The following is a 44,247-nucleotide window of genomic DNA, read 5'->3' on the forward strand; positions in this document are numbered from 1 at the left end:
AATCTCTTACTAAAAAGTAAGCAAGAGAAATTTACACAAAATATCTTACACTACCTCTTTTTGATACATTAATAAATCAAAAAACTGAAACATATAATAATTTTTACACCATTTAATATTATAATTTACTGCTTTTTAGTTAGTTATTAAAAGTAAAGCACTTTGTAGTATTACTCTATGGTGTATTTTTATAATAATTTTTCAGTTAAGTCAATATCATAAATACTCGCAACTAAATATTTTCTCTAAATTAATACTGTAATAATATTAAAATATGTGTGTTTAAGTTAATTTGTATATTTCACACATTTTTATACTAACTTTTTATTATTTCTCGCACATAATTTGTGTATTTGTTTGTATTAGTGGTGCTTTTATAATAATTTCATTATATTTGCTGTTGTAAGGTATAAAAAAACACCATCGAAATAGTGCCTACTTATGTTCTATTCAAAATGTGTGGGTCCTTTATACTATTATTATACCAAAAAAATTAAAATTACTAATATTTCTTAATGATATAATTAAAATTATAAGGAGATATATGAAAAACTTACTGAAATGGAAACATATAAAAAATCTAAATACTGAAAAAAATATTTAAAAATATCTAAAAAAGACGGATGTTTTACTACAAAAAGATGAGAAGAATTAGGATTTACTCGTAGTTTTTTAAATTTACTAATAAAACACAATATAATTAAGAAGTATTCAAAAGGCGTTTATTATGATGTTAATTTTTATGAATATAATTTATATAACGATTACTATTTATTTTATTTAGCAAATCCTAAAATAATTTACACTCATTATTCAAGTGCCTATTTAAACTCAATGACAAACGATTGCAACTATTATCACTATGCTATACTTAAAAATTATAAAGTGGATAAATCAAATTTAAAATCTAAAAAGGAACAAGCATTTATTTATTCAAAAAGATATATAAACATAGGTAAAATACTTTATATTAATAATTTTGGACATAAATTTTATATCTATGATAGAGAGAGAACCTTAATTAATCTATATTTATCAAAAAACATTATGGATTATGAATTATATTTAGAGTGTTGAAACTATTATACATATGAAAGTGATGAACCTATTAATTTAGAGAGATTAATGTATTATGCTAAATTATTTAATATTGAAATAGAAATAGAATATGAATTAAAACTTTTCCCTGATTATAGATTTTACGAGTAAATTTGTATTTTATGGTAGAATATATTTATTGAAAGAACTGTCGCTAATTAGCGGATTCCTTATTAATATTGCTTTTTAGATATGGTATGGGAAACAAAGGAGACTCACTGGTAGTGGGTTTTTTAAATTCTTGATAAAAATAGTGTTAAATCAATAAATATGTAAAAAATTATTAATCTAAAACCTACCGTGTAACTCTAACACTATGCTTCAATTAAAATATACTCTGTAACGCCTAGGAATTGCGTATTTTCAACGATAATGTAGTGGATGCAATGAATTTACACCGAAGAATTTCTGTCGATTTTAACTATATTTTTGTGCATCTTCAAAATTACTAAAAAAAATAGATGCCAGGCATCTAAAATATATCACTGTTATTCCAACTATTTAAAATATATCACTGTCTTCATTAAAATAACTTAATTTTTGGTTTTCTATCTCTTTTGGACTTACTGCGTTATTTTCTACTAATCTATTTAAATTTTTATCTTCTACTAACCTATTTAATCTTTTATCTTCTAATAAATCATCTATTTTATCTAACGAAACATCATTGTTTTTACTTTCAATTTTTTTAGTTCCTTGATTATTAATTAATTTATTTTGATTAGAACCTTGGGATAAATAGTTTTGACTCATATCAATATTAATTATTTTTGAACTGTTATCACTATTATCGGTGTTATTAATTGTTGTGGTGTAAGTTTGAGTTAAATAATTAGAAATAATAGGTGCGTATTGTGAATATAAGTTATTATATAGTGAATTTTCTTTTCTTCTAATTAACGTTCAATCTCATAAATAATATAATCCTATCATTGCTACTTGAAACATTCAAAATCAAATAGATAAATTCAATTTACTAAAACGACTTATTATAATAATTCCATAAAAAACAATCATAATAAATAATAAATGTTGAATTTAAACAAGGCAAAATAGATTAATATTTAATTTTAAATTGTGAAACACAGAAAAATAAAAAATTTAGTAAAAAACACAAAATATCTTACACTGCCCTTTTTTAACCACCGAGTAAAAATAGTTCAATATTTTATTATTACGGACTTTTATAAATAAAAATTTATTTATATTCTAATTGATGTGAATCCACATAAATCTTGTATTTCTAAAAATATTTTTACTTGATTTTTTAATATAATTTCTAATTCAAACAAATCTAAAGTATTATTTTTAAAAAACTCATATAAATAATTACTAAATTCACTACTATCTAATTGTTTTTTATTACGATAATATTTATATTTTTTTATAAACTCTAATTCTTTACTATTATTCATTGAAAATCCTTTGTAATAATTCTTGTAATTTATTTAATATTTCTTCTAATTTTAAATCACTTTTAATATTAATTTTATAAATATCTCATAATTTTTGTATATTATTTGAATTTTTAACTTTAAGAATTGTATTAATCATAGTATTTATATTAAAAACGGTTTGACGATGGTTAAAAACTAAATTAATTACTTGCTTTAAACTATTTATTTCTACATTATTTATTAAAAAATTAAAATCAAAGAAATCTTTAAACCTAGATGTATTAACTCCTAATTCATATAAAGAGTGTAATTTTTCAGCAAAAACAGTTTCTAAAGGAAATTCTTGTAATTTAAAAGGTTGTTTTTCTAATGTATTATAAACATTATTAACAATTTTTGGATAAATAACGTCTTTAATTGTAATATCAATATGAAAAAATGTTTCTATTTTATTTAAAGATGCTTTAAGGTATATTCTAATGCCACCATATAATTCTTGTTCTCTAATATTTTCTGTTTTTGGTAACACTTGGAATTTAATTTGTGAATTTGTTCTTATTATTTCTTTGATTTTGCTTTCGATTAAATTTATATCATTATTTAAACTTAAAAAATCAATATCTTTAGTTCATCTCTTATCTAACCCTAATTTGTTTAGTAATAGCATCCCTCCTTTAACTACAAATTCTTTATTATATTTAGATTCTGCTACTAATTTTAAAAACTCTAACATAAAAAAGGTGTTTAATGCTGTATTTGGAGGTAATTTATATTTATTATTGATATGTTTCACTTTATTTTTTACAGAATCACTATAATTTTTTATTAATTTATTACTCATATTTACTTTCTTATTTTTATTTTAAATTCGCTAATTCTCTCATTTTCTCTCAAACACCTAAATAATTTAATATTGCTTTAATTTCATATTGAACTTTGAATTTTTTAGCATAATATAATAATCGCTTTATGTTAGTAGGATGGATAGGTTCTAATAGATAAGTTTTTCATGCTTTTAAATATATTTCCTTAATCATATTTTTTCTGTCTTTATAAATATCTATTAAAGTTCTTTCCATATTATAAATTTTTATAGGTAATCCTCACTGATTTTTTATTGTAACAACACCTAAATTTAAGAGTTTTTTATTTACATTGTAAATTTTGTATTCGGATTTAATACTTTTGTTTGAAGTGGTAAAATGATTAAGTCAAATATGATGGTCTGTTAAATTTCAGTAATATAAAGCGTTTAAATGACTAACAATAACATTTTTGTGTTTGGATTGGAAAGTAAATTCTTCGTCTAAGTTAAAATAATCACAATGCACGTAAAAACCTTTTATTTTGTGTTTTTCTAATTTATTTTTTTTGTATAAATAATAAAGGTATCAAGTAGGAATATTATTATCTTTTAAAATTTTTGCACTAATTAATCCATTATATTTGTTAATTATTTTTTTAATTTGTTCTAAATGTTTCATAGTAGTCCTTAAATTTTTTGAATAATATTAAAAATCCAATTTGGTAATTTTTTAATTTTATCTGTAAAGTGTACTTTATTCTTAGTTTTAAAATTTTTTAATATTTCTATATTTTCTTGACTTATATTAGGTCCTAGTGTTTTTATACTTTGTATAATTAAATTTTGATATAAATTAAAACCATTAATTAAATTATTGCTTGTTTTTTTGAAAACAATATCTCAATTTTTATATTTGTATTTTTTATAGTTTCAATTTGTTAAAAATAAACAAATATTTGGTACTTGAGTTGAAATACCTGTCATATTCAATGCAGTATTTCCTGTAGGAGTTAAAATAAAATCATACTTTTTTGCAATTTTTTCTGCCAGTTCTATAGGGGAAGGTAAAGAATATTCATCTAATAGTTTTATATAACTTGGATAAACAAAAAAACCTCTCATTAAGTGTTGAATTTTACCTTTGTTTTTTAATCGTAACAAAGCAGATTTTATTGTATTTACAGAAGCTAAATTTAGAAAATCAGAAACAGTAAATATTTGTCCCCTATTTTTATACATTATTTCTTCTATTTGTTTACTTATCATATTTTTCCTTTATTTCTTTATTTTGCACTAAATAACATAAACTTTTTGGTGAATTTATACAAAATTATTATATCACAACCTTACATTTTTGCACCAAATAATATATACTTTTTGGTGCGTTTTTATATTGAATATTTATATATTTTTTATGATTAATAAAGGAAAAATAAAGAATTTAGTAAAAAAACACAAACAGTTTTGTTTGTGTTTGTAATTTAAAATAATTATTATTTTTTGTTTAATGCATATTGAACTAATGTTTTAACCATTACACCCATAGGTTTTTCACCTGTTTCTGCTGTTCCAGCTATATCTAAATGAGCAAAATATTTTCCTTCTGCAAATTCTTTCAAGAACATAGCAGCAGAAATAGAACCACCATTTCCAGTTAAATCAGTATTTTTTAAATCTGCCACTGTTGAACCTTTAATAAATTTAGCAAAATCATCGTGTAAAGGCATTCTTCAAATTAATTCGTTTTGTTGTTTTGCAGCTTCATCTAATTTATTTCATAAGCAATCACAAGTTGAGAATGTTCCTGTGAAAGTATGTCCAAGAGCAACTAAAATAGCACCTGTTAATGTAGCTACTGTAATAACCGCAGTTGCTTTTAAGTTTCTAATAGCATATGTCATTCCATCAGCAAGAACTAATCTTCCTTCAGCATCTGTGTTATTGATTTCCACTGTTTTTCCATTCATTGAAGTTCAAACAGCATCTGGTAAATTAGCATCACCATTTACTCTGTTGTCAGTAATTGCCAATACTGCAGCAACGTTTGCTTTAGGATTCAATTGTGCAATTGCATTTAATGCTGAAGCTACTATTGCAGCTCCTGACATGTCGTATTTCATTCCAAGCATACTTCTTCCGGTTTTAATGTTGTAACCACCAGAGTCAAAAGTAATACCTTTTCCAACAAATGCAACTTTTTCTTCTGAATCAGGATTTCCGTTGTATTCAATAGCAACTAATCTTGGTTCATACATAGAACCTTTATTTACTGATAATAAAAGTCCCATTCCAAGTTTTTCAATTTCTTTTTTGTTTAATACAGTTACTTTTAAGTTTTTAAATTGTGAAACTTGTTCTTTAACTTTTTCAGCTAATCATTCTGAGTTACAAATGTTTGGAGGAGTTGCTTGTAAATTTCTTGCAAAATTTACAGAATCAACTAACACTTTTGTTTTTTTAAGTTCAGCATCTAAAGAACTTAGATTACTTACTAAAACATATAAATCATTTTTTTCTTCTTTTTTGTTTGTTTTTACGTTGTAAATATTTGCATTTACAAATTCATATTTTTTTAATAATCTTGTTGCAAGTGTTGTTAATGAAACTTCTTCATTTACAAAACTTTCAAGTTTGACTTCATAAACTCTTGGTAATGAAACAAGTTTATCTAATAAAGTATCTAAATCACTTAATTTAAATTCTGATTTATCTCCTAAAAACATTACTGCTTTTTTTTCTGTAATAAATTCAGTTAAAGCGAATTTTTTTTCAATAACATTTGAATCAAACTTTTCACCTTTGAATACAGCTTCAAGTGAAAAGTTAGAATTTGTTAATTTTTCTATAAATTTAATCATTTTTCTCCTATTCTTATAATAAATATATTTTAATCTTTTTTTATAAATTTTTATCTTTTTTATTAAAAAAAGCATAAACAAATTATCAAATGTTTATGCTTGAAGATTTTTCAACAATTTTACTCTAAATATAAAACCAAAAAATGGTTTTAAAATTATTAAATAAGAAAGTATTGAACAGAACAAGAAAAAGAAAAAGACAAAAATATTTGATAGTAATATAATTAAAATTAGAGAACTAATTCAAACTGCAAAAAACAGCAATTTTAAACCAACTAAAAAGAAAATTTCTTTATTTATGTTTTTATATAAAGCATTATTATTTTGATCTATTTGTTCTTGATTTTTAATTATATTTTTTATATAAACTAGTAAAAACATTAATTTAAATTTGTAAAAATGTTTTTTATATCAGTTAAAAATTATATTTTCAACTAAATTATTAGATATATTTATATTTTGTTTTTCAGTTAATTTGATTTTATTATTTGTTTCATTTTTCATTATAAAGTGAAAATGCTTTAAATAAGAAAAATCATCTATGTGATTTTTGCTAAAAACAAAAGAAATTCACTCTTTTTGATTTTTTATTTGAAACAAACTATAATCTATTTTTCCTTTTGTATTGTACTCTTTTTGAGAATATTTTTTACATTCTTTAAAAGCAAGAAACACTCATAAAGGGTGAAGTAAAATATAAATAATAATTCCGCTAGTAGCAACTAAAAATTTCAAATAAAAACTTGTTTCTGGATTATCGCTTCATTCTTGCAGTAAAAATACAGAACACATTAAAAATACAAATAAAAACACACAACTTATAAATAAAGGAAAAAATAGAATAAAATAAATTTTTCTTTTTATATCAATTTCTAAATCACTATCATTTAGATTTGAAAAAACTATGTTTTTAAATAATCAGATAAAAACATAAGAACCAAAAAAAGGAAATAAATATATTTCTTTTGAAAGTTTTAAGTTAATAAAATAATTTCAAAAAAGGTAATTTTTATTATTAATATACATAATTATTTATTAAATTTAACTTCCAAGTAATTTATATTTTTACCTTTATCTGATCATTTTTTTTCATAACCTGTCATAATATTGTTTTTAGAAAGTTCACTATTATGAAGATCTTTTGTTAAATTTATAATATTTGCTCCAAACTCTTGTATGGATTCAATACTGTATTCAAATAAACCATCATTATCCGTTTTAAACTTTAATAAACCATTTGAAGTTAATAAATTTTGATAAATAGTTAAAAAGTTTTTATAAGTAAGTCTTCTTTTATAGTGTCTTTTTTTAGGTCAGGGATCTGAAAAAGTAAGTCAAATTAAATCTACTTTTCCTTCAAGTAAATTAGGTAATTCTGAAATATCTCTATTAATTATTTTAAAATTTTTTAAATTTAATTTCTTTGCTTTTTTCATAGATTTTAAAGCAACTGTAGGATATTTTTCAATTCCTATATACATAATATCAGGATTATTTTGAGCAAGTTGAACTAACATTTCACCTTTTCCCATACCCATTTCAAGCACGGTATTAGAATTTACTTTAAAAGGAAATTCAGTTATTAAATATTCACTTTCTAAAAGTAATTCCGTTGCATTTGGTATATTTCTTAATCTCATATCAAAATAATACTAAAATTTATTTTTTAAACAAGAAATAAATAAATTTTAAAATAATAAATATTTATATTATTATTAATATAATATGAAAAAATTATTTTATTTTGAAAATTTTGCAAAAAAGTATTATAATAAAATTATGGTTGCAGGAGGAAAAATGAAAATAGTTAAAAATATTATCATTCGTAATATAAACAAGTTAATTATTAAAATTAACCAATATTTTCATTTTTACTTTTTTAGGACTTTAAACAAATTTAGCTAATTAATTAAATAATAAACTAAAAAGAAAATCCTAATTAAGTTTAGGATTTTTTGCAACCTTTTTAAATAAAATAAAGGAGAAAATTATGAAAAAAAATAAATTCTTATTTACTCTTATGCCGATAACTGGTTTATTAAGTCCATTTATTTTAGGTGTAAGTATGAATCTTAATGATTCAGAGCAAAAAAATAATAAAGAAAATAAAACATTAAATATTTATGAATTTTTAAGTAAATTAAAGAATTATACAACTGAAAATTTTTCAGAACATTCAACAAAAGAAGATAAAATGGTAACTGATTTTGTTGAGTCTTTACCAAAAAGAGAAGTATTTAGATTATATACAAACGTCTTTGTAGATGATAATTTAGATAACAATCTTAAAATTGAAAAATATTCAAAAGAAAATAAAAAAGTTTTAGATTTACTTTTAGGTGAACTTAAAGATAAAAACATTGTTAAATATTCTTATTATTCTGAAATTCTTCCTATGATAAGTGTAGAAGTAGACTTAGAAGATGCAAATAAATTTGCAGAATTTTTAGATAATAAAAAAGAATTTGCTAACTATTCTAAAGAACAAATAGTAGGAACTTTATCTTTTAAAGATGTAGCTGAAAGATTAATTACTAAGTATTGTATCGATAAACCAGATGATTTGGGAAAATGTCTATTATATGATCAAGATACAGGAAAAGCAAGTATAAGTTCAAGCAATTATAATCCTTATAGTAGTAATGATTGAACTTATAAACAGCATAAAAATTCTTATTCATCAAGTTCATCATCAAGTTCTACTGTAACTAAAAAAGAAGAACCTAAAAAGAAAGAAGAAAGTTGATATTATTTATCCACTTCTGATTACAAAACACATTTTAGAAAACAATTAGATTTAATTAATGATGACTATGATGAAACAAAAGTAAAAATTGATAAAAAAACTAATGAACCTGAAGGGGTTTATAGAACAAAAGTAGGAGTTCTTGAAGGTGTTTATTTAAGAAAAGATAATAATTTATTTAAGTTTAATAATCTAGTTTTTGAATCAAAAAGTCTACTGGACCAAAACATCGATCACAAGGAAGAGGTAGCTAGTTTAATTTCTTCTAAAGAAGGAGTTGATCCTTTTGCAAAAATTTATGATTTGAAACTTTATATTACAAATTATAAAGCTTCAGAATATACTTTTGTTTTTAATGATATGTATAATTTAGAAAAACTTTTAAAAACTTCTGTTTCAAAAGGAATTCAAGTAATAAATGGAAGTTTTGGTTATGGTTCTCCTGATCCGGATTCCCCAATTACCTTAAGGACTTCTTATGATAACATTGCATATTTTTTAGATTTATTTACCAAAAAATATAAAATAATTCTTGTATTTTCTGCAGGAAATCATAAGGAAGATTATATAAACAATAATTTTCATGGAATGAAATTAGGTTTAAATACAATAAAAGTTGGAGCAATTGACACAGAAACAAAAAAATCTACTTTTTTTTCAGTTAATTCTAGCAACTCTTACTATTTTTCACAAGATTATCCAAATATCACAGTAGCTGCTTCTGGAACAAATTATGATTTTAAATTTATTGAAAATTCTGCACATACCAAAGGTACAAGTTTTGCTGCTCCACTAGTAACAGGAGTAATTTCTAAGTTATATAGAAATTTTCCAAAAGTTAGAAATAAACCTGTATCAATATTTTCTTTAATAGGTGTTTCATCTGATTTATTTAATGAATTTAGCAAAAATTTAATTAAAGGAACAGGTTATAATCAAGATTTCGGGGCAGGAATTTTAAACTATAAAAAAGCAAAAGAAGCAGTAGATAGTTTAAGAGAATTTACAATAAAAGGAGATAGAGAAAAAGGAAAATTAGATGAAACTATAAAAGAATTAGAATTAAAAGATAATTCAATACTAAAAATTAGTTCAGCATGATTATTCAATGGTTTTGATAAAGAAATCCCAGAAAATATATATCTTGGTAAAAAAGATAAAAATTACTTTGAACAAGAGTTTAAAAACAATAATGTTGTAACAGATTTCAATATTGTTTTAGAATATTGAAATATTCAAACAAAAGAATGAGAAAAAGTTAAAAAAACCACATCAGTTAAATCTAATAAAGAAATTTTAAATATTAAAATAAGTAAAGCAGGAAAATATAGATATTATCTTTATAAACAAAATTCATCAATTTCGCAATTAGATGATGAAGTTGCTATAAGTCATTTAGTAGAATAAAATGAAAAAAATTAAATTATTAATTCCTGTTGCAACTGCTAGCTTATCTTTATTTTCTTTTATTTCTTGTCACGAAAATAAAGAAAATATACAGAAAAAAGATAATGAATCAAAATTTATTTTTGAAAAACCTGCTTACAATAGATATCATAATCCTGATGAATTATTCAAAGAATGAAATCAAGTCAAATACAAAAAAGATTTTTTATGAAAACATGGAGAGTGAGAAGTTTATAAAAATCATTTGACTAGTTTTTTCTTTGAAAATCCTTTTAAAAAAGAAAATTCAAAATATAATTTTAGCTTATCTCCTTTTATTCAAGAAGATAAAAAACACATTTTTAATTTTGATTTAAACCATTTGGGTCAATTTATAGCAATAAGTAACTATAATCAATTTAAATTTTTTATTAATGACTTGCGTGTTTCTTTTAATTTTAAAAATGTAAATAAAGACTTTCCTTCTCTTTTATTTTTCAATTATGATTTTTTAAATAAGTTCGAAACTAATAATCCATTTTATGTAATAAAAAAATCATTAATTCAATCAATGATTAAAACAACTGATTTAGATAATGATGAAGTAATAGAAGAAAAATTAAAAAATTATTTCTCTAAAAAAATAGTATTATTTTCTTTACTTGTAGAAACAAGAAGTAGGATTACTGAAGAAGTAAAAACTGTTCACATAAAATTTCCTAAAACAAATAATCTTAAAGATTTAATTGAAGAAAATTTAACTAATGAGAAAGATCAATATAAATATGATCGAGATTGAGATTATCCACTTGCTTTTGAATTTCATGAATTAGAAAAAGACAATAGTTAAGTTGAATAAAAATGAAAAAAATTAAATTAATATTACCAGTACTTACAACAATTTCAGTATCAGATTTTCTCGTTTCTTGTGACGAAAATAAAGAAAATATACAGAAAAAAGATAATGAATCAAAATTTATTTTTGAAAAACCCATTCACACTAAATATCATAATTCTGATGAATTATTTAAAGAATGAAATGAAATAAAATACAAAAAAGATTTTTTAGAAAAAGATGATATTTGAGAAGTAGATAAAAATCATATTGATACTTTTTATTTTGCAAATCCTTATGCAAAACAAAATGAAAAGCAAAATTTTAATTTATCTCCTTTTAGCCAAGAAGATAAAAAAGAAATTTTCAACTTTGATTTAAATCATCTAGGACAATTTATTGCTATTAGTAATATAGATCAATTCAACTTCTTTATGAAGGATTTAAGAACTTCTTTTATTCTTAAAACCACAACAACACCAACTAATATAGCTCTTATTTTTTCCGATGAGAATTTTGATAAAAACATAAAAACTAACAATCCTTTTTATTTGATGAAAGATAGATTACTAAATAAAATAATTAAGGTAAATAAAGGAGAATCAGAAGAAAATATAAAAAATAAATTAAAAAAATATTTTGAAACTAAAATGCTTATCTTTTCTTTATTTATAGATAGTAGAGATGGAGTAAAGGAATATGTTAAACAAGTAAGTATAAAATTTCCTAAAACAAATAATTTAAAAAATTTAATTCAATTAAATTTAAAGAATAAAAGTAATGGAGAATATATTTCAAAAAATAATCTTCCATTAGCTTTTGAATTTCATGAACTAAATAAAGAAAAATAAAATGTAAAAAGTTTTCTTATATAAAAATTCTTATCAATTTAAAAGCAATAAAAATATCAAATAAGTATGAATTTACCAGTGATTTTACACTGGTATTTTTATTTAATAAAAAGAAATATAAATATTTTTAATACAAAAATATAGAAAGTTTTATAATTTAATAAAAATAGTAGAAAGATTAACTTAATATGTTTAATAAAAAAATAAAATCATTTTTGTATTTTTTTTCTTTTACTTTGCCTGCTATGGTTTTTACTTCTTGTGATTATTCAAAAAATAAAGAACAAGAATTTATAAAAATAGAGCAAAAATATTTTAATTTTGATTTGATTGAATACAAAAAAGAAGATTATTTTTTATCTAAAAATGGACTTCAAAAGTTTTATGAAAGAATTAAAAAAGATTTATTTTATGGATCAGAAATAAATTTTTTAAATAAAATAATAATTGATAAAAATTTAAAAGAATTTTCAAATACAAAGGAAAGACAGGGTTTTTTTATTTCAAACACTAGAGAAATATATTTAAATTCTGATTCTTTACAAAACATAAAAAATGAAGATGACAGAATAGAAGTTTTGTTTCAAATTTTATATCATGAATATTTTCATTATATCGATTCCACTTATCTTTCCAATTATAAACAAGGATATACAATCAAAAACAGTAAATCAACTAAAACTTATAATAAAGAATTTATAGATAACTTTTTAAGTGATTTAAGAATAACAGATGACAGATTTTCAAATTATTTCCCAAATAAAAATTTATTAAATTCAAGTAATATTTTTAACGATGTTACAATAAAAGAAATTTTGGAAAAATCATTAACAAATAAGTTAAATGAAATAAATTTTGAAAATAAAAATTTGCAAATTATGAATGAAAAATTTAAAAACTTAAATAATTTTATTCCTTTAAGTTATTATTTTTCCTTTGAAGAGTTTTTTGCAAACGAAGCATATAAACATTTTTATATAGAAAAAAGAAATAATTTAAATAATGATAAAAATTTTTATTTAAATGACTCTTTATGAACAACAACTTTAACTAGAGAAGATGGTTTAACACATTTAGAAGATAATTTTATTATTAATGATTCTGCTTTTGGTGGTTATATTACAAAAAATGATTCAGTAATTAAATTGGACAATAAAATTAAAGATTTATTTATTCATTTTTTAGAAATAATGAATTATAAATTGAATATCAGTGGGATTTATAATTTAAATAATAGAACATATATTAATGATAAATTAGAAGGAAATATAGATAATAATAAATTATTTTTTAGTGGTTATACAAAAGAAAAATATGATGGCTTAATTTTCAAAAATAAGGAAAATTCCTTTATAAAATTAAATTTAGTTTATAATGAAAGTAATAATTTAAAAGCTAAATTAAATAAAAATGATCAAGATTATAGTCTTTTTCCAGAAGAAAAATATTTAAGTTACTATACAAATAGTTATTTAAATATGGAAGAGATGAATATGGATTTTAAACCTATGTTGTGAAAAGACTTAAATAATAATGGTAAAATAGAAGAAAAAGAACTACATAATTTAAATAATTTTTCAAGTAATTCTAATTATGGTCCAAGTTCAAGTAGAAGTTTTTTAACTAATAGTGAATCTTTAACAATAAGAAACAATAAAATTATCAAGGAGTAAAATGCAATATAAAAATTTTGTTAATATACAAGCATATAAATATAATGGAAAATTATATAGACAGTGAAGTGGTGGAAAAATATTACAAGAAACTGAAAATCATGTTGTACTTTATATGAATAATAAAACAAAAGTTATGGAAAAAAACTTTCAAAAATGATCTATTAGAGAAGACACACTGTGATTTTTTCATAAAAAACATTTTTTTAATGCTTTAGTAACTATTGTTAACAAAAAATTTTATATCTATATAAATTTAGCATCTCCTTTTTTTGTAGAAGAACACACTGTAAAATTCATTGATTTTGATTTAGATATTAAGGTTTATCCTAATAAAGATTTAAACATAATAGATAAAATAGAGTTTTTATCAAACGCAAAGAAAATGAAATATTCTCAAAAAACTATTGATGTTGTTTTTGAAGAATTAAAATTTTTAATTAATTTGTATTATAAGGAAACCTATATTTTTAATAAAAAATATTTAAAGTATATTCAAAGCAAAATAGATAAATAAAAAAACTCCTTTTGGAGTTTTTAATTATCTTAATTAAGCAACATTTGCACTTAAATGTTTGGAAACAAAAGCATCAAGTCTTGAAGTTTTTCTAGAACCATTGTTTTTGTGTAAAACACCTTTAGAAACAGCAGTATTAATTTCTTTATGTGCTTTAGCAACTAATTCATTTACATTAGTAGCATTTTGCACTGCAGCTAGTTTAGCTTTTTTAATAGCTCCACGAACTCTTGATTTAATAGCATTATTTCTTATTCTAGATTTTTCATTTGTTTTGATTCTTGTTATTTTTGATTTAATATTTGCCATTCTATCTCCTTAATGTTTTGTTTCTTAATTATACAATAATTTTTTGTATTTTTAACTATAATATTTTACATTATTTTTATTTTTTGGAAAATAATATTTTTTATTTCAAAAAACTTACTTTATTTTTTTATCAAAGAATTATTAAAAGCAACAATTTCATTGAAATGTTGTTTTAGTCAAGAGTGATTTTGATCTACATTTTTTAAATAAAAAATCAAAGGGCTTTTATCTTGTTCTTTTTCTAGTAATCTGTGAATATTTAAAGTATTAAAATTTTCATCATCGTGTTTTAAACCTGCATTAGATGAAAAGAAAATTCCCACTGCTTGTTTATTTTGATTAAAAACACCAGCTCCGGATGCTCCTTTAAAAAACAAATTAGACTTTGGTACTTTAACATAGTTATCTAAATCTTGATTAGCTAAATATATTGTTTCAATAGATGGAGAATCCTTATCAATTGAATTCTCTATATCAAAAGGTTTATTTGTAAGTTTTTCATTGTCTTGAAATCCTTGGTTGATTACTGGCATATTATTGATTATACTAATACCATTTTGATAAAAACTTTTGGTTAATTTAAATCCATCCACTTTTTCAGTAATTCTTGTGCTCTTATTGTTTTCTAAATCATTTATTTTTACAGGAAAACCAAAGGAAAACACTTTTTCACCTTCAATTTTTTCTAAAGTTGTATTTACAGTATTTATTAGTGTTGGAGACTTATCATATTCTTTTAAAAAAGCGGGTTTTTCCACATTATCTTTTAGTTTAATTTTAATCACTGCAAAATCTGATCCTGAAAGATATTCTTTTTCTGAAGGTTTACCATTTTTTAGATCAAAGTAATTATAAAAAGTACTTGGATAACTGAGTGGTTTAATAACCTCAAATGATTCAAATATATTGGTTTTATCTTTAAAAACGTCAAAATCTTTATTGAAAGTAGCATCTTTATAATTATAAAAATTATTTTGTCTATTTTCAGTAATTTCTTTTGTTCTTTTACCTGCATCATTTATAACATAAGGATCATTTTTGTATTCTGGATAATCTTCTAAACCGATTAACGATAAGGTTTTTATATCATGTGAACTAAAATAATTTTCTGGCATTTCTCCATTGTAGTTTGGTTTGAAAATTCCCTGAGAATTGAAATTATCTAGTTCTTCTGCTGAAATATTTTGATAAAAGTAATTATTATTTTTATTATTCAAAAGTTTTACAGAATTAGTTTTTATTATTGGTTTATTTATGAAAGCTGCTGCATGAATATTTGTAGCAACATAATAAACTCTTTCATCTGTTGGATCTTTATCTAAAACTCATCCAGTAGCAAATTCTGTTTCTAAATTTGAAATCACAAATTTTCTTCTGGAATCATCAGAATAAAGTTCTACAAAGGTTTTTACATATTCAATTTGAAAACTTCTTTTTTTAATAAAATCAGTTACAGAATCGCTATTTTCTGTATTTTTCTTGTATATTTGCTTAATTTCTTCTAGTTTTGCTTTGTCTAAAACAGGAGAATTAGGTTCAAGAGAGAAGTTTGGATTTTCTACACTAATTTTTTGTTTTTTATTCTCTATTGTTTCTTTTTCTTCTTTTTTGACAAAAGGAAAAGAACAAGATACAAACGATGTGCTTGCTAATAAAATAGAAGAAAAAGAAAGAAAAAATTTAGTTTTTTTATTCATAATAAAGAACCTTTCAAAATTATTTTATTAATTATAAAGTAAAATAAAAAAGTTTTTAAAAAAGAAAATATAAATTATGTTTTTTAAAATAATAGTTTGTTTTATAATTTAATAATATGAGTAAAAAAGCAAAGATTTTAATATACTTTTCAATCAACGTTTTTTATTTGATATTATTTGCAGTTATTTTTATTGTTTTATATCAAATAGATTTAATTTCCAAATTTCTTTTATTTGGTTTTTTTGTATTTTGATTAATTGTTGCAACTATAAGTTTATGTTGACTTTTATGAGTATTTCTGCATAAAAGTTCCAAAATTCAATCTTCTTTATATGAATATATTAATGATGTCGTTGAAGAAAATAATTTAGGTTTAGTTTTACACACAACAAATGGAAAAATTATTTGAGTTTCTTCATTTATAGAAAAAAGATTTTCTAAAAAATTAATTGGAAAAAATATTGATGATGTTCTGAAAAATAAAGTTAAAGCAAATGAAGAAAATTTAGTGGGAGATGGTTCTACTTTCTCTGAAGATGGTTATACATATGCAATTAAGAAATATAGAGATAAAAACGCTATTTCTATTAGAGATATAACTTTATATGATAACCTTTTAAAAAGTTACGAGAAAGATAAAGTCGTAATTGGAGAAATTGAAATAGATAATTTTCAATTATTACTTTCTACATTAGGAGAAGAAGATTTTTTCAAGGTAAAAACATCTGTTATTAATCTACTTGATGAGTTATCTAAAAATTATAATTTCTCTTATAGACAATATATTGAAGGAAAATTTTGAGTTGTAACTAGTTATGAAACATTTTCAAAATTAAAAGCGAAAAACTTTTCTATGTTTAATGAAATGGTTGTTAATTTAAATAATTCTAGTTATGAAGCAAAACAAGAAGTAACTTTATCAGTCGGTTTTGTTTATGGAACCAATGAAATTTCTAAATTGAATCAAATTGCAAAAGATGCAATAATTTATTCAAAAACTAGAGGTGGAAATCAAATTACAACTATTAAATATGGTTCTAGACCTGTTGTTTATGGTTCTAATAGTGAAATAAGTTCCAATTCAAGTAGAAGTGAACTAAACTTTGTATCTAAAAAAATGCTTGCAGTTTTAGAAAATCCAGAAGTAGAAAATATCATTTTATACGGGCATAAATATGCAGATTTAGATGCTGTGGGTTCTGCGTTTGGACTTGGTCAATTTTTAATTACTTATGCTAAAACAAAGTTTAATTTAGAAAAAAAAATGTATATTCAAAATGTAACTTTTGATTCTACAACAACACATTTTTTAGAAACAAATTCTCAATATATAGATAAAAAAATATTCATAAAACCTTCAACAGCATCTAAATATACAAACAAAAATACAATGATAATAATTGTAGATACAGCGGAAGCAACGAGAATTGAAAATCCAAATGCTTTTAATACTGCTGATCCTAAAAAAATATTTATTTTTGATCATCATAGAGTGGTTTCAGGAAAACCTGAATTTCTTTCTAAAGGAAATGATTATATTGAAACTACTGCTTCTTCTTCATCTGAAATAGTAACAGAAGTTATAGCACTTAATTCAGATGGTGAAAATAGAATAATTTCACCTTTTAGTGCCCAAATGCTTTTAAATGGTATTTATATGGATACTAATCAATTTAAAAAATCAACAACTATGAAAACATTTAATGCAGCTTCAATTTTAACTAGATGAGGAGCTCAAGGTGCTAAATCTATAGAAACTTTAAAGATAAGTGAAGAAATTTTTAATATAATTAATAAGATAACTAGAAATGTAGAAGAAGTTAAGCCAGGATTCTTACTTGCTTATACAGCAGAAGAAATTGATTTAGATGTTGTATCTATGGCGGCTGATTTTATGTTAAATATTCAAGGAAGAAAAGCAACTTTTGTTGTTGCTAAAGTAGTAGGAAAAGATAGATTTAAAATGTCTGCAAGAGGTATAAATAATACCAATGTGCAAATTATTGCAGAAACAGTTGGTGGAGGTGGTCACTTCTCTGCTGCTGCTGCAGAAAGCACAACAGAAACATTAGAAGAATTTGTAGACAATATAAGACAAGCGATAGTGAGTGTGAAAAATGAAAGTAATAATAATTAAAGAGTGTAAAGATGGAAAAGTTAATGAAGTAATAGATGTATCTGATGGATATGCAAAAAACTTTTTAATTAAAAATGGTTTAGCTATTCCAGTAAACAAAAAAACATCTTTATATTTAAATAAAAAAATAGAAATTTTAGAACAAGAAGAAGAGAAAAAAATTAAAGAAGCCGAATTATTAAGAGATCAAATTCAAGCTATAATTTTAACCTTCAAATTAAAAGAAACAAATAATGTAGTTCATGGTTCAATAACAGCTAAAAAAATTATTAAAGCCCTTGAAGATATGGATATTAAATTACCTAAACACTCTTTAGAAGAACATGTCCATATTGTAAGTATGGGATTAACTGTATTGAATGTTAAACTACATAAAAAAGTAATAGCTCATTTAAGAGTTAAGGTTGAAAAAGATGAGTAAAAGTTTATTTTTACCTAAGGAAGTAGAGAAGTCGATTCTCTCTTATGCATTATCATCAGAAGAAGATCAAGCAAAAATTATTCCTTTTTTGCAAAAGGAAGATTTTTATGATTTTAAAAATCAAATTCTTTTTGAAGCATTAAATAATTTATATTTTGCTTCTAAAAAAATAAATTATGTTTCAGTTATTAAAGAACTGGATGAAATGAAAAAACTGGAAGAATTTGGTGGAGCAGCTGAAATAGCAGAATATACAAGCGAAATTCCAGTTTTTTCTACAGTTAAAGAAGTAATGAATGATCTTGTTGAAAAAGCCACTTTAAGACAAGCATCAATTGTTTTAAAACAAAGTTTTCAACAGTTATCAGAAGCAAACAAAACTGCAGATGATATTTTAAATGAATTTGAATCCAAGATGGTTCAAATCACTAGAAATGTCCAAAATAGCGATTTTCAAAATATGAGAGATGTTGCTGCAAACATCTTAAAAGACTTACTTTCCAGAAAAGATAGTACTAGTTTAAAAGGAATTAGTACGGGATTTAGTAATTTAGATAAAATTACTTCAGGTTTTCAAAAAGGAGATTTAATTATTTTAGCAGCAAGACCAGCGATGGGAAAAACTGCATTTGCCTTAAATTTAACAAAAAACATTGTTGAGCAAAACAATAATGTTGTTGTTTTCTTTTCTTTAGAAATGCCAAGTACTCAATTAGTAACAAGGATATTAGCATCTGAGTCGGGTGTTCCAGGAGATTATTTAAAAAATCCACAATTTTTAACTAATGTAGATTGAATTAAAATTTCCACAACTTTGAATGAAAAAATCAGTCATTATAACTTATTTATTGATGATTCAGCAGGTGTTAAGCTTCATGAAATGATTTGAAAAACAAAAAAATTATTAAATAAAATGAAAAAAATCGACTTAATAGTGGTGGATTATTTACAGTTAATAGATCTTGGTGGTTCTAACAATAGACAATTAGAAGTTTCTAAAATTTCTAGAAGTTTAAAACAACTAGCAAGAGAAATTAATTGCCCCGTTATTGCTTTATCTCAATTATCCAGGGACGTAGAAAAAAGAGAGGACAAAAGACCTATAATTTCTGATTTAAGAGAATCTGGAGCAATTGAACAAGATGCTGATATAGTTGCGTTTTTATACAGGGAAAATTACTATAAAAAGGAAATTTCCCCTTATGACATTCAAGAGACAAAATTAATTATTGCAAAGCATAGAAATGGAGCTATTGGTGATTTATCATTACAATTTAATCCAAAAATAGGTCTTTTTTTCGAAGAAGGAGAAACAAACTAGAATGAGTTGGTCGAAAATTATATTTATAATAATTTTAATTTTCTTATTAGTTCTTTCAGCATTTTTTTCAGCTTCTGAAACAGCTTATTCAACTGTTTCTAGGGCAAAATTAGAAGAAAATTTAAATAGTAAAAAACACTTTCAAAAAAAAATAATAATTAAAAGATATGAGATGTTCCCATCTACATTATCCACAATTTTAATAGGGAATAACATAGTAAATATTGGTTCTTCTGTAATTTTATCTTCATTGTTTTCTAGTTGAATAACAGATGAAACTTTCGAAATTATCGTTTCTACTTTAGTTATGACTCCTATTATTGTTATTTTTGGTGAAATGATGCCAAAAATTTTAGCAAGAAAATATCCCATAAAATTTTTACAATATACATATTTATTAATTTTATTTTTCCATTACTTATTTTGACCATTAACTTTCTTAATCTCAAAATTTGTTAAATCAGATCAAATTACTAATACAGAAAATGAACTTAAACACATTTTAGATTTAGGTTATAAAGAAGGTGTTTTAGAAAAAGAAGAATCTATTCTTGCAAGAAATGCACTAGATTTTGACTCCATCAAAGTAACTAAACACTATGTTAGATTGAAAAAAATAACCTATGTTTCTTATGAAAGTAATTTAGCAAAAATTAAAGAAATATTCCAAAATACAGGATTTTCCCGTATTCCTGTTCAAAAAAATAAAAAATTTGTAGGTATAATCCTCTTAAAAGACATTTTCGGTTTATCCGATGAACAAATTTTTAACATAGATGATTATATTGTGGAAGTTCCTTATATTTCTTCAAACTCTTTATTAAAAGTTGCTTGAAAAAAAATGAAAGAAAATAAAAGTCAATTAGGATTTATCACCAAGAGTAATGATAATAAAAAAGTCATTGGTTTAATAACCTTAGAAGATATTTTAGAAGAACTTGTTGGTGAAATATATGATGAACATGATTATAGAGATGAATTAGATTTTTACGAGTTGGAAGAAAGTTCAAAAATTATGGTTAAATATTCCACTGCTATTTCTAAAATTAATGATTTTTTCTCTATAAATTTAGACGAAAATGAAAACGAAAATATTGGTTCTTTTTTAGAGAAAATAACAAACAAAAAATTAACTTTAAAATTCAAATTTAATATTAATAACTTATATTTTAAAGTTGTTGAAAACAAAAGAAAAGAAGAACCTAAAATAGAAATTTGAAAAGAAGAATAAAAAATTATAAAATACAAAAAAATACTTTATAATTAAATATATTATTAATAAAAACAGAGGAGTTTTTTATATGGCAAAAAGAAAAATGCTAGCTGAAACTGCAGAATTAGTAATAACAGTTGAAGCAGATAAACAAGAATGATTAGATGCACAAAAAAAAGCAAAAAATAAATTATTAAAATCAGTACAAATTCCTGGTTTTAGAAAAGGAAAAGTTCCTTTAGCAAAAGCAGAAAGTTTAATTTCAGAAGGACAAGTAATTCAAGAAGCAGCAAATTCAATAGCTCCTAAATTAGCTTCTTTAGCAAAAGAACAAATTATAGAAAGTGATAAAGTATTGGATGAAGCACTTTTAAATCCAGTTAAAGTTTCAAAAGAAGAATTAGTAATAGAATTTAAATATCCAGTTTATCCAGAATTTAAAATTTCTAACTATAAGGGATTAGATATTTCTTATGAAGCACCAACAGTTTCCAAAGAAGAAATTGATTCAGAAGTAGATAAAATTATAAAATCTCATTCACTTTTAATCAGTTCTGATAAAGCAATTGAAAATGGAGATGTTGTTTTATTTGATTTTAAAGGATTCATTGACGATGAACCATTTGAAGGTGGAGAAACAGAAGATTTTGAATTAAAAATCGGTTCAGGAAACTTTATTAAAGGATTTGAAGAATCAATGATTGGTTTTGTAAAAGGTGATAAAAAAGAAATTAAAGTTACCTTTCCAAAAGATTATCATGCAAAAAACTTCGCAGGTAAACCAGCAATATTTAAAATTCATGTAAAAGATGTTAAAAAATATGAAAAAGTAAAATTAGATGATGCTTTTGTTTCTGATTTAAAAATTGAAAATGTTTATACAGTTGCTCAGTTAAGAGAATATCTAAAAAAACTTTTACTTGAAGAAAAAACAGAAAAATCAAAAATTGATTTTCAACACAAAGTATTTCACAAAATTTTTGAAAACACAACAATTCCTTTAGCTTCAGTTTTAATTAACAAAGAAAAAATGGCAGTTCAAAGAAAAACAGAAGAAAGATTAAAAGAACAAGGCTTTTCACTTAAAGAATATGCAGATTTACTTAAATTAGACACAAAAACATTAAATGACACATTTGAAAAAGAAGCAATTCACAACTTAAAAACATCATTAATTTTTGCTGAAATTTCAAGAATTGAAAAATTAGAAGCAACAGAAGAAGATTATAAAAAAGAATATGAAAAGTTTGCAAAACTTTACAAAACAACACCAGAAGCTGTTGAACAAATGGTTTCAAAATTCCAATTACAAATTCCTATCATAAACAGAAAAGTTATTGATAGATTGATTGAATACAATTCAGGAAAAATTGGACAAAAAATGAAAACAATAGTTTCTAAAGTTAAAAAAGAAGAAAATAAAGAAATAAAAACTTCTAAACCTAAAACATCCGTAAAAAAACCTGTTTCTAAAACAACTAAAAAAGAAACTAAAAAAAGTTCTTCAAAATAAGACCTATTGGTCTTTTTTTCTTTTTTTTCTTTATAAAAATAGTAAAATTTAAAATAATATGTTAAACAAAATTAAAAAATTCTTTTCAACATCCACAGAGATGAAAATCGCAAGAAAATTACTAAAAGAAATAAATGAAAAAAGATCCATTTATTCTTCAATGAGCAATGAAGATTTACAAAATCAAACACAATTATTTAAAGAACGTTTAAAAAATGGTGAAACTCTGGAAGACATTAGAGTTGAAGCTTTTGCAGCTGTTAGAGAAGCTACAAAAAGAGTGTTAAATAAATTCCCATATGATGTACAAATTTTGGGTGGTTTGATTCTAGATCAAGGTTCAATTGCAGAAATGAAAACAGGAGAAGGAAAAACTATTACTTCTATTGCTCCTGTATATTTAAACGCGCTTGAAGGTAAAGGGGTAATTGTTTCAACAGTTAATGAATACCTTTCAGAACGTGATGCTACTGAAATGGGTCAAGTGCATAATTGAATGGGTTTAACAGTTGGAATTAATAAATCACAAATGGATTCCTTAACAAAAAAAGCCGCTTATGCTTGTGATATTACTTATTCCATTCACTCTGAATTAGGTTTTGATTACTTAAGAGATAATATGGTTACACAAAAAGAATCTAAAGTACAAAGAGGACTCAACTATGCTTTAATAGATGAGGTGGATTCTATTTTAATCGATGAAGCTAAAACTCCTTTAATTATTTCTGGTGGTGAAAAAAGTGGTGGAAATAATTATTTTATTGCTGATCAATTTGTAAGAATTCTTAAAGATGAAGATTTTGATATTGATTGAGAAAGTAAAGCGGTTAAATTAAATGATAACGGAATAGATAAAGCAAATCATTTTCTTAACATTGAAAATCTTTATGATATTCAACATTCAGAATTAGTTCACAGCATTCAAAATGCCTTAAGAGCACATAAAATAATGAAAAAAGACGTTGAGTATATTGTTAGAGATGGAAAAATAGAACTTGTAGATACATTTACCGGAAGAATCATGGAAGGGAGAAGTTATTCAGAAGGACTACAGCAAGCCATTCAAGCTAAAGAAATGATTAAAATAGAACCAGAAACTAAAACTTTAGCAACCATAACCTATCAAAATTTTTTCAGGATGTTTAAAAAACTTTGTGGTATGACAGGGACTGCCAAAACTGAAGAACAAGAATTTATTGATATTTATAACACAAGAGTAAATGTTATTGAAACTAATAGACCGATAAAAAGATTTGATGATATTGATTTAATTTTCCCTTCTGCAAGAGCAAAATATAAAGCAATTGTGGCAGAAATAAAAGAAAAATATAAATTGGGACAACCTATTCTTGTAGGAACTTCACAAGTTGATGAGTCAGAATATTTACATTCTCTTTTAGTTAGAGAAGGTATTCCACACACCGTTTTAAATGCTAAACAAAATGAATATGAAGCAGAAATTATTGCTAATGCCGGACGAGTAGGATCAGTAACAATTGCAACAAATATGGCTGGTCGTGGAACTGATATTAAACCTACGCCAGAAGCTTTAGAAAAAGGTGGTTTATATGTTCTTGGAACAGATAAATCAGAATCTAGAAGAATTGATAATCAGTTAAAAGGAAGATCAGGAAGACAAGGAGATATAGGTTATTCCCGTTTTTTCCTTTCTATTGAAGATCAGTTAATGACAAGATTTTCTCAATTTGATCAAATTAAAGAAAATTTTGGAAGTGATAGTGATGATCCTATTCCTGGAAAGGCTATTTATAAATTTTTCCAAAGAGCACAGAAAAAAATTGAAGGTTTAAACTACGATAACAGAAAAAATGTTTTAAGTTTTGATGATGTTATTAGACAACAAAGAGACTTAGTTTATACACAAAGAGATATCATTTTAGAAAGTGAAGAATTAGATCATTATATCATTAGAATTATTGAAAGATCAGTAGATAATTTTATGAATTTTGATTTCATTTTAAAAACAAACAAAGAAGTAAAATATGACATTTTAACAAAATTTTTAAATGAGAATTTTTCCAGAATTTCTAAAGTAGAATTTACTTATAAAGAAATAAGTGAACACCATTACGATGAATTGATTGAATATTTAAAAGAAAAAATGAAAGACATTTATTTTAACGTGTTAAGAATTAACTTGATCGAAAATTTAAAAGAAGAATATGTAAAATTAGAAAGACAAATTTTACTAGGTGCACTAGATCAAAAATGACAAAATCACATTGATATTATTGATAAGTTAAGATCATCTGCAAATCTTGTTCAATATTCACAAAAAAATCCATTCCAAATTTTTACTGAAGAAGCAACTAAAAAATTTGAAGTATTTATTGATGAAAGTTCAGATCAAGCAATATTAAATTTATTTAATAATTCATATGCTAGAAAAATAGAGTATATGAATATAGAACTATCTAACGGACAAATTTTAACAATTGAAGTAGGGAAATCTCCAGAAGAAATTCAAGCAATCATAGATATGGAAGAAGAAAAAATCAGAATAGTAAATGAATACCAACAACAAATGAAACAAGTAACACTTATTGATGGAAAAATCCTTTCTGTTCCTAAAGATATGGATGATGAAGAATTGAAAAGAATTATCATAGAAGAAAATGCAGCTATTTTGGAAAGTCAACAAAGATTATTAGAAGAAGAAAAAAACAATGAAAAAAAAGATTAATATAATAGTGTTAATCTTATTTTTTATATCTTTTATAGCTGGATTAATTGAATTAGCTTTTTATATTTATAACAATTTAATTAACTACTTTTGATTGATAGTTAACATTGCTTTACTCTTTTTACCTTTTGTAATCATCATAATTTTTTTAATTTTTATTAAGCAAATTTATCCAAAAATTAAAAATCATTTTATTAAAGATCAAAGATTTCATAGTGATCTTTGTAAATTTTTAAATAGAAAAAAACTAAAATTAATTTTTATACTTCTTTTCTTTGTGCTAATTTTGATAAATATCTGATTAGCTAAATTGTGATGAGATAACTGAAAAAATCAGATAATTACAATTTCATTTTTATTTGAGAATATGTTATTTTTTAGTTGTCAATTAGTTTGAGTAAAATATAAATGCTCTGAAAAATAAAATAAATAATTTTAATTTTTGTTAAATTAAAAATTAGCAAGTAAAAAATTAAATTCAAAACCGAAAACCACTGTAAAACAGCATTATTTGGAAATTTTGAAACTAAACTGGGAAACAAAAAAAATCAGCAAATAAATGCTAACTTTCTTATAATGTTTCAAGTTCTTTTTCTTTTTTTCAAGGTTGTTTTTTATCAATATGATCAATAAACAATTTTCCTTGTAAGTGATCGAGTTCATGTTGAAAAACAATTGCAACATATCCTGAAACGGTTCATATTTTCTTTTCTTTACTAAAGTATGAATAACCTTCAACTTTAATTCTTTTTCTTCTTCTAACAAAACCTTCTTGATGTGGTCATTTTTCATTAACACTTAAACAACCTTCACCATGATGAAGAGCAATTTTGTCTTCAGAAAAACCAAGTATTTTTGGATTTATAATAATATCTCTAAATACTATATCATCAGGTCCGTTATTAACATTAATATAGAACATATTTTTTAAGATTCCATATTGAACAGCAGCAACACCTACACCTGGTCTATACATTTTTTGACCTTCAACTTGTGAATAGTCAATATGATCAATCATTTGTTGTGCTAGAATTTTGTCTTCTTCTGTTAATGGTCAAGGAACATCAATTGATTTTTCTCTTAAAACATTATTTGGTAATTGAATTATTTTAACTTTTTTTCTATTCATATGTATATATTATATAAAAATAATTAAAATTCAAATGCAGCTTTTTTGATTTTATCTTCAATACTTTTAACTTTTTCTTCTTTACTTAAAGAAGCAAAAGGTTCAACTTTTGTACCTGTTAATCAAACTGGTTCAACTACTTGAGCTCCTAAAAAGTGTCAGAATCCTTTTAAATTTTCTGTAAAATTTCCAAAAGGATATCAATCAGCAGGCGCTCCTTGAGAAGTTAAAATTTGAACTTTTAAATGATCTAAAAGACCTTTTGCTTCTCCTTTTTTGCTGTATTTGTAACTAAAAGTTACATTAGCCATTGAAATAGCATCAATAAAGTTTTTGACAACTGCTGAATAGTTGAAATTAATCATTGAAGTTGAAAAAACAACTTTTTGCACACTTTTTAATAAATCAACTAATTTCATTGCTTCTACATCTTGTCAAAAAGTTTTCATATTTTCTGAATTTAAAGAGATTGAAGCTACTTTTTCTTTATTTAAATCCAATTCAATAATTTCATGTGTTGGATTTTTTTCTTTATAAAATTCTACAAATTTATCTGACATTAATTTTGAATTTGAAGATTCTCTAGACAAAATAGAACCTTTTATAACTAAAACTTTCATTTTTCCTTCTTTCTTTTTTATTAAATTAATTTGCTAAGGTATTATATTATAAAAAGTAGTAAAATTTTCAAAAAGTTTATTTTTAGCAAAAAAATAGTATAATTTTTTATATTTTATTAAAAAATGAGGTATTTACTATGTTTAAATTATTAAAAGAAATTTTTAAATCTTTATCTAAAAATAAAATAACAACAATAAGTTTATCTATTTTACTTTTTTTAACTACAGGAGTTTTTACTTTACTTTTTAGTGTAAAAGAATCTTTTAATAGACAAATAAATAGATATAATGCAGTTTCTAAATTACATGATTCAACAGTAGATTTAGATGTTAACTTTAGTGGTAACGCTAAAGATAACGGATATAAAAAAGAAACACCAATTGAATACACTTTGGATCAAAAAGCTATAACAGAAATTTTAGATTTTCAAATAAAATCACAATTTATTTTGCTTTCTGATTTAGGAGTTAAGGGCGAAAAAGCAAATTATTATATAAGTGCTCAAGACTTTTTATTTCAGTATGAAGTTAATAAAAATATAAATAATATTGATAATAAAGATTTTAATTTTGATTTAAAAAATAAACAATTTCAAGTTTTAAAAACCGATAGCAAATTTTTTAAAACTTATTTCAAAAATGCTGATGGAACATTTAAAGAAAAAGAAATTTCCTATTACTTAAACAAGGATAATACTGCAGTTTTTTTAGACAAAAGATACAAAATTTCTGAAGTTATAAACATTTCAAGTAACGGTTCAGAAGGCTACTTATTACATAATCAAGGTGAAGATCATATAATATCTTCCATAAATAGAATGGGAATTAATTTAAATACCAAAGAAGCAACTTTTGATGTTTCTAAAATCAACTCATGAGAAAGAAATGGTATTTTATATTTATTAACAGAAGATGAAACAGCAAAATTAATCGGAGTTCATAAAGATAATAACAATAATTGAAAGTTATTTTATAAAAAAGATTATACAAGTGAATTATTTAGTTGAGATAACATAGCAAAATGATCGGCTCCTCAACAAGTTTGAAACTATAATATTGTTTTAAAACCTGATGGTTTAATGAATGGTAGTGAAAATACAGCTCCTGTAATTAAAAAGTTATTTTTAAAAAACGACATTCATAAATCACTGCCAGATTTTTTCCAATTTTCTAAATCTAATGTTTATAAACTTAAAGATGAATGAGTTTCAAGAGTTAGTTATCAAACCAAATTTATTTTACATAATTTTACTTTGTTAGATATTGAACCAGAAAAAGGAAATTTTTCTAAAAATTTTTCTAATTATTTAGCAAATTTAAAAGACAATGATCCTGAAGAATTTAAAAAAATTGAAAAGCTACATTATTGAGAAAAGCAAATAGTAAAAACTATCTCAAATAAAGAACCTATTGTTATTAGTCAAAATCTTTTAAAAGATGATTTAACTTTATTAATAAAAGGACCAGATGGTAAAACCACATCAATTAAGGATATTGAAAATTTAGGAAACAATTATAATATTCAAAATTTAACTTCACAGCAATTAGCATCTTTATCCAATGAAGAAATAGTAGATTTAACTTATTTAAAACTTAGAAATGCAGTTTCTACAACAATAAAAAATAAAATCTTTGATTATGTAAAAAACGAAAAAGAAGTTGATTCAGTTGGTAGAAGAAGATTTATTACTACAACAGCGATAGATGAAAAAAAAGGAGAAAACAAAATTTTTCAATTTATTGATGCAGGAATAAATGAAGAATATTTTGATCCAAATCACAAGCAAGAAGTTGGAAAACTTTTTAACGAACATTTTCATAAAAGTAACTTATTCATTGATGCTGATCCTAATTTTAATAAAAATGAGTTCAATCCTGTATATAGTGCAGAAATTATAAATGCCATTTTTCAAGGTTTTGTTCCTGATTCTAAATACTTAAATCCAACCATTGAATTTATTGATATTCCTTCTAGTCAAAAGTTAACTTTATTTCCTGCAAATTTTTCAAAAGAAAAAGTAGTAATTTTAGAAAATAAAGAAAAAACAGTGAATTTTGCTGTAGGAAATTCAAAAAATGGTTATACCCTTTATGAAAAAAAACAAGATTCTTGAATTAAAGTTTTAGTTGATAATAAAGAGTTTTTAACTTTAACAGAATTAAATAATTTTATGGAATCTAAACATTTAGGTCTAAAAGTTTCTGTAGGGGAAAATGGTTGATACAAAACAGATGAAAACTTTTCAAATACTTATAATGTTCCTTTCATATATAGAGCACCTTCCAGCGCCTTACTAAAAGAAATAGAAACATCAAAAACAGTAAAAACACTTTTTGATAGTCTTAAAAAAACAATAGTTAATAGTGAATTAGTTAGAGAAAACTTTATAAAAGTAGATGAATTAGATAAACTATTAACTGCAACTCAAGATGCTTTTTTCGTTACTGAATATTATGATATTTTTACAAAAGGTAAAAATAATCAATCTTTAATGCAAAGAATGATTTTTGAGTCACTTTATTTAGCAACTATTCAAAATGATGATCAATTTTTAAATAAAATATTTAACAATTTTCTTGAAAACATTCAAAACAAAATTAGAGCAAATGGAACCACTTTAGATGAACAAAAAACCTATCTTATTGATAATATAGATAAAATAGGGCAAATTCTTTCTAATTTAGGAATTAATGTTTGAAGTGATCTTTTAAAAGATAATACAAAAGAAGAGTTAAAAACTATAATAAATAATCCAATTGAATTTATTGATGGTTTAAAAACAATAATTTTATCAATTGATTTTAAATCTTTTTTAACTGATATTCACAATTGATACGAAAACAAATGAAATAAACAAGAGAGAAACGATTCCACTCATGCTTATTATTATTTTAGTGTTTCAGATTTAGTTATTCCATTAGTTAAATCCATTGATTTTGATGTATTTAAAAAAGGTGCAACTATATTAGTTAAAAATATTAATTTTGATTCTTTACTTTCTACCGCTTATAATAAATCAGAGCAAAAATATAAAGGAATTTTATTCAATAAACTTATTAATTCTTATAAAGAAAGTGTTTTAAAAGAAAAAATCACCACTTCTTTAGTTAATATTTTTGACAAAATTAACATAAATAAAGATAAAAATAATTCTTCTGAAAATTTTAAAAACATAAATTCAGGTTTAACTAAAATAATTTCTATTTTAGATAAAGATAGACTTTTAAATATAGTAGAAAATTCTTTAGAAAACACTTATTTTGAAGATTATAAATTTGTAAATGAATCAAAAGATCCGCAAAAAGTTTTATTTGTTGCTAAAACTCTTAAAACATCTAATTTAATAACTGCATTTATTTCAACATTTTTTAAAGATTCTGCAACTACCCATACTCTTTTTAGAGCAATAGAAGAAATATTAAATTTATCTGGTAAAACCAAAAAAGAAGGTGCATTAGGTATAACTTATTCAGTACCAGATAAAGATGCTGAAAAACTTGACTTGTTCGATTTACAAAATTTAGAGTTATTATCATATGCTAAATTTGAAGAATTAATTAAACTTTCTGATAAAGTTGATAATAAAATTTTAATCGATAAAGAATTTGATAATACGGAAATTTCCTTTATAAAAAGATATTTATTTTTTGGAAAAGATATCATTAAAGATGTTGATGAAATAAGTCAAAGAAACTCTATTTTCAAAGAAACATTAAAACTTTTTATTTTTAATAAGTTCACTAAAGCAAATAATTCATTTGTTATAAAAAATACAAATACTAGTTCTACTTTAGCAGATAATTTATATGAGATTTTTATTGAGAACACACAAGGTAACAGAGCCTTTAATACAGCAAAACCAAAAGCTAGAGAAATTGTAAGTAATGTTGTTTATTCTTCTGAATATTCTAGTTCTGTAAATAGTTTGATTTTTTATGATTTTTGAATTAAATTTGTTTCTGAAAATAGTCAATTGAGTTCAACGGAATTAAAAGAAGTTTTCAATTTCTTTTTTAGAGAAGCACAAAATCAAAATTCTTATTTATACAAAGAATTAATGGAAACACAATTGTATGATTCTAAGAAAAACTTTGAAAATAGATCATTTTTCTCTAAAGGACTAGACATTCAACCAATAGGACGTGGTATAGCACAACCTTTTGATTCTGCAGATACTTTATTTAAAAACATACCAAATACTGCTGATGCTAATGAATGAAAAAATAAAATAAATAAATTATTTGATTCTGAAATTTATAAAAAGAAAAATGCTATTACAGGTTTAGATTTAGCTGATTGACTTATTTTAAATAAAGTTTCTTTAGTTTCTAATTTAGCACAAATTGCAACAAATGAGAGATATCATAAAGACGCTACAAATTACTTTGTTAATTTACAAAAATCATTTGATTTATTAAACGATTTTGCTTCTAAAGGTGACTTAAATAGAGAAATTTTAAATAATTTAAGAAAGAATTTTGCAACTCAATCTGCTGTTTTTACTTCTTTAGGTTTATCAGACACTGTATCATCAACATATTCTAGTGTTATTTTCCCAATAGTAGCAGCTTGATTTACCTCGAATCCAGCAGGAACAGATAATGCAGAAAATAACTCTAATTTAACCTTTGTTTTAAATAATAGAGTAACTGATTTTTCAAAAATTATTAATGAAAATCCTTATAATTATAGAGATATAATAAAAGGAAGATTTTATAATTTATATAGCGATTCTCTTTTTGAATATCATTTAGAAAATCATAGTGTTAAAGGTTTATCATTAGATCTTTCCTATGTAGATTACTTAAATAAAAAAGTATTTTCAATTGACAATCAAGACACCATTTTATTTGATATTAACATTAATAAAATCTTTTTAGATTTAATTAATGCTTCTACAATAATAAGAGAAGAAAATAAATTTTTAGTATTTAAAGATGTTCGTTCCTTGGTTGCAAAAGTAAATTCTAGTTTTTTAAATGAAAACAATAAAGAAATATATAAAGAAAAATTACCTTCTAGTTATATAGAGTTAGAAAAACTAATAAATAGTTTAGATGAAAAATACATAATAAATATAAGTGGTTCTAAATTTTTAATAGTAGGTGATGAGCAAACTATCGATTATTTATTCCCTGTAATAAATGAAGAAAATTTACAAGTTAATATTAAAAATCAAGCACTTGTTTATGTTAATAAATGAGGTTTTGATAGAGCTCGTGAATCCTTTAGAGGTAGTGCTTTAAAAGATTATTTACTTGTTAAAACAAAACCAGGAACAAATGTTCAAGAATTTAATGAAAAAACAAATAGAGAAATAGCTACTAATTTTGGAAATATAGTAACTAAAAAAGTCTTTTCTAAAGATGAATTAGATATTATTAATCCAGAAAGAAGTTTAAGAATTTCAACAGCTTTTTCATTGATTCAACTTATATCAAATGCTAACTTTTATATGGTTGCGTTAATGTCTATATTAATAATTATTTCTACCGTATTTATTACAAAAAGATATATTTCTACAAGAAATAAGGTACTAGGGATTTTAAGAGCACAAGGTTATAACTCTTGAATGATAGCTTTCTCATTTATTTCTTTCCCTTTCATTACAACATTTATAGGTGGAACTGTTGGATATATAGTTGGGTTATCGTTACAACAAGTGTTAAAAAACGCCTTTTCATCTTATTGAACTTTACCAACGCAGAGTATATCATTTGAATGAATTCCTTTTGTTTTAACTATTATTCTTCCATTTTTCTTACTTTCAGCTTTAGTTATATTATCTGCTTTATGAATTTTAAGAAAAAAACCAATTGATTTAATGTCTGGTATAGTTGAAATTAATGTTTCAAAATTTGCTATGGTATTTCTAAAAATATTTAGATTTGCTAATGTAAAAACTAAATTTGTTGCTTCATTATCTGTAAATAGTTTTTGAAAATTAATTTCATTAATGATTTCAACAACCTTAACAGCCTTTATTTCCATTTTCTCAATTTCTTCAAACGGAGTATTTAATGAGACTGTAAATAAAACATACCAAAAGAGAAATTATAAGTATAAGTTAGATTTAGAAACACCTACTATCGAAGCTGGACAATATCAAACTTTTGATAAAAATCAATTAGAAAATCTTTTATATGTTCCTTTAGGGGTTGCTTCTGAATCTAATGTTGAAGCAAATAATTACTTCAAACCAGGTAGAGCTCTTGTAAATGGTGATTCAGACAAAAATGGTAATCCAAAAGAAAATGATCCCCATATTTTAACAAGAGCGTCACTTCAATTACAAGTAGAATCATCATTATCCATCTCACCTTGAGATATAGTTTTAAATTCAATGCCTGATAGTCAAAGATCAAGAACTTTAGAAATTTCTAAAATGGCAATTTCAGAAATAGAAAAAACTCAAGATATTCATTTTGTAGAAAAAGTTGATATCACAGGCAAAAAATACAACTTTGAATTTGTAGGAACAGAAGCAAACCCACAAAACTATTTTAAATACATTGAAAATGAAAATGTTTCAACTGGTGGTAAATTCTGATATATGGTATGAAATGTTCAAACTCAAGAATATGATAGAGAAGCAATAACTACTTCTCAACATAGAGATTTATATAGAAAATTCTTAGTAGATGCTTATAAAAAAATTCCTTCTAATGATTTTTATATAGCGTTTAACGGTATTTTATTTAACAATCAAACAAACGAAAAATACACATATATTAATACTTCTTATAATGAAGAAAACAGTTTAAAAATTTATGGTTATAATAACAATTCTAAATATGTATCAATCCAAGATGAAAAAGGTGTTAATTTAATCGAATTAATGGAAAAAACACAGGTAATTAATGATGTTTATCCTATTTCTGTTAATTATGTATTTTTAAATAAAAACAACTTAAAACTCGGTGATACAATTGAATTAGAAGTTAAAAATCCTATTGATAGATATATAAGAATTTTAGAAGGAAATTCCTTTAGAAAATATAAATTTAAAATAGTTGGTATTATAAATACTTTCATTAATAGTGAGTTAGTTACAACAAGAAAAATAGCAAATCATTTAACTGGATTAAGTGAACTAGATCAAGATGGATTCAATGGTATTTTATCTAACGATGTTACTCCAGAGCAAACTATTGGTTCTGTTGGTTTATATGCAAATTCTGGATATTGGTTTGGTGGAGATCTAATTAATATTGAGACAAAAGAACAATATGAAACTGCCTTTGCACAAATATATTCAAGTAGCAATGATCAACCTGGTGTATTAAAAAATAATGGTTATAGCGATGAATTAATTAAAAAATTATTAGCATTTAAAGAAAGGACAATTACTGATGTTGAAAACATCGATTTAAGCTATAAGAATATTACAAGTGACAAATTCAAGAGTGAAAACACAACCTTAATTAAACAAGGTGTAAATAATTTTATTGACTTATATTCTAAAAATGTTTATAATTCACTTTCTACAAATGTAGATGCTAAAGATATTCAAATAGGTTTTGTTAATAATATTGCTAACACAGTTTCTCAATTAACGCTATCTATAGTTATTATTTTCTTTTTAGTTTCTGTTGTTATTCTAATTATGATTTCAAATATCATAATCACTGAAAATGAAAAGAACATTGCTATATTCTCGATCTTAGGATACAATAACAAAGAAAAAATAAAACTATTTTTTGGAATTTATTTACCTTTAATAATTGTTGCTACAATTATTGCTATTCCACTGGTTATTGGATTTATTGCTTTATTTAATGCATTCTTAATTTCATCTAGTTCTATTGCTCTAATACTTACTTTAAAATGATGACATGCTTTAACTGCAATAGTAATTTTATTCTTTGTTTATGGACTTACATCTCTTATTGCTTGAATTAATTTAAATAAAATTAAAGCTATTTATTTATTGAAAGGAAAATAATGACAGAAAAGCAAAATAATAAAGAACACAAAGGTAAAATAAAAGAAGAAAATGTAGTTTTACTTACTAAAAAAGAAATAAAAAAAATAAAAAAAGCAAATAATAAACCAAAGAAAAAACACAAAGATATGATTACACAAAATACAGAAAATAATATCATTGAAATTTTTGATGTTAAAAAATCTTATCTTTCTGGTTCGATAATAACTTCTGTTTTAAAAGGTGTTACTTTAAAAATAGAAAAAGGAGATTTTGCGGTTTTATTTGGAAAATCAGGTTCAGGAAAATCTACATTATTAAACATTATTTCTGGTTTAGATAGAGCATCAGAAGGTGAAGTTATTGTTGCAAATAATAATTTGACATATTACAATGATTCAAAATTAACAAAATTCAGAAGAGAAAATGTTAGTTTTATTTTTCAAAGTTATAATTTACTGCAAAATTTAAATGGTTATGATAATGTTGAAACAGGAGCCTATTTACAAAAAGATAAAAAGAAAGTTTTAAATATTAATAATCTTTTTAAAGAATTTGAAATAGAAGACATTAAATATAAATATCCATCCCAAATGTCTGGAGGGCAACAACAAAGAATTTCTATATTAAGAGCATTATCAAAAAATGCAGAAATTATTTTTGCTGATGAACCTACAGGCGCTTTAGATGAAAAAACATCAAAAGCAGTTTTAAAAATATTACAATATATCAATAAAACTTATGGAACCACAATTGTAATGGTTTCTCACGATCCAACAGTTGCTGAGTTATGTAATAAAGTTATTAAATTAGCTTCTGGAAAAATAGAAGAAATAATAATAAATGCTAATCCTAAAGTTTTATAAATAAAAATTCCTTTATATAAGATTTGTTCTTTTATAAAGGAATTTTCTTTATTTTAGAGATCAGATTCTAGTTCTAAAATCAGGTCTCGGATTTGAATTGCTTTTTCTAAATCATCTTTAGCAATATATTCATTTTTTTGTTTTATTAGTGCCTTTATTATTTCTTCTTTTTCTTTTTTATCTTTTACTTTTGAAGATTTTTCTAAAGCATCAATTGTTTCAACTGATTGAATGGGGTCAAAAATAGGTTTAATGATAGTTTTAGGAATGATGTTGTGTTTTTTGTTATATTCCATTTGAATTTTTCTTTTTTCTTCATTATCTTTTAAAGTAGATTCAATATTGCTTGTAATAGAATCAGCAAATAAAATTGCTCTACCGTGATCGTTTCTAGCTACTCTACCAATCATTTGAATTAGTGCAGCTTTTGTTCTGGAAAATGAGTTGGTATCAGCTTCAAGAATCATAATTAAAGAAACTTCTGGTAAATCTATCCCTTCTCTCAGTAGATTAACTCCCACAACAACATCATAAATTCCTTTACGTAATTTTCTTAATATGTCATTTCTTTCAAAAGTTTTGTGTTCAGAATGAATATAAGCTGATTTATAGTGTTTTTCTCTAAAATTAGATGATAACTCTTCTGCCATCCTTTTTGTTCCTGTTATGATAATAACTCTTTCATTATTTTTAATTTGATTATCAATTTCTTTGTACATAGTTTCTAATTGATTTTTAGTTGATTTAATTTCAATTATTGGATCAACAAGACCAGTAGGTCTTATGATTTGTGTTGTAATTTCCCCGTGAGTTTTGTCAACTTCATAATCTGCAGGAGTAGCTGAAATATAAATAATTTGATTTTCTATTTCTTCAAATTCTTCAAATTTTAAAGGTCTATTATCTAAAGCAGAAGGTAAACGAAAACCGTAATCTACAAGATTTCTTTTTCTTTGATAATCACCTTTATACATTGCTTGTAGTTGTGGAACTGTCATATGTGATTCATCAATAAAGATAAGTGCGTCTTTAGGTAAATAATCAAAAAGTGTATAAGGTTTTTCACCTTCTCTTCTATCATCCATATGTCTTGAATAGTTTTCTATTCCAGAACAAAAACCAAATTCTTTTAATGAATCAATGTCGTTGCGAACTCTGTCATTTAATCTTTGTTTTTCAACTAATTTATTTTCTTTTTCAAAATAATATAATCTTTCTTCTAATTCTGTTTCAATAGTTTTAACAGCTCTTTCAATTGTATCATTAGTTACTGTATAAGAGTTTGCTGGATAAATAACAAAATTTTTAACTTTTTTTGTAGTTTTTTTGCTTAATTTTTCTTGATAGACTATATTTTCAATTTCATCATCAAAAAAATCAATTCTAATAGTTAATTCTTCAGTTCATACAGGAAAAAGTTCTATAACATCTCCTTTAGTTCTAAATTTTCCTGGTTCTAAATCAATATCAGTTCTTTCATAACCTATTTTTGCTAGAGTTCTAAATAAATCACTTCTATTTAATTTCATTCCTACTTCGATATAAAATAGATTAGATTGATATTCTTTTGGATCAAGTGCTCCGTAAATTGCAGCAACAGAGGAGACAACAATTGTGTCTCTTCTAGTTACTAATGCATTGATAGTGGACATTCTCATAGATTCTAAATCTCAGTTTGTTTTGCTGGATTTTTCCGTATAAACATCTTTAGCTGGTAAGTAAGATTCTGGTCTATAGTAGTCAAAGTGAGAAACAAAATATTCTACTTTGTTTTCTGGAAACAAACTTTTCATCTCTGAAAAGAGTTGTGAAGCTAAAGTTTTGTTATGTGATAAAATCAGAGCTGGCCTATTTGTTTCTTTGATAACATTAGCCATAGTAAAAGTCTTTCCACTGCCTGTAACACCAAGTAAGACTTGATATTTTTTATTATTTTTTATTCCGTCGGAAAGTTCTTTAATTGCTTTTGGTTGATCGCCTTGAGGCTTATTTTTTGAAATTAAATTATACATATTATTTAAATTATAATTGGAAAATAAAATAATAGTGTAAAATTTAAACTATGAAAAAAATATTTTTATCTATAAGTCCATTATTAGTTTTACCTATCGTCGCTGTTTCTTGTGGTGACAATAATGCAAATACCAAACAAGGAGAGAATCTTGTAAATAAGAAAAATGATAAAGGAGAATTTGTTAATGTTATATTTGACAAAGAACATAAAACCTTTACATTAGACTTGAGTAAAGAATCCATTACAACTATATACACAGGAGCTTTTGCTGGTGAAAAAAGTAGAGAAATTTTATTAAGTGAAACAATAAAAAAAGATGGTGTTGATAACCAAGTTATCGTTTCCTATCATCTTAAAAAAATTATTTTTCCTCAAACTTTAGAAATAATTGAAGATTCAGCTTTCACAAATAGAACATTACCAACATCAAAAATAGATTATGAGTTGCAAGAATTAGATTTTTCAAAAGCAACTATTTTAAAAACAATAGGTAATTATGCATTTGAAACAAACAAAATAAAAGAAATTATTTTACCAGATTCAGTAACTTATATTGGAAAACAAGCATTTGCAAATAATCAAATTTCAAAATTTGTTATTTCAGAAAATTCTAATTTAAAATCAATAGGAATTTCAGCCTTTTTTAACAATGAAATTACTTCTTTAGATTTTAAATCAAATAAATTGGAGTTAATTTCAAAAGCAGCATTTGAAAGAAATAAAATAACATCAGTTCACTTTGTAGAACCATTATCAAAAATAATAATAAGTAAAGAAGCATTTAAATTAAATGATATAAAAACAAATAATATTAATGAAATTGATAAAGAAAAAGTAAGTATTGCTTCTGATGCATTTGACAAATCAAATTAGTTTTAAAAAATAAATTAAAAATATCAAACTTGTTAGTTTGATATTTTTGTTTTTATTTTTTGTCACCTTCTTTAAATATTTCAGAAGCAACACTCATTGTTTTAGCAACGTCACCTAAGTTAGGTGGTAAAATAATTTTAGTTGCTTGGCCGTTAGCTAGAACTCCAAGTTGTTCAATAGATTTTAAAGTAAGAATATTTTTTGTAATATTTGTTTGATTTAATAATTCAATTGCTTTTTGATCGGCTTCAGCTTTTAATACTTCAGCTGTTTTTTTAGCTTCAGCTTTTAGAATTTCTGATTGTTTATCAGCTTCAGCTTCAAGAATTTTAGCAGCTTTTTGCCCTTCAGCAAGAAGGATTTGAGAAGCTTTTTTTCCTTCTGCTTCAAGAATATTTGCTCTTTTTTCTCTTTCTGCTTTCATTTGTTTTTCCATTGCTGATTGAATTTCTTTAGGAGGGATAATATTCTTAATCTCTACTCTATGTACTTTAATTCCTCAAGAATCAGACGCTTCATCTAAAATTAATGTTAATTGAGAGTTGATAGTATCTCTTGAAATTAATGCTTCATCTAATTCTAATTCACCAAGTAGATTTCTTAGTGTTGTAGCACAAAGGTTTTCAATGGCTTTCATAGAATTTTCTGCTCCATAAACAAAGAGTTTAGGATCTGTAATTTCTAAAAAGACAACTGTGTCAACTCTTATTCCTGCATTATCTTTAGTAATAACATCTTGTTCTGGGAAATCTAAAACTTTTTCTTTAAAGTTTTCTCTTTTAACAATTCTGTCTACAAAAGGTAAAAGGAAATTTATTCCATTTTTAAGTGTTTTGTTATATTTACCAAGTCTTTCAACTACAGCAAACTCAGATTGTGGAATAATTCTAATGCTTCTTATTAAAGCTATTATTAATAATATAATTATCGCAATAGCAAGAACAGAAACAATAATAATTCAAATCATACTAATTTTCCTTTTGAGTTGTTTTTTCTATGTAAAGGATATTTCCTTTTACAAATTTAACTTTTACTCAATTTCCTTTCTCTATTTTTCCTTGACCTTCAACTGAAATAGTTCTATAAAATTTACCATCAATTTTAATTTTTCCATAATTTTGAGTATCTTCTCCATATTCATAACTATCTTCAATTAAAATGTTAGGCTTAGATTTAGTTAAACCTTGAATTCTTTCTACACCTATTTTGGTAGAATAAAGTCTATTTTTAAGTAATTTATATGTTGAAAAATAGATAATAATTCAAACAACAATAAAAGTAAGAATTTGAGCTATTATGCTTCAATAAACACCTTTAGTTACTAAAGCGATAATTAATGAAGGAATAGCACTTATACTTGTTAATGCTGTTCAAATTCCATTAGTAGCTAGTTCTAAAATGATAAAACTTAATATTATCAATAATCAAATTACTATAAAAATAATTTTTATTACATCTTGTGGCATATTAAAATAATTTAATTACTTAACATTTCTTTTTAAGTTGTGGAAAGTTTTTTCTCCATCATATTCAGCTGCTTCAGCTAATTCTTCTTCAATTGCTAATAATCTGTTATATTTTGCAACTCTATCTGTTCTTGATAAAGAACCAGTTTTAATTTGACCTGCATTTACTGCAACTGCTAAATCAGCAATTGTTGTATCTTCTGATTCACCTGAACGGTGTGATACAACAGCTGTAAATCCTGCTTTATGTGCTAATTCAATTGTGTCAAGTGTTTCAGAAACTGAACCAATTTGATTTAATTTAATTAAAATTGAGTTAATTGAACCTTGTGCAATAGCTTCTGATAAAATAGAAGCATTTGTAACAGTTAAATCATCTCCCATTATTTGGTGAGTTGAACCAAATTTTTGATTAAATTTTTTAAATCCTTCTCAGTCTGATTCTGCAAATCCATCTTCTACAGAAATAATTGGATATTTTGCAAATAATTTTCCATAGTATTCTACTAATTCATCTGTTGTAAATTCAACTTTGTCAGTTAAACTTGCAAATCCTTCTTTTTTAGCTTCAATAGCTGTTTTTAATTTTCCAAAAGTATATTTTTTAGTTTTTGAATCATATAACTCTGATGATGCAGCATCTAAAGCAATAGCAACAGCATTTTCACCTTTAGTTGCTGGTGTAAATCCTGCAACTTTAATAGCTTCAACTAAAAAGTCTAAAGCTTCTTCGTGTGATTTTAAGTTAGGAGCAAATCCACCTTCATCACCAACTTGTGTTCCGTGTCCTGCTTTTTTTAATAATTTAGCTAAGTTGTGGAAAACTTTATTAGCCATTTGTAAAGCTTCTCTTATTGTTTTTGCACCTAATGGCATAACCATAAATTCTTGGAAATCGATGGTATTTGATGCGTGTTCCCCACCATTAATAACGTTTAACATTGGAACTGGCAATTTTCTTGCGTTTGTTCCTCCGATATATTTATATAAAGGAATTTCTAATTCATCTGCTGCGGCTCTAAGAACAGCTAAAGATACTCCAAGAATAGCATTAGCACCTAAATTTTTCTTAAATGGAGTACCATCTAATTTAATCATTGCTAAGTCTATTTTTCTTTGATCTGTAACTTCCATCCCCAAAACAATAGGAGCAATTTTTTCATTAACGTTTTTAACTGCTTGCATAACTCCTTTTCCACCAAATCAATTTGATGCAAAAGCGTTATCTTGATCTCTTAATTCTAAAGCTTCTCTTGTCCCTGTTGAAGCACCTGATGGAACAATGGCTGAACCAAAACCACCAAATTCTGTTTTAACTTCTACTTGAACAGTAGGATTACCTCTTGAATCTAACACTTCACGAGCGTGAATGCTTGTAATTTTTGACATTTTTCTCCTTAATAAAATTTTTTATATTTAATAAAAATTATACATTAAAAAGAAATAAAAATATTTATATTTATCTAAAAAAAAGAAAAAATCAAGAACAGATAAACAGTGAAAATTTGTTCTTGATTTTGATATTGAAAACGTAATGTAATTTTCAAAATGGATTTTCAATTTTTTTATATTTTTAATTATTAAGATTAGTTATTATAATAACACTTTAAAAGATTTAAAAACTTAGAAAGGAGACTAAAATATAATAGGGGGTATACACAAAATAATCTAATAACAAGAATATAACAATAATAAAAAAATAAATACAATAATTTTAAATTTAATAAATGAAAATATTTGGTTGATAACAACCATAAATAATTATATACCTAAAATAAATAATTTGTTAAAAAAAAATCATTTTTTTCAAAAAAACATAAAAAAATTTGAACTTTTTATTATTACTTCAGAAGTAAATTGATTAAAATATAATTAAATTAAATAAAAAGTATTAAATAAAAATAGTTTTGCTCCATAAAAGAAATCAAAATATTTTGTAAGTCGTAAATTAGCAGATAAGATAATACCTAAAAAGTCTAGCAAATTATTTTTAGATATAAAAACTTTTATTAAAGTAATATTTTTGTTGGTTGAAATGATTAAAACTTAAAAGCAGTCCAAAAAAAGCAATTATTTTTTTATTATATTATAACCAAAAAAACATTGCAAAATGATATAATTTAAAAAGATTTAAATAAATTTAAGTCAAAAATTAAAAAAGGATCAAAAGTATTAAAAAAAATGAAAAAAAATATTTTATTTATAACTGCAGTACCTGGTATATTAGTACCTATAACACTAACACAAACAAGCATTGCAGCAAATGAAGAAAAAAGAGTTGAATATAATCCACAAGTAAATTGATGATGATTTTTAGGTCCTTTGGGGGGTGCTATTGCAAATGTAGCAGAACTAAATAGAATAAATTCAGAAAATGAAAAATGAGAAAAAGAACACATAAAAGAGTTACAACTTAAAAAAGAAACTGCTTTTTCAAGACAAAATAATAGTAAGTTTTCTGATTATGATTTAATTTTAGAAAAAATGGATAATTCAGGAAATTGAATACAAGTAAGTAGTTCTATTTCTAGTGATTCAAATGATGAATTGATAGAATATGATGTTACAGAATCGTCTAATTTTAGACTAGTTATTAAAAAGTATAAATCTTCTTTATTTGAAAATTCAATTGAGGATAATTTAGCATTTACTTATGTGGTTAAAAAATAAAAGAAAAATATTAATTAGTTTAAGTTTTCCGATGACATTTTCATTATTTTCTTGTGCTCAGAAAGAAATAAAAGAATATATTGAGCAAATTAAAGTAAAATCAATTTATTTTGAAAATCTCATTAAAATTAAACAAGATCAACAAAATATAAAAGCAAACAATAGTTTTATTTTTGATCAATTTAGAGAAAAATTATTTGAAAGCAAAGAAAATAATTTTAACTTTTTAAATGAAAAAAAATTAATAATAAAAACTATTGATGATTTTGATGAAAAAATTGTTAGTAAAATTAATGAATTATATGATAAATTCAATATAAATAATAGATTAACCAAAGAACAAATTACAAAAATGTTTGAACAAGATTTTCTTAATGGAAACAAATTAGAAAATGAATTAACACAAAACAATTTAATTTTATTAGAAAATGAATCTTTATGATATACTAATGATTTTTTAAATTTTATAATTGATGAAAATACAGTTGATAAGTTTAATATCTTAGAAATATCAGTTTTAAATTTGCCTGGAATTGATAGTGGAGAAACTACGAGAAAAACATCATTAGTTTCACAAAAGAAAAGGTTTACATTAATTAAAACAGAAAAAAATAAAGAAATTGTATTTTCTAAAACAAATAAAGAAGAAAACGAAAAAATTTTACTTAATTTATATAAAGAGTTTCAATACAAAGAGAATTTTTTTATTAAAAATGATTTATTTAAAGATTATTGACCTTTAATATTTCAAAAACAAAAAGAGCAAAATATTTTTACATCAGATGTTTTAATTTTTAAAAATAATTCACTTAATTCAAATAATCTTTTATTTAATGATGACATACACATTATCAATAACAAAGAAGAATTTAAAAATAAAATTATTCCTTCTATTAAGGAATTTTACACAGAAGAGAATAGCAAAACTAAAAAAAGCGAAAATGATATTTTAACAGAATTTGAAAAGATTTTTTTCAAAGATAAAACATTTGATCAAATTTTTGAAAATAATAGCATTGTTATTCATAGAACACTAGAATATAAAACTAATTATAATTATTTAAAACAATCAGTATTAATTAAATCTAAAATTGATGAAGAAAATAAAGTTATTGATTTTTCATTAATTAATGATTCGGATTTTAACTATAATTTAAAAAAAAGCTGGAAGTGTAATAAATTTTGTGTAAAAATTTCTCAAT

At 23.6% G+C, this 44,247-nt stretch carries 33 protein-coding genes; 17 read left to right on the plus strand and 16 right to left on the minus strand.

Features of this window, described 5'->3' with window-relative positions; all coding sequences use genetic code 4:
* Positions 1 to 561 precede the first annotated feature (561 nt).
* The gene (locus ACXX89_RS01320) at positions 562 to 1,209 is read left to right on the plus strand and encodes a hypothetical protein (RefSeq protein ID WP_458557377.1); all 648 of its coding nucleotides are present in this window, start codon (positions 562 to 564) and stop codon (positions 1,207 to 1,209) included.
* Between the two features lie 390 nt (positions 1,210 to 1,599).
* Here the strand turns inward: ACXX89_RS01320 and ACXX89_RS01325 are convergent, their stop codons facing one another.
* The 8 genes from ACXX89_RS01325 to trmB form a co-directional block, all read right to left on the minus strand.
* Positions 1,600 to 2,046, minus strand: a complete 447-nt coding sequence (locus ACXX89_RS01325) for a hypothetical protein (RefSeq protein WP_458557378.1) — start codon at positions 2,044 to 2,046, stop codon at positions 1,600 to 1,602.
* A gap of 254 nt (positions 2,047 to 2,300) precedes the next feature.
* The gene (locus tag ACXX89_RS01330) at positions 2,301 to 2,513 is read right to left on the minus strand and encodes a hypothetical protein (RefSeq protein WP_458557379.1); all 213 of its coding nucleotides are present in this window, start codon (positions 2,511 to 2,513) and stop codon (positions 2,301 to 2,303) included.
* Positions 2,506 to 3,336, minus strand: coding sequence for a nucleotidyl transferase AbiEii/AbiGii toxin family protein (locus ACXX89_RS01335; RefSeq protein WP_458557380.1), 831 nt, complete (start codon positions 3,334 to 3,336; stop codon positions 2,506 to 2,508). The genes ACXX89_RS01330 and ACXX89_RS01335 overlap by 8 nt, the downstream gene beginning before the upstream one ends.
* Positions 3,337 to 3,352: 16 nt before the next feature.
* Positions 3,353 to 3,979, minus strand: coding sequence for a type IV toxin-antitoxin system AbiEi family antitoxin domain-containing protein (locus ACXX89_RS01340; protein ID WP_458557381.1), 627 nt, complete (start codon positions 3,977 to 3,979; stop codon positions 3,353 to 3,355).
* A gap of 8 nt (positions 3,980 to 3,987) precedes the next feature.
* Positions 3,988 to 4,566, minus strand: a complete 579-nt coding sequence (locus ACXX89_RS01345) for a DUF6088 family protein (RefSeq protein WP_458557382.1) — start codon at positions 4,564 to 4,566, stop codon at positions 3,988 to 3,990.
* Positions 4,567 to 4,793: 227 nt separating this feature from the next.
* A complete protein-coding gene (locus ACXX89_RS01350) occupies positions 4,794 to 6,158 on the minus strand; it encodes a M17 family metallopeptidase (RefSeq protein WP_458557383.1) in 1,365 nt (454 codons plus the stop codon).
* A gap of 93 nt (positions 6,159 to 6,251) precedes the next feature.
* The gene (locus tag ACXX89_RS01355) at positions 6,252 to 7,184 is read right to left on the minus strand and encodes a hypothetical protein (RefSeq protein WP_458557384.1); all 933 of its coding nucleotides are present in this window, start codon (positions 7,182 to 7,184) and stop codon (positions 6,252 to 6,254) included.
* A 2-nt stretch (positions 7,185 to 7,186) separates the two neighbouring features.
* Entirely contained in the window at positions 7,187 to 7,798 is a 612-nt protein-coding gene (gene trmB / locus ACXX89_RS01360; protein WP_458557385.1) for a tRNA (guanosine(46)-N7)-methyltransferase TrmB, read from the minus strand.
* Between the two features lie 350 nt (positions 7,799 to 8,148).
* Here trmB and ACXX89_RS01365 point away from each other — a divergent pair, with 350 nt between their 5' ends.
* From ACXX89_RS01365 to ACXX89_RS01385, 5 genes are all read left to right on the plus strand, one after another.
* Positions 8,149 to 10,311 (plus strand): S8 family serine peptidase, encoded by a 2,163-nt coding sequence (locus tag ACXX89_RS01365; protein WP_458557386.1) that lies wholly within the window; start codon positions 8,149 to 8,151, stop codon positions 10,309 to 10,311.
* 1 nt (position 10,312) lies between these two features.
* Positions 10,313 to 11,140 (plus strand): hypothetical protein, encoded by an 828-nt coding sequence (locus ACXX89_RS01370; protein ID WP_458557387.1) that lies wholly within the window; start codon positions 10,313 to 10,315, stop codon positions 11,138 to 11,140.
* Between the two features lie 11 nt (positions 11,141 to 11,151).
* Positions 11,152 to 11,976: a hypothetical protein gene (locus ACXX89_RS01375; RefSeq protein ID WP_458557388.1), complete on the plus strand. Its 825-nt coding sequence runs from the start codon at positions 11,152 to 11,154 to the stop codon at positions 11,974 to 11,976.
* Positions 11,977 to 12,164: 188 nt separating this feature from the next.
* Positions 12,165 to 13,649 (plus strand): MYPU_1760 family metalloprotease, encoded by a 1,485-nt coding sequence (locus ACXX89_RS01380; RefSeq protein ID WP_458557389.1) that lies wholly within the window; start codon positions 12,165 to 12,167, stop codon positions 13,647 to 13,649.
* A gap of 1 nt (position 13,650) precedes the next feature.
* Positions 13,651 to 14,166, plus strand: a complete 516-nt coding sequence (locus tag ACXX89_RS01385; RefSeq protein WP_436358859.1) for a DUF402 domain-containing protein — start codon at positions 13,651 to 13,653, stop codon at positions 14,164 to 14,166.
* A gap of 33 nt (positions 14,167 to 14,199) precedes the next feature.
* On the opposite strand, the gene rpsT is transcribed toward ACXX89_RS01385, so the two are convergent.
* A complete protein-coding gene (gene rpsT, locus ACXX89_RS01390) occupies positions 14,200 to 14,475 on the minus strand; it encodes a 30S ribosomal protein S20 (RefSeq protein ID WP_436358860.1) in 276 nt (91 codons plus the stop codon).
* A gap of 119 nt (positions 14,476 to 14,594) precedes the next feature.
* On the minus strand, positions 14,595 to 16,172 hold the full coding sequence (locus tag ACXX89_RS01395; RefSeq protein WP_458557390.1) for a DUF31 family putative serine protease: 1,578 nt from the start codon (positions 16,170 to 16,172) through the stop codon (positions 14,595 to 14,597).
* 116 nt (positions 16,173 to 16,288) lie between these two features.
* Between ACXX89_RS01395 and ACXX89_RS01400 the strand changes: the two genes are divergently transcribed.
* The 6 genes from ACXX89_RS01400 (at position 16,289) to secA (ending at position 25,482) form a co-directional block, all read left to right on the plus strand.
* Positions 16,289 to 18,310, plus strand: a complete 2,022-nt coding sequence (locus ACXX89_RS01400; RefSeq protein WP_458557391.1) for a GGDEF domain-containing protein — start codon at positions 16,289 to 16,291, stop codon at positions 18,308 to 18,310.
* On the plus strand, positions 18,291 to 18,731 hold the full coding sequence (rplI, locus tag ACXX89_RS01405; RefSeq protein WP_458557392.1) for a 50S ribosomal protein L9: 441 nt from the start codon (positions 18,291 to 18,293) through the stop codon (positions 18,729 to 18,731). The genes ACXX89_RS01400 and rplI overlap by 20 nt, the downstream gene beginning before the upstream one ends.
* Positions 18,724 to 20,052, plus strand: coding sequence for a replicative DNA helicase (gene dnaB, locus ACXX89_RS01410; RefSeq protein WP_436358864.1), 1,329 nt, complete (start codon positions 18,724 to 18,726; stop codon positions 20,050 to 20,052). Before rplI ends, dnaB begins: the two co-directional genes overlap by 8 nt.
* A 1-nt stretch (position 20,053) precedes the next feature.
* Complete coding sequence (locus tag ACXX89_RS01415; protein WP_458557393.1) at positions 20,054 to 21,283, plus strand: CNNM domain-containing protein; 1,230 nt, start codon at positions 20,054 to 20,056, stop codon at positions 21,281 to 21,283.
* 70 nt (positions 21,284 to 21,353) lie between these two features.
* Positions 21,354 to 22,778 carry a trigger factor gene (gene tig, locus ACXX89_RS01420; RefSeq protein WP_458557394.1) on the plus strand — a complete coding sequence of 475 codons (1,425 nt, stop codon included), beginning with the start codon at positions 21,354 to 21,356 and terminating at the stop codon, positions 22,776 to 22,778.
* 58 nt (positions 22,779 to 22,836) lie between these two features.
* Positions 22,837 to 25,482: a preprotein translocase subunit SecA gene (gene secA, locus ACXX89_RS01425; RefSeq protein ID WP_458557395.1), complete on the plus strand. Its 2,646-nt coding sequence runs from the start codon at positions 22,837 to 22,839 to the stop codon at positions 25,480 to 25,482.
* A gap of 571 nt (positions 25,483 to 26,053) precedes the next feature.
* Here secA and def read toward each other — a convergent pair.
* Both def and ACXX89_RS01435 read right to left on the minus strand, forming a co-directional pair.
* On the minus strand, positions 26,054 to 26,611 hold the full coding sequence (gene def, locus ACXX89_RS01430) for a peptide deformylase (protein WP_458557396.1): 558 nt from the start codon (positions 26,609 to 26,611) through the stop codon (positions 26,054 to 26,056).
* A 23-nt stretch (positions 26,612 to 26,634) separates the two neighbouring features.
* Positions 26,635 to 27,231, minus strand: coding sequence for an FMN-dependent NADH-azoreductase (locus ACXX89_RS01435; RefSeq protein ID WP_458557397.1), 597 nt, complete (start codon positions 27,229 to 27,231; stop codon positions 26,635 to 26,637).
* 137 nt (positions 27,232 to 27,368) lie between these two features.
* Here ACXX89_RS01435 and ACXX89_RS01440 point away from each other — a divergent pair, with 137 nt between their 5' ends.
* Positions 27,369 to 35,177, plus strand: a complete 7,809-nt coding sequence (locus ACXX89_RS01440) for an ABC transporter permease (RefSeq protein ID WP_458557398.1) — start codon at positions 27,369 to 27,371, stop codon at positions 35,175 to 35,177.
* Entirely contained in the window at positions 35,177 to 36,022 is an 846-nt protein-coding gene (locus tag ACXX89_RS01445) for an ABC transporter ATP-binding protein (RefSeq protein ID WP_458557399.1), read from the plus strand. The genes ACXX89_RS01440 and ACXX89_RS01445 overlap by 1 nt, the downstream gene beginning before the upstream one ends.
* A 53-nt stretch (positions 36,023 to 36,075) precedes the next feature.
* Here ACXX89_RS01445 and uvrB read toward each other — a convergent pair whose 3' ends face one another.
* Positions 36,076 to 38,034, minus strand: coding sequence for an excinuclease ABC subunit UvrB (gene uvrB / locus ACXX89_RS01450; protein ID WP_458557400.1), 1,959 nt, complete (start codon positions 38,032 to 38,034; stop codon positions 36,076 to 36,078).
* 50 nt (positions 38,035 to 38,084) lie between these two features.
* On the opposite strand from uvrB, the gene ACXX89_RS01455 reads away from it, so the two are divergent.
* Complete coding sequence (locus ACXX89_RS01455; protein ID WP_458557401.1) at positions 38,085 to 38,909, plus strand: leucine-rich repeat domain-containing protein; 825 nt, start codon at positions 38,085 to 38,087, stop codon at positions 38,907 to 38,909.
* A gap of 52 nt (positions 38,910 to 38,961) precedes the next feature.
* Here ACXX89_RS01455 and ACXX89_RS01460 read toward each other — a convergent pair whose 3' ends face one another.
* From ACXX89_RS01460 to eno, 3 genes are read right to left on the minus strand one after another with little or no spacing between them, the layout of a single operon-like run.
* The gene (locus tag ACXX89_RS01460; RefSeq protein ID WP_458557402.1) at positions 38,962 to 39,876 is read right to left on the minus strand and encodes an SPFH domain-containing protein; all 915 of its coding nucleotides are present in this window, start codon (positions 39,874 to 39,876) and stop codon (positions 38,962 to 38,964) included.
* Position 39,877: 1 nt separating this feature from the next.
* On the minus strand, positions 39,878 to 40,375 hold the full coding sequence (locus ACXX89_RS01465) for an NfeD family protein (protein WP_458557403.1): 498 nt from the start codon (positions 40,373 to 40,375) through the stop codon (positions 39,878 to 39,880).
* A gap of 15 nt (positions 40,376 to 40,390) precedes the next feature.
* Positions 40,391 to 41,764 (minus strand): phosphopyruvate hydratase, encoded by a 1,374-nt coding sequence (eno, locus tag ACXX89_RS01470; protein ID WP_458557404.1) that lies wholly within the window; start codon positions 41,762 to 41,764, stop codon positions 40,391 to 40,393.
* 792 nt (positions 41,765 to 42,556) lie between these two features.
* On the opposite strand from eno, the gene ACXX89_RS01475 reads away from it, so the two are divergent.
* Both ACXX89_RS01475 and ACXX89_RS01480 read left to right on the plus strand, forming a co-directional pair.
* On the plus strand, positions 42,557 to 43,045 hold the full coding sequence (locus ACXX89_RS01475; protein ID WP_458557405.1) for a hypothetical protein: 489 nt from the start codon (positions 42,557 to 42,559) through the stop codon (positions 43,043 to 43,045).
* Positions 43,046 to 43,076: 31 nt separating this feature from the next.
* On the plus strand, positions 43,077 to 44,247 hold a 1,171-nt coding region (locus ACXX89_RS01480; protein ID WP_458557406.1), incomplete at its 3' end, for a hypothetical protein.

Source organism: Mycoplasma sp. 1012 (assembly GCF_054343455.1).